Annotated in this window: 50 protein-coding genes (1 of these 50 cut by a window edge); 24 read left to right on the forward strand and 26 right to left on the reverse strand. The window is 48.9% G+C overall.

Annotated features, from left to right (window positions below; translation table 11 throughout):
- Nucleotides 1-527, forward strand: the 3' portion of a protein-coding gene (locus JYB87_RS13825) for an alpha/beta hydrolase (RefSeq protein WP_207354055.1). The gene continues 433 nt to the left of window position 1, outside the view; 527 of the gene's 960 nt are visible here — the last part of the coding sequence; its start codon lies beyond the left edge, outside the window; the stop codon is at nt 525-527.
- Between the two features lie 95 nt (nt 528-622).
- Here the strand turns inward: JYB87_RS13825 and JYB87_RS13830 are convergent, their stop codons facing one another.
- From JYB87_RS13830 to JYB87_RS13840, 3 genes are all read right to left on the reverse strand, one after another.
- A complete protein-coding gene (locus JYB87_RS13830; protein WP_207354056.1) occupies nt 623-3,079 on the reverse strand; it encodes a sulfite reductase flavoprotein subunit alpha in 2,457 nt (818 codons plus the stop codon).
- Nucleotides 3,080-3,252: 173 nt separating this feature from the next.
- The gene (locus JYB87_RS13835) at nt 3,253-3,603 is read right to left on the reverse strand and encodes a DMT family protein (RefSeq protein WP_207354057.1); all 351 of its coding nucleotides are present in this window, start codon (nt 3,601-3,603) and stop codon (nt 3,253-3,255) included.
- A gap of 90 nt (nt 3,604-3,693) precedes the next feature.
- A complete protein-coding gene (locus JYB87_RS13840) occupies nt 3,694-5,634 on the reverse strand; it encodes a methyl-accepting chemotaxis protein (protein WP_207354058.1) in 1,941 nt (646 codons plus the stop codon).
- Between the two features lie 364 nt (nt 5,635-5,998).
- Here JYB87_RS13840 and JYB87_RS13845 point away from each other — a divergent pair, with 364 nt between their 5' ends.
- The 3 genes from JYB87_RS13845 to JYB87_RS13855 are packed head-to-tail and all read left to right on the forward strand — an operon-like array spanning nt 5,999 to nt 10,598.
- A complete protein-coding gene (locus JYB87_RS13845) occupies nt 5,999-7,249 on the forward strand; it encodes an efflux RND transporter periplasmic adaptor subunit (protein WP_207354059.1) in 1,251 nt (416 codons plus the stop codon).
- Nucleotides 7,250-7,252: 3 nt separating this feature from the next.
- Nucleotides 7,253-9,196: a MacB family efflux pump subunit gene (locus JYB87_RS13850; RefSeq protein WP_207354060.1), complete on the forward strand. Its 1,944-nt coding sequence runs from the start codon at nt 7,253-7,255 to the stop codon at nt 9,194-9,196.
- 4 nt (nt 9,197-9,200) lie between these two features.
- A complete protein-coding gene (locus JYB87_RS13855) occupies nt 9,201-10,598 on the forward strand; it encodes an efflux transporter outer membrane subunit (RefSeq protein WP_207354061.1) in 1,398 nt (465 codons plus the stop codon).
- 139 nt (nt 10,599-10,737) lie between these two features.
- Here JYB87_RS13855 and exaC read toward each other — a convergent pair whose 3' ends face one another.
- Nucleotides 10,738-12,261 (reverse strand): acetaldehyde dehydrogenase ExaC, encoded by a 1,524-nt coding sequence (gene exaC, locus JYB87_RS13860; protein WP_207356712.1) that lies wholly within the window; start codon nt 12,259-12,261, stop codon nt 10,738-10,740.
- Between the two features lie 197 nt (nt 12,262-12,458).
- On the opposite strand from exaC, the gene JYB87_RS13865 reads away from it, so the two are divergent.
- A complete protein-coding gene (locus JYB87_RS13865) occupies nt 12,459-13,388 on the forward strand; it encodes a helix-turn-helix domain-containing protein (protein ID WP_207354062.1) in 930 nt (309 codons plus the stop codon).
- Nucleotides 13,389-13,454: 66 nt separating this feature from the next.
- Here JYB87_RS13865 and JYB87_RS13870 read toward each other — a convergent pair whose 3' ends face one another.
- On the reverse strand, nt 13,455-14,111 hold the full coding sequence (locus tag JYB87_RS13870) for a VOC family protein (protein WP_207354063.1): 657 nt from the start codon (nt 14,109-14,111) through the stop codon (nt 13,455-13,457).
- 212 nt (nt 14,112-14,323) lie between these two features.
- Here JYB87_RS13870 and JYB87_RS13875 point away from each other — a divergent pair, with 212 nt between their 5' ends.
- Nucleotides 14,324-15,391: a GGDEF domain-containing protein gene (locus JYB87_RS13875; RefSeq protein WP_207354064.1), complete on the forward strand. Its 1,068-nt coding sequence runs from the start codon at nt 14,324-14,326 to the stop codon at nt 15,389-15,391.
- Between the two features lie 15 nt (nt 15,392-15,406).
- On the opposite strand, the gene JYB87_RS13880 is transcribed toward JYB87_RS13875, so the two are convergent.
- From JYB87_RS13880 to JYB87_RS13900, 5 genes are all read right to left on the reverse strand, one after another.
- Complete coding sequence (locus JYB87_RS13880; RefSeq protein ID WP_228729874.1) at nt 15,407-16,690, reverse strand: HD-GYP domain-containing protein; 1,284 nt, start codon at nt 16,688-16,690, stop codon at nt 15,407-15,409.
- A gap of 161 nt (nt 16,691-16,851) precedes the next feature.
- On the reverse strand, nt 16,852-19,755 hold the full coding sequence (locus JYB87_RS13885; RefSeq protein WP_207354066.1) for a glycoside hydrolase family 2 protein: 2,904 nt from the start codon (nt 19,753-19,755) through the stop codon (nt 16,852-16,854).
- Nucleotides 19,756-19,989: 234 nt separating this feature from the next.
- Complete coding sequence (locus tag JYB87_RS13890; RefSeq protein ID WP_207354067.1) at nt 19,990-22,287, reverse strand: DPP IV N-terminal domain-containing protein; 2,298 nt, start codon at nt 22,285-22,287, stop codon at nt 19,990-19,992.
- 167 nt (nt 22,288-22,454) lie between these two features.
- Entirely contained in the window at nt 22,455-22,913 is a 459-nt protein-coding gene (locus tag JYB87_RS13895; protein WP_207354068.1) for a YaiI/YqxD family protein, read from the reverse strand.
- Between the two features lie 10 nt (nt 22,914-22,923).
- Nucleotides 22,924-23,289 (reverse strand): hypothetical protein, encoded by a 366-nt coding sequence (locus tag JYB87_RS13900; protein WP_207354069.1) that lies wholly within the window; start codon nt 23,287-23,289, stop codon nt 22,924-22,926.
- Nucleotides 23,290-23,540: 251 nt separating this feature from the next.
- Here JYB87_RS13900 and JYB87_RS13905 point away from each other — a divergent pair, with 251 nt between their 5' ends.
- Nucleotides 23,541-24,104: a cytochrome b gene (locus JYB87_RS13905; RefSeq protein ID WP_207354070.1), complete on the forward strand. Its 564-nt coding sequence runs from the start codon at nt 23,541-23,543 to the stop codon at nt 24,102-24,104.
- 79 nt (nt 24,105-24,183) lie between these two features.
- Here the strand turns inward: JYB87_RS13905 and JYB87_RS13910 are convergent, their stop codons facing one another.
- Both JYB87_RS13910 and JYB87_RS13915 read right to left on the reverse strand, forming a co-directional pair.
- A complete protein-coding gene (locus JYB87_RS13910) occupies nt 24,184-26,325 on the reverse strand; it encodes a TonB-dependent siderophore receptor (RefSeq protein ID WP_207354071.1) in 2,142 nt (713 codons plus the stop codon).
- 438 nt (nt 26,326-26,763) lie between these two features.
- Nucleotides 26,764-27,927: a hypothetical protein gene (locus JYB87_RS13915; protein ID WP_207354072.1), complete on the reverse strand. Its 1,164-nt coding sequence runs from the start codon at nt 27,925-27,927 to the stop codon at nt 26,764-26,766.
- 253 nt (nt 27,928-28,180) lie between these two features.
- On the opposite strand from JYB87_RS13915, the gene ettA reads away from it, so the two are divergent.
- From ettA to JYB87_RS13930, 3 genes are all read left to right on the forward strand, one after another.
- Nucleotides 28,181-29,848: an energy-dependent translational throttle protein EttA gene (gene ettA / locus JYB87_RS13920; protein WP_207354073.1), complete on the forward strand. Its 1,668-nt coding sequence runs from the start codon at nt 28,181-28,183 to the stop codon at nt 29,846-29,848.
- Between the two features lie 294 nt (nt 29,849-30,142).
- Nucleotides 30,143-31,249: an efflux RND transporter periplasmic adaptor subunit gene (locus JYB87_RS13925; RefSeq protein WP_207356713.1), complete on the forward strand. Its 1,107-nt coding sequence runs from the start codon at nt 30,143-30,145 to the stop codon at nt 31,247-31,249.
- The gene (locus JYB87_RS13930; RefSeq protein WP_207354074.1) at nt 31,236-34,361 is read left to right on the forward strand and encodes a multidrug efflux RND transporter permease subunit; all 3,126 of its coding nucleotides are present in this window, start codon (nt 31,236-31,238) and stop codon (nt 34,359-34,361) included. Before JYB87_RS13925 ends, JYB87_RS13930 begins: the two co-directional genes overlap by 14 nt.
- A 419-nt stretch (nt 34,362-34,780) precedes the next feature.
- Here the strand turns inward: JYB87_RS13930 and JYB87_RS13935 are convergent, their stop codons facing one another.
- Nucleotides 34,781-36,283 (reverse strand): putative bifunctional diguanylate cyclase/phosphodiesterase, encoded by a 1,503-nt coding sequence (locus tag JYB87_RS13935; protein ID WP_207354075.1) that lies wholly within the window; start codon nt 36,281-36,283, stop codon nt 34,781-34,783.
- An 80-nt stretch (nt 36,284-36,363) separates the two neighbouring features.
- Complete coding sequence (locus tag JYB87_RS13940) at nt 36,364-37,206, reverse strand: HDOD domain-containing protein (RefSeq protein ID WP_207354076.1); 843 nt, start codon at nt 37,204-37,206, stop codon at nt 36,364-36,366.
- A gap of 359 nt (nt 37,207-37,565) precedes the next feature.
- Here JYB87_RS13940 and trhP point away from each other — a divergent pair, with 359 nt between their 5' ends.
- From trhP to JYB87_RS13955, 3 genes are read left to right on the forward strand one after another with little or no spacing between them, the layout of a single operon-like run.
- Nucleotides 37,566-38,927, forward strand: a complete 1,362-nt coding sequence (gene trhP / locus JYB87_RS13945) for a prephenate-dependent tRNA uridine(34) hydroxylase TrhP (protein ID WP_207354077.1) — start codon at nt 37,566-37,568, stop codon at nt 38,925-38,927.
- Nucleotides 38,928-38,936: 9 nt separating this feature from the next.
- Nucleotides 38,937-39,188, forward strand: a complete 252-nt coding sequence (locus JYB87_RS13950) for a YfhL family 4Fe-4S dicluster ferredoxin (RefSeq protein ID WP_207354078.1) — start codon at nt 38,937-38,939, stop codon at nt 39,186-39,188.
- A gap of 53 nt (nt 39,189-39,241) precedes the next feature.
- Nucleotides 39,242-39,448 (forward strand): hypothetical protein, encoded by a 207-nt coding sequence (locus JYB87_RS13955; RefSeq protein ID WP_207354079.1) that lies wholly within the window; start codon nt 39,242-39,244, stop codon nt 39,446-39,448.
- Nucleotides 39,449-39,500: 52 nt separating this feature from the next.
- Here JYB87_RS13955 and ltaE read toward each other — a convergent pair whose 3' ends face one another.
- The 4 genes from ltaE to JYB87_RS13975 all read right to left on the reverse strand — a co-directional run bounded on the left by ltaE (nt 39,501) and on the right by JYB87_RS13975 (nt 42,937).
- On the reverse strand, nt 39,501-40,514 hold the full coding sequence (gene ltaE / locus JYB87_RS13960) for a low-specificity L-threonine aldolase (RefSeq protein ID WP_207354080.1): 1,014 nt from the start codon (nt 40,512-40,514) through the stop codon (nt 39,501-39,503).
- 167 nt (nt 40,515-40,681) lie between these two features.
- Nucleotides 40,682-41,260, reverse strand: a complete 579-nt coding sequence (gene tpx / locus JYB87_RS13965) for a thiol peroxidase (RefSeq protein ID WP_207354081.1) — start codon at nt 41,258-41,260, stop codon at nt 40,682-40,684.
- Nucleotides 41,261-41,315: 55 nt separating this feature from the next.
- Entirely contained in the window at nt 41,316-42,143 is an 828-nt protein-coding gene (locus JYB87_RS13970; RefSeq protein WP_207354082.1) for a mechanosensitive ion channel domain-containing protein, read from the reverse strand.
- Between the two features lie 248 nt (nt 42,144-42,391).
- Nucleotides 42,392-42,937 (reverse strand): DUF4136 domain-containing protein, encoded by a 546-nt coding sequence (locus tag JYB87_RS13975; protein ID WP_207354083.1) that lies wholly within the window; start codon nt 42,935-42,937, stop codon nt 42,392-42,394.
- Nucleotides 42,938-43,106: 169 nt separating this feature from the next.
- On the opposite strand from JYB87_RS13975, the gene JYB87_RS13980 reads away from it, so the two are divergent.
- From JYB87_RS13980 to ruvX, 4 genes are all read left to right on the forward strand, one after another.
- Nucleotides 43,107-43,427, forward strand: a complete 321-nt coding sequence (locus JYB87_RS13980) for a hypothetical protein (protein ID WP_207354084.1) — start codon at nt 43,107-43,109, stop codon at nt 43,425-43,427.
- A gap of 155 nt (nt 43,428-43,582) precedes the next feature.
- Nucleotides 43,583-43,912, forward strand: a complete 330-nt coding sequence (gene yciH / locus JYB87_RS13985) for a stress response translation initiation inhibitor YciH (protein WP_207354085.1) — start codon at nt 43,583-43,585, stop codon at nt 43,910-43,912.
- A 22-nt stretch (nt 43,913-43,934) separates the two neighbouring features.
- Nucleotides 43,935-44,495, forward strand: coding sequence for a YqgE/AlgH family protein (locus JYB87_RS13990; protein ID WP_207354086.1), 561 nt, complete (start codon nt 43,935-43,937; stop codon nt 44,493-44,495).
- A gap of 21 nt (nt 44,496-44,516) precedes the next feature.
- A complete protein-coding gene (gene ruvX / locus JYB87_RS13995) occupies nt 44,517-44,936 on the forward strand; it encodes a Holliday junction resolvase RuvX (protein WP_207354087.1) in 420 nt (139 codons plus the stop codon).
- A 47-nt stretch (nt 44,937-44,983) separates the two neighbouring features.
- Here ruvX and JYB87_RS14000 read toward each other — a convergent pair whose 3' ends face one another.
- The 4 genes from JYB87_RS14000 to JYB87_RS14015 form a co-directional block, all read right to left on the reverse strand.
- A complete protein-coding gene (locus JYB87_RS14000) occupies nt 44,984-45,553 on the reverse strand; it encodes a glutathione peroxidase (RefSeq protein ID WP_207354088.1) in 570 nt (189 codons plus the stop codon).
- Nucleotides 45,554-45,623: 70 nt separating this feature from the next.
- Nucleotides 45,624-46,721, reverse strand: coding sequence for a hypothetical protein (locus JYB87_RS14005; protein WP_207354089.1), 1,098 nt, complete (start codon nt 46,719-46,721; stop codon nt 45,624-45,626).
- Between the two features lie 128 nt (nt 46,722-46,849).
- The gene (locus JYB87_RS14010; RefSeq protein WP_207354090.1) at nt 46,850-47,962 is read right to left on the reverse strand and encodes a PilT/PilU family type 4a pilus ATPase; all 1,113 of its coding nucleotides are present in this window, start codon (nt 47,960-47,962) and stop codon (nt 46,850-46,852) included.
- 9 nt (nt 47,963-47,971) lie between these two features.
- Nucleotides 47,972-49,009, reverse strand: a complete 1,038-nt coding sequence (locus JYB87_RS14015) for a type IV pilus twitching motility protein PilT (protein WP_207354091.1) — start codon at nt 49,007-49,009, stop codon at nt 47,972-47,974.
- Between the two features lie 36 nt (nt 49,010-49,045).
- On the opposite strand from JYB87_RS14015, the gene JYB87_RS14020 reads away from it, so the two are divergent.
- The 7 genes from JYB87_RS14020 to hemW all read left to right on the forward strand — a co-directional run bounded on the left by JYB87_RS14020 (nt 49,046) and on the right by hemW (nt 53,820).
- Entirely contained in the window at nt 49,046-49,753 is a 708-nt protein-coding gene (locus JYB87_RS14020; protein WP_207354092.1) for a YggS family pyridoxal phosphate-dependent enzyme, read from the forward strand.
- Nucleotides 49,754-49,837: 84 nt separating this feature from the next.
- A complete protein-coding gene (gene proC / locus JYB87_RS14025; RefSeq protein WP_207354093.1) occupies nt 49,838-50,656 on the forward strand; it encodes a pyrroline-5-carboxylate reductase in 819 nt (272 codons plus the stop codon).
- 22 nt (nt 50,657-50,678) lie between these two features.
- A complete protein-coding gene (locus tag JYB87_RS14030) occupies nt 50,679-51,230 on the forward strand; it encodes a YggT family protein (protein WP_207354094.1) in 552 nt (183 codons plus the stop codon).
- Nucleotides 51,230-51,529 (forward strand): DUF167 family protein YggU, encoded by a 300-nt coding sequence (gene yggU / locus JYB87_RS14035; protein WP_207354095.1) that lies wholly within the window; start codon nt 51,230-51,232, stop codon nt 51,527-51,529. The genes JYB87_RS14030 and yggU overlap by 1 nt, the downstream gene beginning before the upstream one ends.
- A 68-nt stretch (nt 51,530-51,597) precedes the next feature.
- Nucleotides 51,598-52,035, forward strand: a complete 438-nt coding sequence (locus tag JYB87_RS14040) for a DUF4426 domain-containing protein (RefSeq protein WP_207354096.1) — start codon at nt 51,598-51,600, stop codon at nt 52,033-52,035.
- A gap of 49 nt (nt 52,036-52,084) precedes the next feature.
- Nucleotides 52,085-52,687, forward strand: a complete 603-nt coding sequence (rdgB, locus tag JYB87_RS14045; protein WP_207354097.1) for an RdgB/HAM1 family non-canonical purine NTP pyrophosphatase — start codon at nt 52,085-52,087, stop codon at nt 52,685-52,687.
- Complete coding sequence (gene hemW / locus JYB87_RS14050) at nt 52,687-53,820, forward strand: radical SAM family heme chaperone HemW (protein WP_207356714.1); 1,134 nt, start codon at nt 52,687-52,689, stop codon at nt 53,818-53,820. Before rdgB ends, hemW begins: the two co-directional genes overlap by 1 nt.
- 422 nt (nt 53,821-54,242) lie before the next feature.
- On the opposite strand, the gene JYB87_RS14055 is transcribed toward hemW, so the two are convergent.
- From JYB87_RS14055 to trmB, 4 genes are all read right to left on the reverse strand, one after another.
- Entirely contained in the window at nt 54,243-55,184 is a 942-nt protein-coding gene (locus tag JYB87_RS14055) for a LysR family transcriptional regulator (protein ID WP_207354098.1), read from the reverse strand.
- A 298-nt stretch (nt 55,185-55,482) separates the two neighbouring features.
- Nucleotides 55,483-56,268 carry a YggN family protein gene (locus tag JYB87_RS14060; RefSeq protein WP_207354099.1) on the reverse strand — a complete coding sequence of 262 codons (786 nt, stop codon included), beginning with the start codon at nt 56,266-56,268 and terminating at the stop codon, nt 55,483-55,485.
- Nucleotides 56,269-56,509: 241 nt separating this feature from the next.
- Nucleotides 56,510-56,833, reverse strand: a complete 324-nt coding sequence (locus JYB87_RS14065; RefSeq protein ID WP_207354100.1) for a 50S ribosome-binding protein YggL — start codon at nt 56,831-56,833, stop codon at nt 56,510-56,512.
- Nucleotides 56,834-56,859: 26 nt separating this feature from the next.
- Nucleotides 56,860-57,576 carry a tRNA (guanosine(46)-N7)-methyltransferase TrmB gene (gene trmB / locus JYB87_RS14070; RefSeq protein WP_207354101.1) on the reverse strand — a complete coding sequence of 239 codons (717 nt, stop codon included), beginning with the start codon at nt 57,574-57,576 and terminating at the stop codon, nt 56,860-56,862.
- Between the last annotated feature and the right edge of the window lie 95 nt (nt 57,577-57,671).

Raw genomic sequence — 57,671 nt, forward strand, 5'->3', positions numbered from 1 at the left:
TCAGCGAGTTCAGTTATGGCGTGCGCGATAATCACTACCTTAAACCTTGGCTACAACAGTTGAATCCACCTAGACCTTGGATCGTCGTTGGTCATTCGATGGGCGCAATTGCTGCCAGCTATCTTGCTGCCGATATCGATGCCAACGCGTTAGTATTAATTGCGCCAACCAGCCCTTTACCAGAAGCCAGTAAAAGCGCGGCGTACGCATTTCACCCCGTTTTGAGTCAGTTGATACCGGATAGCAGTATCGATGCCGGCAGTGAACAAGCATTGAAAATCTTGCGCTTGGGCAAAGCCGATACTGATATTCGCAATATTTTGCACAACTGGCAGCGCCCCACCATTTTGTTCACTGCTGATAATGATGGCGTAATTGGCAATGATTGGCCGGCCAAACTCACTGGACTTAAGTTTGAGCAACATCAACTGAGCGCCACTCACGCATCGATTTTGCAACCAACCTCCACGGCGCAACAGTTAATGGATAATTGGTTAGTGCGCTTATTGCAGAAGCCCGCACATTAACGCGCAGAAAGAATAGTCCTGTCGATTGAAAGCGGCCTTTAGAAGTCAAAAGACCAGCAAATTTGCTGGTCTTTTACTTACTATCAGATTCCTAACTAATACAGATCGCGGTGATAACGACCTTGCTCCAGCAATTGATTCACTTGCTCCGCACCGAGCAAACTGAGCAAAGCTTGATGCACACCAACGCCAATTCCTTCGATACTCCCGCAAACGTAAATATGCGCACCGTTGGCCAGATAATCGACCAGTAATGGCTGTTGTGGTGCCAGCAACTGCTGAACATATTGGCCTTGGTCATCGGCGTTGTGGCTGCGGCTCCAAGCACAATCCAACTTGGTTAAACTACCGTTAGCTAAATATTGCGCCAGTTCATCGCGGTAGTAGGCATCACTATCAGCATAGCGCTCACCAAACAACAACCAAGTATCGCTGCCGTGTTTCACGTGTTGACGCTGTTGTAAAAAGCCCAAATACGGCGCTAATCCAGTGCCTGCGCCAATCATGATCAGCGGCAGATCTTGCTCTGGCAAACGGAACCCTTGATGCGGTTTTAGGCGCACACTGAGTTTATCGCCCAGTTTGGCATGGGCTAACAGCCCTGAAGCACGTCCGAATCGGCCATCCTCAAGGGTAACTTTACGCACCATCAGCCGCACATGCGGTGCCGTTCCAGCACTGGCAATCGAGTAACTGCGCACCGCGAGGTCTGGCGTTTGTTGCAAGTATTGGGTCGTACTGATGGCATCCGTCCCAAACTCTTTGGTGAGCGCCTGCACCCGCCATAACGACAAAGTTTTATCCGCCAGCTCCACCGGTTCATCCCCGGTAAATCCAAGCAGATTAAGGTACTCGCGGCTGACCGATTCGCTGACGATTGGCATCAACTCCAGCAGATCGCCTGCCTGCCATTCGCCCGTCAATTGCAGTTCGATGTCATACACTTCGCGGCCACTGTCTGGATTCAAGCAGCGATGCTCAACCACGTGCGCTTCCACAAAACCACTGTCGAGTTTATCTAAACTGAGTTGCAGTCGCTCCGCCAATGATTGATTCCATTGGCTAATGGTATGTTCCGCACCGCGATCGACCTCAGTCAGCGGGATCAACTGCACGGCACCGAGCTCTTGTAGCCGCCGTGACAACCAGTGGCCAAAGGCACAAAACTGTTGATATTGGCTATCACCAAAGGCAAGCACAGCAACTTGCACGTTATGCAAGGCAGTATTGGCTTGCGCCAACCGTTGTTGGAATGCTAATGCGGTATCGGGCGGCTGCCCTTCACCATAAGTCGAGGCAAGCAGTAACACTTGGCGATATTCACTGAGTTCTTCGGGCTGCAATTTGCTCACACAGCGCAGATGAGTCGACAACTGCTGTTGCTCAAACCAGGCTTGCAAGCGTTTGCCATAAGCCGCGGCAGTACCACTTTGACTGGCATAAGCAATCAGGGTGTCGGCATGACCACTGACCGACTCTTTTGGTCGAGCTCGACGATTAAAGAACAACCAGATACCGGTAATCGCAAATGAGCCAAAGGCAAAACCTGCGAGTGACCAGATTATTCGTCCCGGTAAACCGAAGAACAAACCGGTATGGAAGGCGTAGATATTGGCCAAAATGAAGTCGCCACCGGATAACTCATCGTAATGCTGCTGACTCAGCAACTTGCCCGTGGCCAAATCGAGGCTCAAGCTGGAATAGGCTTGTGGATGCGGGGCATCGGGCGCTAAGTAACGCACATTGAGTGCATCTCCCGGACGACGCGGCATATACAATCGTGCAAACTGACCATTGGGCAACTCGCTTTGTAAAGTCGCGCCAACCGCATCGAGATTGACCTCAGTACTGCTACTTTTCTGTGCCACACGCTCTTTTGGGGTTTCCAGCATGCTGCGCACACCATCGCGATACCAATCAAAGGCGAACCAAGGGCCGGTAAGCGCCATGATGAAAATTGGAATAAAGAACCAAGTGCCCAGCAGCGCATGCCATTGCCATAACAAGTGACGGCCACTGCTGCCCTTTTTCCATACCAGCCAATCTTTCACGTTGCGCCAGTTGTCCGGTGCGCGACGAATCAGCCCAGCAATCAAAAAGATAATTGCCATCACCGCTGAGGTCCCCGTGAACAGACTGCCGATAGAATTCGGCATCAGCAACCAACGATGCAATGCCATAACATCGCCAAAGAATTCGCTGATTGCGGGACGATTACCGAGGATCTGGCCGGTATAAGGATTGAAAATACGCCATTCGCGCTGCTTACTTTCCTCATCGCGATATAACGCCTTTCCCGGCTCATCGGCTTCAGGTGCAAGATAAATACGCTCGAGCTTTTTGCCCGGCAACGTAACCGCGGGCAACAGTGCTGCGGGGGCTAAAATGCGGGTTTGTGGGGTCACTTTTTCAGTTGGCCAAGCCGCCGTAATTTGGTCTTCGAGTGCCAATAAGCCACCGGTGAAGCCCACAATCAACAGCACCAATGCGCTTGCTAAACCCAACCACTGGTGAAGACGAAAGCTAATGCGTTGAATCCATTTCTTAGACATAAATGATTATGAGAATAGTTTTCAATTGCGATAATATATAAATAATCTCGCGCCTGAGCTAGTAGCTAACCGGACAAATTTACTGAAATTTGCATTTTTGTGCGGTTGTCTCAATAGAATGCGGCTCAGGGGTTAAAATGTCTCAGTAATCTTATGCTTTTATTAAGCTTCAATTAATTTAATTTACTACGAAATACGAAATACACCGCGCCAACCAAACACAAACCCGCCCAGAGATAGTCCAGCTTTAATGGTTCTTTGAGATAAAACAGCGAGAACGGCACAAACACCATCAAGGTGATCACTTCTTGCAAAATCTTTAACTGCCCGACACTCATCACGGTAAAGCCAATGCGATTAGCCGGCACCTGTAACAGGTACTCAAACAGGGCAATTCCCCAGCTTGCGAGCGCGGCTATCAGCCAAAATTTATTGTTCAGTTCTTTGAGATGGGCATACCAAGCAAAGGTCATAAACACATTACTGCAGAGCAGTAAGGAGACTGTAATAACGAAGGGATTCATCGAGTGACTCAAATACCCAAGTGTGGGCAGATAGTTAGATGGCACATTTTACGCCGCGCCATCTCACCGAGTAAATCGAACGAATGATAATTACGCTTGAAAGCGCTGCACTAACTGCTGTTGCGCCCAAATTAGCTGCTCTAGCTGCTCAGTAGAATTGGCAAAAGCGCTCACCCCTTGATAGCTTTCTTCAGTGATATCAGCAATCTGACCAATATTGGCGCCAATATGTTCGCAGCTCGTTTGCTGCTGCGCCGCCGCACTGGCAATCTGCTCGCTGTTTTGACTCACTTCCGCAATCAAACGCTGAATATCATTCATGCAGGCAGCTGTGATGGCGCTTTGCTGTAATCCTTGTGCCATGGCGCTTTGACAATGCACCATTAACCCTACAGTAGCGTCGGCGCCTTGCTGCAACTGCTGAATAATCTGCTTGATGGTGTTGGCCGATTCTGACGTTTGCTGCGCTAAGGCGCGCACTTCACTGGCAACCACCGCAAAACCACGCCCATGTTCGCCCGCTCGCGCCGCTTCAATCGCGGCGTTTAATGACAACAGATTGGTTTGATCGGCAACCCCTTGGATGACATCAAGCACGCCGCCGATTTCTCGCGACGAGCTATCCACGGCCTTGATTGAATCACTAGCCTCCTTTAACGACTCGGCCAAGGTTTCAATGCCCTGAGTACTGATATCCACTTGCTCGCGACCATGATTCACCGCCGAACTCATGGCTAATACACTTTCTAGCGATAACGCAGCGGACTGCGCCACCTCTTCCACCGCCTTACCGAGCTGTACCATAGCCACATTCACCTGCAAGGTTTGCTGGCGCTGCTCATCTAAGGCTTGGTGGGTTTGTTGCGACCGAGTACGCGTTTGTTCGGCCACTTCGGTGAGTTGTAGCGCACCAGCCTGAAACTGCTGCAACATCTGCCGAATATGGTTCAATAGTGCGTTGGTACTGTTCGCGAGTAAACCAAACTCGTTATGGCTTTGATAACGCACATCCTCGGTTAAGTCTCCGGCAACTGCGGCTGCTTGAACGCGCAATAAGGCTTTCAGTGGGCGTTTAATCGCTAAGTAGATGTTCATGCTAACGATCAGCGCCAACGGCAATGACACCGCTAAAATTGCCAGTGTCAGCCAAAAGCCGGTTTGCAGTGCTTGGTAGACATGTTCAGCACTATCGGTAACTGAGCTATGCGCGGCTTGATCTACAGCGCCCAAAATCGCAATCGCATAATCGATGGTGCCACCGGTCATATCGACTAACTCAGTGCGTTGTTGCTTCGCATCTAAGGCGGCCAATTTCGCCGTCGTTAATTGTCCCAGCAGTTGGCGCAAACTCGGTTGAACCTCAGTCGCCAATGCGTCAATGACATTTCCCTTAACGTCATCCAGTTGTTGCTGAGCGCGACTCATATCAAATTGATCGACGGCACTCATAACTGCGGCCACACTTTGCTGCAGTAATGAGATATCGGTGCCTGCGAGGGATAATTCAGTTGCAGCTTGATTCCAACCTTGGCGCAGCTCCGTCAATTCAGCCTGCGCCGCCAACAAGGTAAGCTGCTGCTCGGCTAACATTTTACCTTGGGAAAAGTAATCATCATCAAAGCTATCAAACGGTGAAATCAGCGATTGTAATTCTTGGTTATCCCCTGCGAGCTGCTTCAGCTCAGCTAACGCTTCGTTAAATAATCGCTGAGACTCAGCAAAGCTATCCAAGGTGATAATAGCCACCTGTTTATCTTCAAGGCTGGGCAAGGTTTTTAACTGCCTATCGCCATTAAGCAGCACTTTGCCGAGTTGGTTAGTTTGCAGCACCAACGGCGTGGCAACATCGGTCATTAACTGCAGCTGTTGTTTGACGCGTTCGCTGGATAATAGATTGACCCCACTGCCAAGCAGCAGTAACAGCGCCAGCAGGGAAAAGCCCAACATCACTTTCTGAGTAATGGATAACCGAATAATCAATCGACGCAACCGTCGTTGCATAGTTGCTGGAATAAGACGCCCAATCGCCATGTCGTTTACCCTTTATAAGTAGGAAACACGGCGTGACGGCGAGGGAAACCAGCGTCGGCCGTGGCACGAGTTAGCGCAAGTTTAAGACGGAGTAATGACAGTCAGATGACAACTGGAGCGAAAGCGCTTGTGAGCCATTTAACTGTTGAAAATTGTGTCAAAAGGTAAACAAATTTTAAGCAGTTATTTCTATCCACATGATTTATAGCCGATTTATACGTTGATTTAGGAATCTTTACTAAATCCTTACACTTTCGCGCTCGGCGTTGACAGCAAAGTCGATATACTGCCGAAAGTGAATTTTTCAATCATTTGGAACCAGTCCGCAGTCGCGCCTACTGGACGTTCAGGGAATTCTGCAAACATGAAAAAATCGTTGAAACGCAAGCTGATCTTCGTTGCTGTGCTAGTGGTAATTGCGCTGGCGATTACTGTTTATTACGTGACGCGTCCTAAACCAGCACCTACTTACGCTACTGAAGCAGCGCATCGGGGTAATATCGAAAACACCGTATTAGCCAACGGCATGCTGCAAGCCTATAAGTTGGTTAACGTGGGGGCACAGGTATCGGGTCAGATCAAAACCTTGGCTGTCGAATTAGGCCAAGAAGTGAAAAAAGGCGATTTGATCGCGCAAATCGATAGTTTAACCCGCCAGAACAGCCTGAAAAATGCCGAAGCCTCGTTGAACAGCATCAAAGCGCAGTATCGCGCTAAGTTGGCGCAGATCCACCAAGCACAATTGGAATACGCCCGTCAGAAAGCGATGCTGGCCGATAACGCCAGTTCTAAAGCAGATTATGAAGCCGCTGAAGCAACCTTAACCGTGTACAACGCGGAATTAGAACAGTTAAAAGCGCAACAGGCGCAAGCCGAAATCCAGTTAGACAACGCGCGCGTTGATTTAGGCTACACCACCATCACCGCCCCGTTGGACGGCACTGTGGTGTATAACGCGGTGGAAGTGGGTCAAACCGTCAACTCCAATCAAACCACGCCAACCATCGTGGAGATGGCACAGCTGAGCAAGATGACCGTGAAGGCGCAGATCTCTGAAGCCGACGTAGTTAACGTGAAACCCGGCCAAGAGGTGTATTTCACCATTTTGGGCAACCCCAATAAAAAATACTTTGCTACGCTGCGCGCTATCGAGCCGGGACCAACCTCAATGGATGGTAACGACAAAGACATGACCTCCAGCGATTCTGATGCCATCTACTATAACGGTCTGTTTGATGTAGATAACGCAGACCGAGCGCTGCGCATTGGCATGACCGCACAGGTTTCTATTGTGTTAGCCCAAGCCAAAGATGTACTGCTGGTGCCGGCACAAGTGCTGCAAACCGCCAAAGCAGGCGGTCCAAATAAAGCCGCGGCAGCTGGTAAGCCAGAGGCTAAGGCCAAAATGGCCAAAGCGGATGGCAAAGGCGCCAAACAATATCAAGTGCCGGTGTTAGTCGATGGCAAAGTTGAATATCGCGATGTGCAAGTGGGCATCAATAACAAGGTGTACGCCGAGATTGTGTCAGGGCTTAACGATGGCGATGAAGTGGTGATCGGTATGCCATCAGCCACCAGCTACTCTAGCCGCTTTGGCCGTTCAGTGAGACTGTAATTTATGAGCAAACCCTTACTCGAAGTCAGTGGTGTGTATCGCTCATTTCCTGCGGGCGAGCAGCAACTGACGGTACTGCACGATATCAATCTCACCATTGAGCGTGGTGAGATGGTGGCAATTGTTGGTCAATCTGGTTCCGGCAAATCCACCTTGATGAATATTTTAGGCTGCCTCGATAAGCCGTCTGAGGGCACCTATTTTATCAACGGCCAAGATACCTCGAAGATGGAAGCCGATGAGCTGGCTGAACTACGTCGCGAATACTTTGGCTTTATCTTTCAACGCTATCATCTGCTCGGTGATTTAACCGCCGTTGGCAATGCCGAAGTACCGGCAATTTATGCAGGCAAAGCCCGCGAGCAACGTCATGTGCGCGCTGAGCAACTGTTAACACGCTTAGGTTTAGGTGACCGGCTTGACCACAAACCTAGCCAGTTAAGTGGTGGGCAACAACAGCGGGTGAGTGTGGCGCGGGCGCTGATGAATGGCGGCGATGTGATTCTGGCCGACGAACCGACCGGCGCACTCGACAGCCACAGCGGTGAAGAGATGATGCGCTTGCTACAAGAGCTTCATCAAGATGGTCACACCATCATTATCGTGACCCACGATATGCAAGTCGCGCAATACTCCGACCGCATTATCGAAATCAAAGATGGGGTGATTTTTGCCGATCGGCGCAATAAGCCATCGCCTCAACCCAAGACCATTCCAAACCACAGCGCCAAACCTCGTAATCTATTGGCGCATTGGGATAACTTTTCAGAAGCGCTGAAGATGGCGTTGCTGGCGATGACCTCGCACCGTTTGCGTACCTTTCTCACCATGCTCGGCATCATTATTGGTATCGCCTCGGTGGTCTCAGTCGTGGCGCTCGGTGAAGGCTCACAACGGCAAATTTTGCAAAACATCAGCTCAATGGGCACCAACACCATTGATGTTCGCCCCGGCAGTGGCTTTGGTGATCGACGTTCAGGCCGTATTCGCACCTTAACCGCCAGTGACGCTGAAGCACTGAAAAACTTGCCATTTGTGGACAGCGTTACGCCATCTATTAATACCAGCGTCACCATTCGCTATGGCAACCAAGCAAAAAGCGCCTCGGTCAGTGGTGTCGGCCCAGACTTTTTCCGCGTACGCGGTTATGAGTTGGCCGCTGGTCAATATTGGGATGAACAAAGCGTAGATTCACTGGCGCAAGAAGCGGTGATCGACGACAACACCAAACGCGAGCTGTTTCCCGACAGCAACCCGATTGGTGCGGTGATTTTCCTCGGCAGTTTGCCGGTGCGGATTATTGGGGTCACCGAGAAGAAGCAAAGCGCCTTTGGAAATAACGACGCGCTCACCGTTTGGGTGCCGTTTACCACCGTTGGCGGTCGCATGATGGGGCAGCATTATCTTGGCAGCATCTCTGTACGGATTGACCAAGACGCGCCGAGCGCCGCCGCTGAGCAAGGGATTATCAGCTTGCTGAAGATGCGTCATGGCACCGAAGACTTCTTCACCATCAACACCGATACCATTCGGCAAAATATTGAGAAAACCACCGCGACGATGACGCTGTTGATTTCCGCTATTGCGGTGATCTCGTTGGTGGTGGGCGGTATCGGCGTGATGAACATCATGTTGGTGTCGGTCACCGAACGCACACGCGAAATCGGGGTACGGATGGCAGTGGGCGCTCGCCAAGGCGATATCTTGCGGCAGTTCTTAATCGAGGCAATCTTGGTGTGTCTCTGCGGCGGGATTTTAGGGATCAGTCTGTCATTTTTGATTGGCTTTGGTTTCTCATCTGCCAGCAGTAATTTCCAGATGATCTACTCCACCAATTCCATTATTGCCGCGTTTGCCTGCTCAACTTTAATTGGGGTGCTATTTGGCTTCTTGCCTGCGCGCAATGCCGCTCGCCTTGACCCTGTTGATGCTTTGGCCAGAGAGTAATTTCATGATGAAACAGTACAATATTCGATATCATTTGGCCGCCATCGCCGTTTGCAGCAGTTTGCTGAGCGGCTGTGGGGCGCTCACCCGCAGCGAATATCAACCACCAGCGTTACAAATTCCCGCCAGTTGGCAGCAAGCTCAGCTGGCGACTGAAGTCAGGCTCGATCCTTGGTGGCACTCTTTTAACAACCCTGAACTAAACACGCTGATCAACGATGTGCTTAGTCACAACAGCGACCTGGCGTTAGCCACTCTGACGCTCAAGCGGGCGCGCTTACAAGCAGGCTTGAGCCGCGATGATTTATGGCCGCAACTGTCATCCACACTCAGCGCCAGCAAAAGCAAGCCGCTAGATGGTGGCGACAGCAGCACCAGTTATAGCGCCGAATTGTCAGTCAGCTATGAAGTGGATTTATGGGGCAGAGTGTCAGCCAATATCGATCAAGCCCAATGGTCAGCAATGGCGAGTCTTGAAGACCGCGAAAGCACAGCACAAAGCTTAGTGGCCACCACGGCATCACTCTATTGGCAGATTGGCTACCTAAAGCAGCGGATCCAACTAAGCCAAAACAGTATCGATTACGCCAAACAAACCTTGGCATTAACGCAGCAACAATATGCTAATGGGGCGGTTTCGCAACTTAACGTATTGGAAGCGCAGCGCAGTTTAGCCGGCCAAGAAGCCAACCATAGCCAATTGGTACAACAGTTGGTTGAAGCGCAAAATGCCATGGCAATTTTGTTTGACCGGCCACCGGCAGAGTTTCCGATTGCCATCGACAAACTGCCTGAAGGCCAAGTGCCCAACATTGGCGCTGGAGTGCCAGCCGATATATTGGTGCGCCGCCCGGATGTGAAATCTGCGCTGTATCAGTTACGCGCGTCACTGGCTGCCAAAGATGCCACCTTTGCGCAATACTTTCCAAGCCTGAGCCTCACTGGTGCAGTGGGTGATTCTTCCGAGGAACTGAAAGAGTTACTGCGCAATCCCATTGGTAGCATTGGTGCAAGGTTAACCCTGCCGTTTTTGCAATGGCGGCAGATGAATATCAACAATGATATCGCTGACTTAACCTATCAATCGGCCATCATTAGCTATCGGCAAACCCTATATAAAGCCTTTGAAGACGTAGATAACGCCATCTCCGCACGGCAGCAGTACGCTTATCAGGGTGAGAAGTTGCAACAGCAATATGATGCGGCGGCAGCGGCAGAGAAAATCTACGCCAGCCAATATCGTAACGGAGCTGTGAGCATTCAAGATTGGTTAACGGCGCAAGAAACACTGCGTAATGCAGAAGCATCACTGCTGCAAAACCGCTACAATCAACTTACTGCGCAATCAACCTTGTATCTGGCCTTAGGCGGCAGTGATATTGCGCCCGAGCTGACACAGTAAACGTTGATGGTTCAGTTGAGCTCATTGTTTTTCTTAGCAATACAACTAAAAGCTCTACAACGAAAAAAACCGGCGGGGGATGTCCGCCGGTTTGTGCTTCTGCCATCGCCCCACGAGCCTATGGGACTCGGCAGAAAAACTAGAAGAAGCCGAGAGGGCTAGTACCGTAACTGACCAGCAAGTTCTTGGTTTGCTGATAGTGTTCCAGTGCCACTTTGTGAGTCTCGCGACCGATACCCGACTTCTTATAACCACCAAAGGCAGCATGTGCTGGATATGCGTGATAGCAGTTGGTCCATACACGTCCGGCTTTGATCCCGCGCCCCATGCGATAAGCACGGTTCATATCACGAGTCCAAACCCCTGCCCCTAAACCAAATTCAGTATCGTTGGCGATTGCTAACGCTTCTGCTTCATCTTTAAAAGTGGTTACACCAACCACTGGGCCAAAGATTTCCTCTTGGAATACGCGCATCTTATTGTGGCCAAACATCAAGGTAGGCTGAATGTAGAAGCCTTTGTTCAATGCCGCATTCGGCATTTGCGCCACGCCACCACCGGTCAGGAAATTCACCCCTTCATTACGGCCAATTTCCAGATAATTCATAATGCGCTCAAACTGTTCCATAGAGGCTTGCGCACCCACTTGGGTATCCGTATCGAGCGGATTACCGCGAATGATGCGCTCAGCGCGCGCAACTACCTGCTTAATAAATTCAGGATAGATGCTCTCTTGAATAAGTGCACGCGATGGGCAAGTACAAACTTCACCTTGGTTGAAGAATGCCAGCACAGTGCCTTCAACACATTTGCTCAGGTAGTCATCTTCAAACTGCATTACATCTTCAAAGTAGATGTTCGGTGACTTACCGCCGAGCTCAACGGTACTTGGGATCAACAAGTCTGCCGCACAGCGCAAAATATGTTGTCCAACCGGCGTTGAGCCAGTAAAGGCCAATTTAGCGATGCGTTTGCTGGTGGCCAGCGCTTGACCTGCTTCTTCGCCGATACCGTTAACAATGTTCACCACACCATCTGGCAGTAGATCGCCAATCACTTCCATCAACACCAGAATCGATGCTGGTGTTTGCTCCGCTGGCTTCATCACCACACAGTTACCAGCCGCTAACGCCGGCGCCAGTTTCCATGCAGCCATCAACAGTGGGAAGTTCCACGGAATGATCTGCCCAACAACCCCCAGCGGTTCATGGAAATGATAGGCCACCGTAGTGCTATCGATTTCAGCGGCGGTGCCTTCTTGAGCACGAATACAGCCGGCAAAGTAGCGGAAATGATCCACCATCAATGGGATATCGGCCGCCAGCGTTTCACGCACGGCTTTACCGTTATCCCAAGTTTCTGCAACCGCCAACATTTCTAAGTTTTGCTCGATGCGATCTGCAATGCGCAGCAAAATGTTGCTGCGCTCAGCCACCGAGGTGCTTCCCCAAGCATCTGCAGCTGCGTGCGCCGCATCTAACGCCAACTCGATATCGGCTTCATTTGAGAGCGGAACTTGACAGAAAACTTCACCGTTAACAGGTGAGATATTATCGAAATAACGGCCAGAAACAGGTTCTACCCAGCGGCCACCAATGTAGTTTTGGTATTGAGACTTAAAGGTTACAACGGATCCCAATTCCCCAGGATTGGCATAAATCATGTGCATGACCTCTTATCTTTTAGTGGTATTGTGCGTCTTGTCACATAAAGATTAGACTTTAATAACATTCATGACTTCGCTATTTGTCCTTTTTAGTTTGCTGAGCGTCCAGTTCGTTATACTAATTAAGAAACACAACAAATAAGCAGATGAAGAGTAGCAAGTAACATACTAAAAACCTTGAAAAAGGAGTGAAGATGTCTATTGCAGAGTCACTGTTGCAACCGCTACACAAGGCCCACCGCGAAGTGCGACAACTGGTGGAAAACCGGACCTTGTATGAATCTCATGGGTTAGACTTAGCGATCTATGACACCTATGAAGAAGCCGAACGGGTACAGCTCGATGCGGATCAAGTGCTTTATTGCGCCATGCTCAGCGGTAAAAAAGTGCTGCATGGTGAATACGGCTACGACGCCGCTTTTTTGCCTAATGAATCCTTTGTGATGTCACCGGGTGATAAAGTATTTATCGACTTTCCAGAAGCGTCTGCAGCCATGCCTACTACCTGTCTGACACTGTCATTTAGTCCGGCACGAATCATCGAAGCGCGCGATAAATTGGCGCGACAACATGCAGATATTCAGCTCAACAGCTGGTGCAATATTTCCGACCATCACCTGCATATCACTCATTCTTCCGCTACTCAGCATCTGCTGCTGCGCATCGCCGAGGCCTTTATGATGGGCGATCATGACCGCGATTTGGTGCTAAATTTCGGTGCGGATGAACTGCTATCGCGCATGGCCAGACAGTACGGTCACCAAGCTTTGATGCAACTGGCTGAACAAGATCCTGAACAAAATGCGCTAACGGCGGTGCTGAGTTATATCGATAACAAACTGCATCACGCCATTGAGGTGGAAGATTTGTGTAAAGTGGCCTGTATGAGCCGCAGCAAACTTTACCAACAATTTGCCGCGTTAGCGGGCTGCAGCCCGATGGAATACATTCAGCAACAACGACTTCATCGCGCGAAACAGCTGTTAGAACAAGGGCAAAGCGTCACCCAAGCATTTTTAAGCGCTGGCTTTGTCAACGCCGCGCATTTCTCTCGCCGTTTTCAGCAACACTTTGGTGTGACGCCAAAACAATACGCCATCAACGCGGCACATAAACACATCTGATCCGGCTTGCAGTGGCGGGATTGCCACTGACCCTATTTTCTCTGAAATCCCACTGGTTTTAGCGGTTTACCAATTGATAACTAATGGCAATGCTGGCCGAAAATCTTGGCTGCGCCCCTGCAAACCGTCATCAAATATCAGTTCCATAAGCGGTGTTAATCCTGTGACTAGCGAGATGCAACTCTGTTGCTCCATGGCTTTGGCGGCAGTGGAGCGAACACAGCCCTCCACCATACTGATAATCACGCTAGTGAGCTGATTAAGCCCATGTGCATCTAACAGTTGCTGAGTTTGATAAGTGTCAGCGGCGTTAACCGCTTCGCCGTTCTTGTTAAACAGAAAAAACCACATAGGCTCTGTCAGTGGGTTATCGGCCGCCAGCATCAGCTGATAGCCATCTGGGAGATATTTCGGGCGGTAATCGACCAAGGCGATATTGCTATTCGGCAAGGAGGAATAACAGACCCCAAAGGGGCAGATTAAGCTGTTATGCGGATCAAACCGTTGCGGTAGACGAGTGACGAGATTGATATCAGCCTGCAACTGCATCTCATCCACCACATACAAGAGTTCAAGATAGATATTGCCGAAAAAGAAGCGCCGATTCGCTGTGCCCTGTCCTTGATGATCTCTTGGAGCGCACTCCTTTAGGCCAAAGGCGTCCAGTACGTCTGCTTCTGGAGCTCCGGGGCTACATAAAATAAAAAGATGATCGATATCCATAATGCTCCCTGCTGGTCGATGTTTATTTTTTATTCATCGCAATTAAGCGTAGGCAGTTTTATGATAAAAAATGCTAGATCGGCTAAAATTTGTCGCAATTTGCGTTCTGTGTACATTGAGCACCGCTTCAATGAAACCGAAAGTGGCTGTCAGCACCCAGAACAAGAGACGAGAAGTCTCACGATCATGATGAAGGAGCATCAGATTAATCAATGGCTTACAACCGAATAGATCCTGCATTGGCAGATGACATGGATCAGTATCGTCGCTCACTGCTGCGGATCATGCTGGCAGTGATGGCTGCTATCGCGCTGGGGCTGAGCTTAAGCAACTACTCCTCCGGCAAGGAACTCAGTTTTATTCTGGCGGAAACGGCTATCGGCATATACTGCTTAGTCTTCTTAATGCGGCTAAAACAGGTGAAATGTATTCGCTGTTGGATGCTGCCGCTGATCATCACAGTATTTAGCATTGTTGTGGTCGCTATTCATCAGCGCGCCTTAGCCGCTGACGGCTTTTATTGGCTGATGTTAATGCCGCCGATGAGCTTACTATTTACCGGCTTAACCTTTGGCGGTGTGCTTTCTGGCGTATTTGGCCTACTAGGGTTGGCAGTGCTAGGCAATAGTATGCGCCTCGCCGATCAATCTCTGGATGTGCCGCTCATCGTCAACGGCGCCATGTGTTATGTCATCATCTGGTCGACCTGCCATGTGTGCGAATATCGCCGCATTATGGCGCTAAAGAAACTGCGTAATATCGCCGCGCGCGACCCACTGACGGGTATTTATAACCGCTTACAGTTAGAAGATGCGTTTTCACAATTGCAGCTCCAACATGACCAGCATGGCGAATCATTCGCCATGCTGCTGTTAGATATCGATTACTTTAAGCGCTTAAATGACCAGTATGGCCACATTGCGGGTGACCAAGTGCTGCGCCAATTAGCCTTGATGCTCAGGCAAGCCTGCTTGACCCAGGATTGGTGTTTTCGTATGGGTGGTGAAGAGTTTTGTGTGTTACTGCCACAGTGCGATGCGAGCTCTGCAATCACGCACGCCGAAAATCTTCGGCAGAAAATCGCAAATCATGCAGTACCCTATCTGAATCACTCACTGCACTTTACAGTCAGTATAGGTATTGCCGTGTGGCCTGATGATGGCAACGACTTTGATGCTTTCTATCGACAAGCGGATGAACGCTTGTACCTCGCCAAACACCAGGGGCGCAACTGTACTGTGGGCACGGGCGACACCCAAATTCAAGAAACCGCCAGTTGAGCTAATAGGGCAAACTTAGGCGCATGACGTTTCAGGAATAAGCTGCGCTAAATAAGCGAGATTATGGCTGGCGAGCGAGCCTTTGGCGATTTGATAACATTCATCAAGTTGCTGCTGTACCAGTGCGACTAAGCCGCTATCGAGTTTACCTTGCTCGACATATGCTGTAATGATGTTGAGTACCTCATCAGGCGCCATCCCAATGCGATAAGGCCGGTCTTGCACCAGCGCTTGAAACACATCAGCCACCGCAATAATGCGCGCTTCAATACTGAAATCTTGCTCACTGGGGTGAAATGGATAGCCGGCGCTATTAACGCTTTCATGGTGATAAGCTGCCCAGCGGGCAATTTCCTGTAACCCGTCAATCTGGCGCAAAATCTCGTAGGTTTCATAGCTGTGGCGATTCATAACTGAACGCTCAATGCGGTTCAATGGCCCGGGTTTATCGAGAATATGATCAGGAATATGCAGTTTGCCGACATCATGTAACAGCGCTGCAATCTCAATTTTTTCACACTGCGCCGCAGATAAACCGTACTGACGCGCAAGAAATTTCGCCAGTTCCGCCACCTTTACCGAATGCTGCGCGGTAAATGGGCTTTTTTGATCGACGATATAGGAAATGATTAACGACAGCTGCTTAATCTGCGACAGCGCAAGCAGTTGCTGACTGCCCAATAACCCCATGTTCCAGCTGTAACGAGTGATATGCCGATCTTCCAATGAGATCCAAAATGACTCACATTGCGCCACCTGTTCAAATGCAGCGACGAGTTCGGGATCAAAATACTCCTCAGTGTACGCCGCAATCATTTTATAGATTTTGTGTTTCACCAGCAGAATATCGCGATGGTAGTGGGTTGCGGCAAAGACATCGATGCGATCAGCCAAGAAAATAAGATTGGCCATGCGCTTGTCGTAGTCACTGAGGGATTGATGCTGCAGCTGTGGCCACGGTGTGTGGTGATACAAGATAGGTACAGCAAACTTAGCCAGTGGCGCAAACCCTTGCAGCAAGTGATAACCGATATCGCAATGGATATGCGCATCTTGCCAATCAAAGTGATTCACCAAATTTTTATGAGTTTGCTCTGATGACACGCCACAGTCATGCAGTAATCCTAAATCAAACACGTACTGTAAATCGCTATCGCTCAGCCCTAATTCTCGGCCAATCTGGATGGCAATATAGCCTACCCGTTTCCCATGATTGGTATCATTGATGCCCACCAAGGATACTGCGGTTTCGATGGCCAAAATCATCTGCCGTAAATCGATGGTTAACGAACGCCCCATGTTCATCACCTCACTACCAGCTTACCAGCTCCTTTATCAATGATAGTCCCTAATTAATGTCATCAGTGGCAACGCCAAGCTACAGCAGCAGGTTTATGTAAAAAATGCCGCAAAGGCGGCATTTTTAATCAATCAAGATGAAAAGATTTCCATTACCCGGTTCAGTAAATATCGAGTTTGATGTTGCGTACGCCCCACTCGCGCATCGCCTCCCCCTGCGGTCCCATCTCATTGGCTGGATGGAATTTAGTGCCGATAGGGCTGATACGATGCAAAAAACTGATCGCCGCAGGATAATGTAGCGACAACGTATTGGCAGGTAGCGCCCCGTCATCAGGCTGCATCACCCGAGTAAACAGATCTTTTGTTGGTGTTGAGAAGCTGATCGAGCTGTTGTCACCGCTAAACGTGAGCCAGTAAATATCAGAGAAGTAGCCCTTAAACTCGGGGAATTGCCACTTTTCACCGGCAACACCTTCGTTATAATCATTCTCCCAAGTGGCAAATTTCACCCCTTCTAAACGGTTAGCCCATACACGATACGGCCCATCACCCAACCAGCGTTTATGTTGCATCGCAGCTTTAGGGTAATCAAACCCAACGCCGTGCAGCACATACTTGCCATCGAGTTGATAATCGAGATCCATCGACAGATAACCCGCCGCATGTACGGTCCAGATGAGCTTGCTGATCCCCGCGGGCGGATTCACCACGGTAATCACTAAATCACCGTTTTGAAGCGTGGTTTGCAGCTCAGTCGCTTTTTTAACCGCAGTGTTGGCATCAACGCGGGTTGAATCGTGCACCGGCCACGCACCTTTTCGGCTGTCAAACGCACTATCATCCGAACGCAGTAACAGCGGACCATTGCTCAGTGCTGCGGTTTGCCCCTGTTTTTGGTACGACAGCAACAAGCCTGTTTTAGCATCAAAACGGATCAGTTTATCGCTTACTTCCACCTGCAACAGCTGGGCGGTGTGCTGAGTAATCGTTGGCGCTTTAGCTTGGCCACTCGCCGCTACTTTAGCTCGCTGGCTAAAGTCATTCGCCGTTTGCGCGGCTATTGAAGCAGCGGATTGAATCGGCCAAGTATTGGTCCAAATCGACTGCTGCTTGGCATTAATAAACTCAACCTCTAATCGCCCTTGCTGCGCCCAATCAGCTGGTAAACCCAACTGAACCGCCGCCATCTGCTGAGGCTTAATCGCTGGTAATGCAACACGCTTGCTGGCGACTAACTTCGGCGCGCCAGCAAAAGCACTGACCGGTTGATACAAGCGCCACTCCATTTGGGCGCCGCTCAAATCGATAAAGTCATAGAGGTTTTTAATAGTCAGTAAGCCATTGAATTGCGGTGAAAGCGCTTTACCGTTGGCAAGATTAACCACCTTTATCGGTGCCCAAATATCTTTAATGGTGAAGTAGCTGCCTTCCAACTCATGATGCGGCCCCACAATGCCATCTGGCGCGTGGTTACCATCAGTGTCTATGCGGTTGTTATCATCAGTACGTACCAACCCTTCATCAGCTAACACCCACAGAAAACCACCAGCCCCAAACGGCGCATTGCTGATGTAGTTCCAGAAGTCACGCAAGCCTGCGCCGTGGCCACCATCATACAAGCCGTGTAAAAACTCGGTTGGCATCAGAATTTCATTCTGCTCGGTTTTCGCCAATAGCTCTGCATAGGTAGGATAGTGGTCAGTATCGATATGACGGAACAGCTCCCACGGATGGATCACCGGCCGTTGCTGAATATCATACTTGGCGTAATCGTCATTAACGTCATTATTCCAGCCGCCTTCGTTGCCGTTCGCCCACATCAAGATGCTGGGATGGATCTGATCACGTTGGACCAACTCACCCACTAAACGCTGTGCGGTTTCGGTATCCAACACAGGTTGCTGCCAAGTGGTCAGCTCATCAATCACATAGATACCCAGTCGATCGGCTGCTTCCAAAAAGTGCACATCCGGTGGGTAATGCGACATACGCACCGCATTCATATTCATGCTTTTGATCAGCTTGATATCATCAACACTGATCTGTTGCGTCAGGGTGCGGCCGGTTTCTGGACGGAAGCTGTGGCGGTTCACGCCTTTGAGGGTGATCCTAGTGCCGTTCAAATACAAGCCATCGTGAGGACGCACCTCAAAGGTTCTAAAACCAAAGGTTTTGTCGATACTGTGAAGAATGTTATTGCCTGCTTTTAGCTGTAAGCGCACTTGATACAAATTAGGCGTTTCAGCGGTCCACAATGCCGGGGCTGTAATTTGTGCACTTAAATGGGCTTTATTCTCGGTGACACTGGTTGAGCTAAACGGCTTGCCCACAGGGTTGCCCGCCATGTCGAGGATACGAGCTTCAACATAGGCGTTAGCAGGCAAATTAGCGCCTTCAAGATAGGCATCAAGAGTAAATTTGCCACTGGCTTTAGCATCTAAACTGACCCAATCAATATGCGCTTGCGGTAAAGCCTGCAAAAATACTTGGCGGAAAATCCCACCAAACACCCAGTAATCGGCTTGACGTTCAGCCGCTTCAATATGTTTATTGGCGGAGATTTTATCGACCACCACTTTCAACTCATTGCTCTGGTTAGCCTTTAAAAATGGGGTGATATCGTAGCTGAAACGATAAAAGCCCCCCTGGTGTTTGGCGCCCACCTGCTGGCCGTTCACAAACACTGTGGTATCGGTCATTACCCCATCAAATACGATTTTGATGGTTTTATTCTGCCAGTCAGCGGGAATGGTAAACTCGCGACGATAGATGCCCTGCTCGTCATGTTTATCCACCACATGGCCGTAATCGTAGCCGCCAAAACCTTGCAACTCCCAGTTGGATGGCACGGCAATTTTGCTCCATTTGCCGCAGTTGCGCCCTTTGCTGCAGTAAAAATCCCACTCAACGGCGTCGTCACTGCCTGTGCCACTCAACATTTGGATTTGGGTAGTGACGTTTGCTGCCGGCGGAGTCACTGTCAATCCTTGCTGATAAGCGCAAGCCATGAGCCAACTGCTCACAAACAGCATCAGTGCCAGTTTGATTCTACTGATGTTCATCATGATTCCTTGTATTAACGCGTGTCATGTTTCCGCTGGAAAAGCCTGTGCTATTGCATCGGAAACAACCTAGCCCACCAGTGGACTATGATGACCCAAACACCATTAGTAATACAATTAAACTTGGGTGGAATTGAGAGTACTGCGCGGATTTTAGTTGCTGAGCAGCACTACAGGGCACAAAAAAACGCCGCAAAAATGCGACGTTTTCATTAAGGAATTCAACAAATTACGTTAGTGCTGCGTATTCCAATTTGGCGTAGTAGCTTGCTGCAGATGTTTGATAAAAAACATAAATTGACGCCGCTGCACATAATCAATCGGCCCAGTCGAACGCCCCACGCTGTGCTCACCACCGGGCACCGCTAGCAAGTCAAAGTCTTTATCCGCATTGATTAACGCATCCACCAGCCGTAACGACGATGATGGGTCAACATTGCTGTCTTGCTCGCCGTAGATAATCAGCAACTCGCCCTGCAACTTGGCGGCATTCACAACGGATGATGCGCGCAGATAGCTATCATCCACTGGCCAGCCCATCCATTGTTCGTTCCAACTCATCTTGTCCATGCGGTTGTCGTAACAGCCGGCGTAAGCAACCCCGACTCGATAAAAATCAGCATGGAACAGCAGCGCACTCAAGGTACTTTGGCCCCCCGCCGAAGCACCGTAAATGCCCACACCGTTGTCAATGTTGTACCAAGGGTACTTTTTCGCCGCGGCTTGGTGCCACAAAATGCGATCGGGGAAACCTGAGTCACTAAGGTTTTTCCATGCCACATCGTGAAACGCTTTGGAGCGATTCTTGGTGCCCATGCCATCCATCTGCACCACGATAAAGCCAAGGTTGGCCAAGGCTTGCATGCCAATCACCTTGTCGCCGCCGGAGTGATAACCAAACGGCCAAAAATCTTTCGGTACAAAGCTATCGTGCGGGCCAGCGTAGATATTCTCGATGACCGGATAACGCTGGTTCGGGTCGAAGTTTTGTGGCTTAACGATTAAACCCCAAATATCGCTGTTGCCATCGCGGCCTTTGGCAACAAACACTTCTGGCGCTTTAAAGCCGGCGGCGCTCAGCAAATCAATATTCCCTTTGGCAACCGTGCGAACTACGCTGCCATCAGCCTTGTTGAGGGTCATGATATTGGGCAGATCGACGCGGGAATAGTTATCAACGAAAAACTGCTTATCGCTGGAGAAACTCAGATGATGATTGGCAGGCGCCTTGGTGAGTTCAGTGAAGCCCGAACCATCAAAGTTGATGCGATAATAATGGAGAAAATACGGGTCTTCGCCCTTATTCACGCCACTGGCTGCAAACCAGATTTGCCGTTGGCTATCATCCACATGCACAACACGGCGCACCGGCCATTCGCCTTGGGTGATCTTATGTTTGATCTTGCCTGTCGCTCCATCCATGAGATACAGCTGCGCCCAACCATCACGCTCCGACAACCAGATAATCTCTTTGCCTAACCCATTGACCTCGTGCGCATAACTGCCGCCCCATTGATCAATAAAGGTGTTGGTTTGCTCATCGACCACCGTACGCGGTTGAGCGTTTTTAACACTCACCTCAATCAACTTACTGCGTTGATGGCCGCGCTCGGTATAAATAAACGCAAAGCTTTGGCTATCAGCGCGCCAATGCACGTTTTCTAGCAAGTAACCATTGGCAAACGATGCGCGGTCAATCGGCCATTGCTGCCCGGTCTGTCTGTCAAACAGCACCGGCTGCTCCACATCGATTATATCGCCAGGCTTGGGATACAGCTGTTCGATGGTTTTAGGTTGCAATTGATCTTGCGGCGATGACTGTATACGGGTGACATAACGCGGGTAGCCCGGCACCACTTTGAGTGCTAACAGATACCGAGAATCTGGCGACCATTGCAGCGATTCAGCATCGTAAAAATGTCCCTCAGTGCCGTCTTGGCTTAACAGGATACGCTTGCCCTGCTTATCGAGCAGTTCCACATTATTATCGACAATATGTGCCTGCAGTTGCCCATTAGGCGATGGCCGCAATGGGTTGGCGGCGGGCACCCGCAGATCACGTACTTCACCATCGGCTATCGGGCGCGTATTACTCTCAATCGCGGCACATTGAGGCTCGCTAAGGCTGCAATGCCACGGTTCATAATGCAGATAAAAGCTAATGCCGTCAGTGTCATACCAAAAATTATCAAATGGCAGTTGCAGCGCGGTGATCGGCTCCGCCATCGCGAGTGATAACCCTTTTGCAATCAATGCTTGATCAAATGCGGCTTGCTGCTCGCCGCTGTCGGCATTTTCTTTGATAAAGGCAAAGCCTCCTGCCACGGTTTTGCGGTAGTAAAACTGGTGAGTATCTGGCACCCAAGAAGCCGGAAAAGCGATGTCGCGGGTCAGGCCCTGCCAGTTTTTACGTAAATCGATACTGGCTTGCAGTTGTTCAGCGGTTTGCGCTGATGCCTTGGCCGAAAAGAGTGCGCTCGCCATCAGTGTGGCAGCGCCACAAGTCAGCAGAAGTGAATGGGATAATTTCATTAATAATAAGCTGCAATTGTAGGTTAGCGGGACAAACAATAACGAGCATTGTTAGTGTGAGGCTACACCATTCCACAACTGCAAAATTTATACAAAAAATTAACCGTTTCGAAATATGACAACGCGGCTAAACGTCGCGCTGTCGTAGGTGATATCTGAACAATAAACTAGCAATTTTGCCGCGCATAACGCGCCAAAATGGTATCAAGTTTATTGGCAAAGGCTTGCCGATCCGCTTGGCTTAGCGCTGGTGGCCCGCCGGATTCAATCCCGCTGGCACGCAGGGTATCCATAAAGTCACGCATCGTCAGCCGCGACTTAATGTTGTCATCAGTGTATTGCTCACCTCGCGGGGTTAACGCCAAAGCGCCTTTGGCCAGCACATCGGCCGCAAGCGGAATATCACTGGTAATCACCAAGTCACCCGCTTGAGCGCGAGCCACAATCTCATTATCCGCGACATCAAAGCCCTTCATTACTTGCAGGGTACTGATAAATTTAGACTTTGGTACTCGAAGGGATTGATTAGCCACCAAGGTCACCTGTATTTGGCAACGCTCCGCGGCACGAAACAACACCTCTTTTATCACTACCGGACAAGCATCAGCATCCACCCAAATCTGCATAATTAACGTCCTACTCCGCCATTGGCGGCACGATACCCCACAGCGCCAACCCGGCCACCGCAGAAACTAACATCGCCATTTTACTGATGTTGTTGCCGTTATTGGGTGTAGTTAATGCCATTCGCACCCGCACCAGCATCACCACTATGGTAATAGCACTGAGATAACCTAACTCCACCAGATTTGCGAGAGACTTGCCGCGCATATCAATGGCCGACATCAACGCCCAAACGAAGAACGGCAGAAACAACTGCCCCCAATCCCAAACATATAATTGGGCACGACTTTGATAACGCCACCAAATCAGAAATCCGACAATGGCAGTGGGTAAACCAAAAAATGGGTACCAGACAAATAAAGCGTTGAGTTGATCCATGAACAGTAACAGCTGAATGAGTGTGGGGTTATTGTGACTGAATTAGCCCGTCAATCCTAGCGTTAGCACCATGATGCTGACTGACTATTGTTCGAAAATGGCACCCTGTGTGCCGCTATTGCAGCAAGGGCTAAATCTCAGCTCGCTGATATAATCGAAAAATTTAACCTGTAGCTTCAAAAAATTCAGCTATTCCACTTTAGTACAACTGGTTATCATAGCGGCAGTTTATTTATACAGGATGTAACTCCATGACAACTCAACGTTCTTATACCAGTATTGCCAAACTGCTGCACTGGACAATGGCTGCTGTAATTTTGGTCGCGATGGCGATTGGTGCTTATGCGGCGTTATTCATGAGCTATGGCATTGATGCCGCCCATGATGCTGCAAAAGGCGAAATGATTACTTTGCACAAAGAAATTGCCACCGTTAGCATCTTCTTGATTGTGCTGCGTATTCTTTGGCGTGCGACCCACCGTCCACCAGAATTAGTCGGTATGAGCCAATTTATGCAAAAAGCGGCGCACGGCGGCCATCACTTGCTGTATCTGCTGATGGTGTTGGTCCCTATTTCTGGTTGGGCATTTAGCTCTGCGGCAGGTTATCCAATTCCGGTCGCTGGCCTGTTCACCTTGCCACCTTTGGTTGATAAAAATGCGGAGTTGCAGGCGATTTTCGCTGAAATCCACGAAATTCTGACCTACGGCTTATTAGTGATTATTGCTGGCCACGTCTTCTTTGCGTTGAAACACTACTTCATCGACAAAGATAAAAGCCTGCAATCTATGCTGCCGGGCAAAATTAAAGACTAAGCTCGAGCCTCTCGGATTAACACAAGAACGCCAGCATCTGCTGGCGTTCTTTTTAGCTATTTTGCAATGCAGTGCACCATTAGAAGCTGTATTTCACGCTCAGTTTGTAGCTGCGTGGTTCACCCGGCATGGTCCAAATTGCTGAATATGAACTTGGATAATAGGTTTCATCAAACAGGTTGGTCACATTGAACTGCAGCGACAGCTGTTGATTCACTTCATAGTTGGCAAACAGGTTCACCAAGGTGTAATCCGGCAACACATAGTCAGGATCAATGGTTTCGCCCAAACGTTCGCCGACATATTTAACACTGCCGCCCACAGAGGTTTCGTGGCCAAACAGCGACGTATAGTGCTTCAATGTCAGGTTAGCACTGTGCTTAGGAATATTGATAAGACGGCTGCCACTTGGAATATTAACGCCCCAATCTGCGTTGATCACATCGTTTGCGGTGTGTGCATCAGTGTAAGCATATGACAACCATAATTGCGTCGCCTCGGTAACAAACGCCGATAGTTCGACTTCTACGCCATCACTTTCTGCTTTACCCAAGGCAGCCGAATAGCCTGAGTTCACTGGATCAGCCGTGAGCACATTGCTCTTTTCCGCTTTGAATAACGCGATTGAGCCGCTCACACGCTCAAACTCAAACTTGGTGCCAATTTCGTAGGATTTACTTTCTTCCGGCTCAAATGCAACACCTTGGTAATCAGCGCCAGTATTCGAGCGAAAGCCTTCCGCATAGCTGGTGTAAAAGGTGACCGCGTCTGACCATTGGTACACTAGGCCAGCGCGCGGGCTGAACACATTCTGCTCTTGCTTGCTAGTGGTCTGAGTATTGTGCTTATCAATCTGCTGCTCAAAACTATCAAAGCGGCCGCCCAACAGCATCTTCCAGCTATCACTCAGATCAACTTGGTCTTGCAGATAGATCCCATAGTTGTCTTGGGTTTCAGTCTGGTCATTGAGTAGCGCCATCTCAGGGGCAACTTGGCCATATTCTGGGGTGAACACATTGATGCTGTAACGGCTATCCCCCGCAGATGGGCGATAACGCAGCCAATATTTATCAAAGTCAAAATGATAGCCATCCACGCCAATAAGTATGTGGTGCTGCATATTGGCCAGCTCAACACTGCCAGAGAGCTCTAGTCGCCCAGAGAAATCCGTCGCGGAAAAATCGCGATAGCTGTGCTGACGGCTTAGGGTTTCACCATCGGTGAATAACAGCTGACGCCCACGAACCAATTCTGGATCGCTCGAAAAACCTTTCAGCGAGGTATCGCGATAGGCCAAGCCACCAAGCAGGCTCCAATCACCAAAATCGTGTTCGACAGACAGTTGATGCCCGAGCACCTTGATGTCGTTGGCACCATCGCTCTCTTCGCCGAGGAAGCGGGTGACAGGCAGTGCCGATGGATCACCATCAATCGCCACCACCCCGCGATCGAACGGCGCTTGCTGATCTACATATTCTAACTCATAACTTAGGCGTGTTTGCTCATTGACCAACCACAATAGCGATGGAGTTAATACAGTTTTGGTTGAATCGATTGGGGTACGGAAGCTGCCTTTATCTTCATAAGCCCCGTTAATTCTTGCAGCCACTGTGTCTGACAGCGCACCAGTAACATCGCCTTCCACGCGGTAGTTATCCCAGCGGCCAACCGATGCTTGCAGATAACCTTGGGTATCAAACTGCGGCTTTTTAGTGATGATATTGATGGTGCCACCGGGTTCTGAGCGACCATAGAGCGCAGAGCCTGGGCCTTTCATCACTTCTATGCTTTCAATGTTGGAGGTATCACGCGTGCCACCAAAACCGCGGCCAGCATTATAGCCATTGACCAAATAGCCCGACGGAACGTTTTCATCGCCAATAAAGCCACGCACCGCAAAGCTATCCCACACACCACCAAAATTGTTTTGGCGACTCACGGCGGCCGACATATCTAATGCATCCATAAAACTGGCGATACCAGCGTCGGATAACCGTTCAAGAGACAGCACTTCAACCGCTTGTGGCTGCGCATTTAGCGGCACATCACCACGAAATGGCTGACGCAGATGGCTGACTTCAATATGTTCAATGTTGTTATTTGCTGATGGGTCAGTTGAGGCATTGATTGCTGCAGTATTGGTTTCAGCAGCATTGGCAGAGATTGCAGCAGTAACCGCAATGGTTAACGCGGTAAGACGAAAAGCGCCGAGTACGGACATGGGCGAAACTCCAACATAAGCCTCAGCCAAGCATGTTCAACCCCACTCCTTCTTGAGCGACACAGCGGCGAGTGCTTATAAAATGTAAGCCTTTGGCACGAGTCTTTGCTCCCTGACATCGTCGCTCAACAAGCGATTACAAAAATCGGATTCAATGCTAATGATAACAGTTTTCATTTGCAATACTTGTCGTAATTAAAAGATGCAAACTTTTAGCAAGATAACAGTTTGCCGCTTTGCGTCGGCAATTTGCCTAGTAAGTAAGACTCTAAGCGAAAGACTGTGAACGAAAGAAGATGTTGGATATCTCGACGAGGGAAAATTGCCGCGTCAACCGCCCGCTGCGTCGGCCATGCCTGCATGATGAGCATACAAACAACCCGCGACTACTTAGGATGAGTGGCGGTTTTTTGATGAATCACAATTGCACGGTGCTTGTTACCAATTGACTAAACAAGGGTCAAAATCCGGCGCCTGAGTTTCGAGTAAAATCTGCTGTGTCGTCAGCCGCGTGCCTTCAAGCTCTCCGGCATTACGGATATTATCGAGCCAATCGTTGAAGCGCTTGCGATCAAAATACATCAACAGCTGCATCAATGACGCTTCCTGCTGAACTTTGTCAAATTCGGCCCTTTTTTCGGCCACTTGCGCCAACCCGGCTTCGGCATTAGTGAGTCGATACACCCGCTGCTGAAATGAAAGTCCAATGCTATTCACCAACATGGTTGATGGACTATTGGCCATCCTTTGCCCTGCTCGCAAACACATATCTAGGGCTGCGGCATTGGTTGCCTCTACCTTCATGCAGTAATGAGCCAAAGGTTGATAACCTTCAATGGTGGCAGAAGCTACCATTACCACGCCAATCATAGTTCGGGCGACATCTGCAGCCCCAGCCGTCACATAAGCTTGCTTAAACGCCGCAAGATGTTCACCCCAAGCATTAAAGTAGAGCGGCTCGCTGATCATATGTTCCATTGCTGCGAGTGCCTGCTGCTCTTGCTTGTTTTGCAACAAAAATGATGCCTTTTGCATCCAAAATGCCGCATCGTTTTCATGACCTTTCATCAAGCGCTCAACATCGGTCACACTGCAACTGTCAGTGAAGGTATTACAGTGCGATAACGCATCGAAGGCCACTAGTGCATTGTCGGGATACTGCTTGCTTAATGCTAATAACGATTGGGTTTTATCTAGGTCATTCGCGTTTTTTTGCAGATAAAAATAGGCTAACTGCTGCAGCGCGTCATCAGACTTTCCCATGTTATCGATGTAATTGTCGCGCTGGGCTTCAAATGCTGCCGCATCTTCATCTAGCGTGTGGTTGATTTTTGTTCCATCACAACTTGCCATCAGTTCAGATATACGAAGACGTTCTGCCTCAGCGGAGATAGGCGCGGAATCTATCTGGCGGGTTGAACTTTTGGCCGCAGTTTCAGCGGCAGTTTTCGACATTGCGATGGAGTCAGTGCTGTCATCCTGTAACAGCTCATTGGTTAACGCGCTATCCACTTCAGAGCGACTGCTCGCACTAGGCCACAAGCCATATCCCAATACGATCACTATCAGTAACAGTGCCGCGAGCAAGCCATACTTCTTCATGGTTTATCATCCTTAATCATTCGCTAACGCCATTCATAACAATTAGTTAGGATGATAGCAATTACATTGTGCAATATTTGAGCAGCGCTACAGAAACGAACCTGCGCAGTCGCTTAGCCGATTATGAAATCCGTAACACCTGATCCGATTAACCGAAATTACGCGTTTAGCGGGTGCATCTTCGACTATTGCATTGGCAGCCATTCACGCAATTTAGTAAACTTCGGCCAGCATCTAAAACATAGGAATGTTTATGGCCCAGTTTGTATACAGCATGCTGCGGGTGGGCAAAATCGTCCCGCCTAAAAAGCAAATTTTGAAAGATATTTCGCTGAGCTTTTTCCCCGGCGCCAAAATTGGCGTATTGGGTTTGAACGGCTCAGGTAAATCCACCCTTCTGCGCATCATGGCCGGTATCGATACCGAAATTGAAGGTGAAGCACGGCCAATGCCGGGGCTAAAAATCGGTTATCTGCCGCAAGAGCCGAAGTTAGATCCAGAGCAAACCGTCCGCGAAGCGATTGAAGAAGCGGTTGGCGAAGCCAAAAATGCACTGACACGCTTAGATGAAGTGTACGCCCTTTATGCTGAGCCAGATGCTGACTTCGATGCGCTTGCCGCTGAACAAGCCAAGCTGGAAGCGATTATTCAAACCACCGATGCTCACAACCTTGACCACATTTTGGAACGTGCCGCTGATGCGCTGCGTTTACCAGAATGGGACACCAAGATTGAAGTGCTGTCAGGGGGTGAACGTCGCCGAGTTGCCTTGTGTCGTCTGTTGCTGGAAAAGCCAGAGATGTTGCTGCTCGACGAACCTACCAACCACTTGGATGCTGAATCTGTGGCTTGGCTGGAAAACTTCCTCCAAGAATACGCCGGTACTGTGGTAGCGATTACCCACGACCGTTACTTCTTGGATAATGCCGCCGGCTGGATTCTGGAACTTGACCGTGGTGAAGGTATTCCATGGCAAGGTAACTACTCTTCATGGCTGGAGCAGAAAGACCAACGTCTGCAACAAGAAGCTGCCACCGAAAGTGCGCGCCAAAAAACCATTGCCAAAGAATTGGAATGGGTACGCCAAGGTGCCAAAGGCCGCCAGTCTAAAGGCAAAGCGCGGATGGCGCGTTTTGAAGAGTTGAACACCCAAGATTACCAACGCCGTAACGAAACCAACGAGCTGTTCATTCCGCCTGGTCCACGTTTGGGCGACAAGGTGATTGAAGTGCGCAACTTGACCAAGAGCTATGGCGATCGGGTACTGATCGACAACTTGAGCTTCTCTGTGCCGAAAGGCGCCATTGTTGGCATCATCGGCCCGAACGGTGCCGGTAAGTCAACCCTGTTCCGTATGATCAGCGGTTCAGAGCAACCTGACAGCGGCGAAGTGGAAGTCGGCGAAACCGTACAACTGGCATCGGTTGAACAGTTCCGTGACTCGATGAACGATAAAAATACTGTTTGGCAGGAGATCTCTGGCGGACAGGACATCATTCGTATCAACGGGTTAGAAATTCCAAGCCGCGCCTATGTCGGTCGCTTTAACTTCCGCGGTGGCGACCAACAAAAGATTATCGGCAGTTTATCGGGTGGTGAACGTAACCGTGTGCATCTGGCAAAACTGCTGCAAGCTGGCGGCAACGTGTTGCTGCTCGACGAACCGACCAACGACCTCGACGTTGAAACCCTACGCGCGCTCGAAGAAGCCTTGTTGGAATTCCCAGGTTGCGCCATGGTGATCTCGCACGACCGTTGGTTCCTCGACCGTATCTGTACCCATATTCTCGACTACCGTGACGAAGGTAAGGTTAACTTCTACGAAGGCAACTACACCGAATATTCGAATTGGATGAAAGAGCAGTTTGGTGCAGATGTAATTGAACCACATCGCCTGAAGTACAAAAGAATGTCGAAATAACCTCGGCAATTCGCCTAAAAAGGGAGCTTTCGCTCCCTTTTTTGCTGGTGAATGTTTCAATCTATGGCAAATCTTGACACTCCATAACATTTTTCGTGCAACGTTAGTTAACCAACAAAATCCAACTATATGATAATAAACATTTTTTATTAGTTAACACCTCAAATCCACTCGTCTGACACAGCAGATCATTTATTTACACTTTAATCCGTAATCTCACTTAGCTTTTACTGCGGCCTTCCTTAGAATACTCAGCATCGATCATCGGCAAGATCTTCCTGCATCCAAATTATGATGAAAAAACTCGTTATTGCGCTTGCGATTGCAGCCTTTGGCACTGCTGTCGCATATAGAATGCAAGCCGCAGATAAAGCCGAAACAGGCAAAGCTGCACATTCACAAACTATTCCCGTGGTGACGGCAACGGTTGGCCAACAAGCATTAGCGGCGGATCTTCGCCTGATTGGCAAACTCAGCGCCGAACATTCAGTGTTTATTGCGTCCCAAGTCACCGGCAAAATTGAAAAAGTGGCCGTGCGCTCCAATGAACAAGTGAGCGCTGGGCAAACCCTGATTGTGATTGATGATGCCAAAGCCAAGGCCGCGGTGATGGAAGCCGAAGCCTACCTTGCCGATGAAAGCCGTAAGCTGAAAGATTATGAAAAGCTGGCTCACAGCAATGCGATTACCCAAACCGAAATAGATGCTCAGCGCGCCAGTGTTAATATCGCCACGGCACGACTCGCTTCGGCAAAAGCTGAGCTGGAATATCACTACATCAAAGCCCCCTTTGCGGGTGTGATTGGCTTGGTCAGTTTTAGTCGCGGCAAAATGGTCAGCCAAGGCGAAGAACTGCTATCGCTCGATGATTTGAGTCTGTTAAGGCTTGACCTGCAAGTACCCGAGGCACACTTGTCCCAGCTGACGTTAGGCATGAAAGTGGCTGCAAACAGTGCCGCATGGCCAGCCGAAAACTTTGATGGCAAAGTCACCGCCATCGACCCACGTATTAACGAACAAACCCTCAATGTGCGTACCCGTGTTCAGTTTCAAAATTTAGCCAACAAGCTGCGCCCCGGCATGATGCTCAATACCCGCATCAGTTTTCCTGCGACCTATCTGCCAGTGGTACCGGTACAAGCGTTGGAATATTCGGGCACCAAACGCTTTGTCTACAAAGTGGATGACAAGCAGATTGCCCACCGCACTGAAGTGCAACTGGGGACTCGCGTGGATAACCAAGTGTTAATCACCGATGGCCTTAAACCGGGTGATGAAATCGTGGTGCAGGGGTTAGTGAATATTCGCGATGGCATGCAGGTAAAACCGCTCAAGCCAACAGCCGCCGTGCCAGAAGCTCGTCAAGCAGCCGCCAAGGAGAATAACGATGCTGCTGTCTGATGTTTCGGTTAAACGGCCGATCGTTGCCATCGTTTTAAGCTTGCTGTTGTGTGTGTTTGGCATAGTGTCGTTTAGTAAATTGTCGGTGCGCGAAATGCCCGATGTTGAAAACCCTGTGGTCAGTATTCGCACCTCTTACAGCGGTGCGTCTGCGGCGATTATGGAAAGCCAAGTCACTAAAAATATTGAAGATCAGCTTACCGGCATCAGCGGTATCGACCAGATTACTTCGGTGAGCCGTAACGGCTCGTCGCGGATTACGGTGAACTTTAAAATCGGCTGGAACATCATGGAAGGGGTAAGCGATGTGCGTGACGCGGTATCGCGCGCCCAACGTCGCTTGCCGGAAGAAGCAGACGATCCGATTGTTTACAAAGATAACGGCTCTGGGCGCCCCGCCATTTATATTCGCTTGCGCTCGAGTGAGCTGGATAGAACCCAACTAACCGATTACTCGCGTCGAGTACTGGAAGATAAATTCAACCTGATCAGTGGCGTTAGCTCGATCAACATCTCTGGCGGCTTAAACCAAGTGATGTATGTCAAGCTCAAGCCAGAAGCGATGGCCGGTCGCCAGATCACCGTCAGCGATATTATCACCGCACTGCGTAACGAAAACTTGGAGTCGCCCGGCGGCCAGATCCGTAACGACGCCACCACCATGACAGTGCGTACAGCGCGGCTGTATCTGCAACCCGATGACTTTGATTACATGCAAATCCGCACTGCCGATGACGGCACGCCGGTGTATCTCAAAGATGTCGCCGATGTTTACATTGGGGCTCAGAACGAGAACTCCACCTATCGCAGTAACGGCGTGTCGAACGTCAGTCTCGGAATTGTGGCGCAGTCAGATGCAAACCCTTTGGAAGTCGCCAAAGGCGTGCGCCAGCAAGTTGATGCAATGCAGAAGTTTTTGCCCAAAGGCACCAGCCTAGAAATCGACTATGACTCGACGGTATTTATCGATCAGGCAATTGATGAAGTGTACTCAACGCTCTACATCACTGGCGTGTTGGTGATTTTGGTGTTGTATGTATTTATCGGCCAAGCCCGCGCAACGCTGATCCCCGCGGTGACAGTACCGGTGTCGTTAATTTCAGCCTTTATGGCGGCGTACTTTCTTGGGTTTTCAATCAACTTACTGACCTTGATGGCGTTAATCCTCGCCATTGGTTTGGTGGTTGATGACGCCATTGTGGTGGTCGAGAACATCTTCCACCATATCGAGCGCGGCGAGCCGCCATTGTTGGCTGCCTACAAAGGCACCCGTGAAGTAGGCTTTGCAGTTATTGCAACCACCGCAGTGTTGGTGATGGTGTTCTTACCCATCTCCTTTATGGAAGGCATGGTTGGCTTGCTGTTTACTGAGTTCTCAGTGTTACTGGCAGTTTCGGTGGTGTTTTCCTCGATTGTCGCACTGACGCTCACGCCAGTGCTCGCCAGCAAACTGCTTAAAGCACATCAGCAACCAAGCGCGCTTAATCGGTTATTGGACTGCATTTTTAGTAGGCTTGAGAGCCACTATCGTCGCGGTGTTGCCTATTGTGTCAAACATAAATTTGCTGCGCCGATTGTGATTGTAGCGTGTATCGGCGGCAGCTATCTGTTAATGCAGCAAGTGCCAGCACAGTTGGCGCCAGCAGAAGATCGCGGCGTAGTGTATGCCTTCGTGCGCGGTGCTGAAGGCACCAGTTACAACCGAATGTCGGGCAATATGGATATTATTCAACAGCGACTGATGCCGATGCTGGGCAAAGGCGTGTTGAAGTCATTTAGCCTTGAAACCCCCGCCTTTGGCGGTGCCAGCGGCGACCAAATCGGTTTTGTCATCATGCGCTTGGAAAACTGGAAAGAGCGTGATGTTTCGGCGGGTGAAGCCTTGGGGATGATCTCTGAGGCGCTGAAAGATATTCCCGATGTGATGATCCGCCCGATGCTGCCCGGTTTTCGCGGTCGCTCCAGCGAGGCGGTACAGTTTGTGATTGGCGGCTCCGATTACCAAGAGTTGTATAAGTGGGCGCAACTACTACAAGCAGAAGCCAATGCCAGCGGCATTATCACAGGTGTCGACTTGAACTATGCCGAAACAACACCTGAACTGATGGTGCGCGTCGATAGGCAGCGCGCTGCCGAACTTGGTGTCAGCGTCGCGGATGTCTCTGACACCTTAGAAGTGATGCTTGGCGGTCGCCGTCAAACCACCTATGTCGAGCGCGGCGAAGAGTACGATGTCTACCTGCGTGGTGATGAGAACCACTTCAACAGCATGACCGATATGAGCAAAATCTACGTGCGTACTCGCTCTGGTCAACTGGTGACGCTTGATTCAGTGGCGCATGTACGCGAAGAAGCCTCGGCGCAGCGCTTATCCCATACCGATAAGAAAAAATCGATCACTCTAAGTGCCAACGTGACTGAAGGCCATACCCTCGGTGAAGCCTTGGATTATCTCGATAATCTGGTGGCGGAAAAGCTGCCAGGCGATATCAGCATCAGCTATTCAGGCGAATCCAAAGACTATAAAGAAAATCAAAACAGCATCTTTATTGTGTTTGGCTTGGCGTTGTTAGTGGCGTACTTAGTGTTAGCGGCGCAATTTGAGAGCTTTATCAACCCGCTGGTGGTGATGTTTACCGTCCCCATGGGGGTGTTTGGTGGCTTTCTCGGGCTGTGGTTTACTCAGCAAGGGATCAACATATACAGCCAGATCGGCATGATTATGTTGATTGGTATGGTGACCAAAAATGGCATTTTGATTGTTGAATTTGCCAACCAGTTGCGTGATCGCGGCTTAGCATTTGAGCAAGCCATTATTGATGCGTCGGCCCGACGGTTACGCCCGATTCTGATGACTGCCTTCACAACTCTAGTGGGTGCCGTACCGCTGATTTTCTCTAGTGGTGCTGGTGCAGAAAGCCGCATTTCAGTGGGCACAGTGGTGTTCTTCGGCATGGCGTTTGCCACCTTAATCACCCTGTTCGTTATCCCAGCGATGTACCGTTTACTCTCCTACAGCACTAAGTCGCCAGGCTGGGTAGAACAGCAGTTGAAAGATGCATTAGCCAATCAAGCAGCCGCTAACCCAGACACAAGCAAAGTTGCCGACTGACAGCAGTAGGTTTGTTTTGCGAACAGCTGACTGAAAAGCATAAAAAAAGGGATGCCCATTGGGCATCCCTTTCTTCACTCAGGGTAAAAACCGACCCGACAAAAGTCGGTGCGTTTGCGTGCTGAAACAGCGACGACAAACTAACGCAAATGGGGGCGCTAACTAGCTGTCATTCTGACACTTGAATTAACAGCGTCACCACCATTCACTGATATCCAGTCCACATCCTAGTGCCTCGACATCTTGGTTACGCATTATACGGATATGAGAACAGTTAGTATAGCCTTATTAAGAACAAAGCGAACCAAAATCAATTAATGCGCAAAAAGTTTGGCCGAAATCACTGTCCCATCAGGAGTGATTTCGGCCAAACTCGAGTATTTATTCAGTTTAAACGCTTTTTTCGAATTGAACGAAGATTAATGGGTAAGGTCTTGACCTTCCATTTTTGAGAACAGGTGGAAGTTAATACCGTGATATTCCAGCTCTGCAGCGCGCATTGGATTGGCATAGTACTGGCCTTGAATCACATCTGCACCCAGTTTACGCAACGCTTCGCGCTGTGCTTTGGTCTCAACCCCTTCCACGGTGACGCGAAAGCCGAGTTGATGTGCCAATTGAATACTGCTGCGCATGATATGCAGTGCACTCACGTCAGTAAGCAGATCTTGCAGGAACGCACGATCGATTTTAATTTCATCCACCGGCAAGTCTTTTAGATAAGCCAACGAAGAGTGACCGGTACCGAAGTCATCAATCGCAACCTCAATGCCCATTTCGCGTAACTGGCGCAACTTGGTGCGAGTATCTTGCATATCGGCCACAAGCGTACCTTCAGTCAGTTCCACCGCAAGCGCAGTGGCAGGAATATTATGCGCCTTCAGCTTGTCGGCAATAATTGCCACAATATCCTTTTCAAAGTCACTGCTGCTCAAGTTAACCGCGACACGGAGATCAATCCCTTGACGCTGCCAGCGGCTAATTTGTGCCATCGCGTTGTCCATCACCCAATCGCTTACCAGTCCTTGCATACCAGCGCATTCTGCCAACGGGATAAACTCAGCAGGCGATATAAAACCCAGTTCGGAGTGATCCCAACGGATCAGCGCTTCGACTTGCAGGCATTGACCCGTTTCTAGACTTTCTTTGGGTTGATACACCAAATACAGCTGATTTTTATTCAGCGCACGTGGCAAACTGTTGATGATTTTCATCTCACGCAAGTTAACGGTATCGTCACCGGTTTCGTAGATAGCGATCAGATGATGACTTTGTGCAGCTTTCTTGAGTGCCAAATCAACCCGACGCAGCATCAGTGAAATGTCGGCGTGATCTTTGGCCAATTGCAAACAGCCAATCTTAGTTTTCAGACCAATAGGAGCGTTATCAATCACATAAGGCTGTTGCACTAATTGCTGCATCTGCTGCAGCAATTCATAGCTCACTTCGTTTTCGTAAAAAAGTAGAAATTCATCACCGTCCATACGCGCCACAAATCGAGGCTGTGACTCCAGCTGTCTTAGTCGCAGAGCAAACGCCTGCAATACTTTATCGCCGGTATTAAAGCCAAACAGGTCATTAACAAAGCGAAATTTTTCGATGTTGAGCAGCACCAAAGAGCCTTTGGTAATTGGCATCAAGGGGGTTAGTGTTTTCTTTAACATGGCGCGGTTGGGCAAACCGGTCAGTGCATCGCGGCCAATACTGGAAGGAAGTTGCCGTAATAAGGCTTTGAAAGCAGTGTAAAGCGGCATCATGAGCTCGGGCACTTCAGCAAACTCTAACGGCTGGCGTTGATCCGCTTGCTCACGCACATTATTAGCTAACTTATTGATAAATCGCTTAAGATGGTTATAACGGCACGCTACTGCCGCCAACAGTAACAAAGCGACAACTAACAGCGTGCTTATTAGATAGATCATGGTTACCTCTAACGTCTCTTGAGACCGCCCAAAGCCCCAAGAGAAAGATATACTCTAATCAGAATACCTTATATTGCCGTTTAGTGGTAACTGGCTTTAATCGAATGGTAATGATCTAAAAATTCTTCGCTGGCAAGATCATCCGGTGTGACAGGCAAGCCTTTGCTGACATAAACATCGAGACGTTGTTCCAGTTCAGTCCCCGCACGTAACTCGCCCACATAGAACGCCGCCGCCCGAATGAAGTCCAAATAGGTGACGTTTTCAGGTAGATAATGCAGGTCAGCCCAACGCTCCACCACTTCAGTGACTTCTGGGGCAAAATCCCAACTATTCAGTACCGCACGGCCAATCGGCCCTTGTAGTTTTCTCACCAGTGCCCGTAATTGACCGACACTGGTAAACAACTCTGGATGAGATTCCGCTTCAGTTAATACTGGCAAAGCACCTATGTTATGCACTAAACCCGCTAGGGTGAGCGTGTCATAGTTCAATGGTGATTGCTTATGCTGCTTTTTATACATAAGCAACATGGCGCAGGCGGCAGCCGTTACTTCAATGGAGGTGGTCCAGACTTCATCCATCACTTCCCACACCATCTCGTTAGTAGAGATGAATAGCTGCTCCATTGCCACCGAGGTCACAATTGATTTGATTTGAGTTAAACCGATCCGGCTTACAGCATTGTTAATATTTTCTGCTTTAATCCCACGGCTATACATGGCGCTGTTGGCAATTTTAATTAACCGTGCAGATATGGCGGCGTCTTGCCCAATCATCTCAGCAACTTGCTTTAAACTGGATTCAGGTTTTGCCACCACTTCTTGGACGCGAATAGCAACCTCAGGTAAGGTTGGCAACACTAAGGTATCGCTTTTCAGTTTCTTTAGCAGCCCGACCAATAGCAGGTGTTCTGTAGACATGCACGCCTCAAATAATTAACCGTTTGTTTTAACAATCGTATCAAGTATATCAGTTAACACTTGAACCCAAGGAAAGATAATCCAATCGCCCGTTGAATCCAATATTAAATATGTGGGATTTGACCCAACGCTAGATTTGATATTTTAACATCACTACAACAGAATTTTTAACCTAAACTACTCCGATAAGTTGCCGAATACCACTCACACTTACCTTTAGTAACCACCAGCTATATATCAGAGTAATTTAATCAACTTTTTGATTTGCATCACTTGACCAATCTTAAGTAAAATGCCGCGCCTGCAAAGCGATGTATTCGCCTAAATTGCAGCCTTATTCACGTCATTGAGAGAGTGTTATGTTTAAACCTGAGCTGTTGTCCCCTGCTGGGACCTTAAAAAATATGCGCTATGCCTTCGCTTACGGTGCCGACGCCGTCTATGCCGGTCAGCCGCGCTACAGCCTGCGGGTACGTAACAACGACTTCAAGATGGAAAACTTGGCCACAGGTATAGAAGAAGCGCATCAACTCGGTAAAAAACTGTATGTGGTGAGCAACATTGCACCGCACAACGCCAAGTTAAAAACCTATATTAAAGATATGGAACCTGTGGTGAGCATGAAGCCAGATGCGCTGATCATGTCAGACCCAGGTTTGATCATGATGGTGCGTGAAGCATTTCCTGAGCAAGTGGTGCACTTGTCGGTGCAAGCCAACGCCATTAACTGGGCGTCAGTGAAGTTCTGGGAATCTCAAGGTATCAAACGGGTGATTTTGTCACGCGAATTATCGCTGGATGAAATCGAAGAAATCCGTCAACGCTGCCCAGACATCGAGCTCGAAGTGTTTGTTCACGGCGCACTGTGTATGGCCTATTCAGGCCGTTGTCTGCTGTCCGGTTACATCAACAAAAGAGACCCGAACCAAGGCACTTGCACTAACGCTTGCCGTTGGAAGTATGACGTACACGAAGCCAAAGAAAACGAAACTGGCGACGTGATTGCGGTTAATCCAGTGCAGATTGAAAAGCCAACCTTAGGCGAAGGCCCAGCAACAGATAAAATCTTCCTGCTGCAAGAAGGCAACCGCCCTGATGAATATATGCCAGCGTTCGAAGATGAACACGGCACTTACATTATGAACTCAAAAGATCTGCGTGCTATTCAGCACGTCGAGCGTTTGGCTAAGATGGGCATCAATTCACTCAAGATTGAAGGCCGCACTAAGTCGTTCTACTACGTTGCTCGTACTGCGCAGCTGTATCGTAAAGCCATTGATGACGCGGCAGCGGGTCGTGGTTTTGACCCGAACCTGATGTTACAGCTTGAAGGCTTGGCACACCGTGGCTACACCGAAGGTTTCTTGCGTCGTCACGTCCATGATGAATACCAAAACTATGATTATGGTTATTCTGTCAGTGACAGCCAACAGTTCTGCGGTGAACTGACCGGTAAGCGCAATGCCGCAGGTTTGGCTGAGATCGACGTGAAGAACAAATTTGGTGTTGGCGATAGCGTTGAACTGATGACGCCACAAGGTAACATCAGCCTGACGATTGAAACGTTGGAAAATCGTAAGGGCGAGCAGATTGATTGCGGTCCAGGTAATGGCCATACCGTTTATCTGCCAGTGCCAGCAGAAGTGGATCTAACCCACGCAATTTTGCTGCGTAATCTGACCGAAGGTCAGGATACCCGCAATCCGCATCAAGCTGGTTGAGATTGATAAATGGCGCTGTTAATTGACGATAGCTGCATCAATTGCGACATGTGTGAACCTGAGTGTCCCAATCAGGCAATTAGCATGGGCGAAGAGATCTATGAAATCGATCCTGAGCGTTGCACTGAGTGTGTCGGCCATTATGACAAACCGACCTGCGTGTCGGTCTGCCCTATCGATTGTATTGACAATGATCCAAATCGCGTTGAATCTGAAGACGAATTATTGATCAAATATGCCAAACTGACGGGGCGCTTATAAGCCCCCTTGTCATCTTGGCAGTTAATGACGTAAGCAAACAAGGAGCGTGCCCCATGAAAACATTCCCTCTGTTAGGCCTTGTAGCAATAGTGTTGTTAGCGGGATGCGCCGAGCTGAAACATGCCGGGAAAGATGTCGGTGAAGCCACTAAAAAAGCCACCACAGCCATTGGTCATGCCACCCGAGATGTGACCCGCGATATCGGCCACGCTTCGCGCGATGCTGTCAACACGGTGAAAGAAGAGATCAAAGAAGACTGATCTTGCCATACTGAAGGTGAGCAACATCATTGCCCACCTTTCAGTCTAAGCCCTAAGGTAAACGTGAAAAAAATGCCTTACAAACGTTTACCACCAGCTGCACATCAGCACTCGACACATCTTTGTGGGTGACCAAACGCAACTGCTTGGCGGCTGAAATCAAAATTCCCTGTTCATACAAAGTTTCCACCAGCGATGGCATTAACTCAGGTGAGATCTGCACAAACACCATGTTGGTATGCACTTCTATGCCCGCTGCCAGTTCATCAATTTCAGCCAATCCCGCCGCCAAGGCAGCCGCATTTGCATGGTCATCGGCCAAACGTTCAACTTGCTCAGTTAAAGCGATTTCCGCAGCGGCGGCCAAAATGCCCGCTTGACGCATGCCTCCGCCAAGCATTTTACGCCAGCGACGTGCACGGCTGATAAAGTGCTCATCACCCAATAACAGTGACCCCACAGGGGCACACAAGCCCTTAGACAAGCACACCGAAACAGAATCAAAATGTTGGGCAATATCAGCGATTTTAAGCCCTTGCGCCACCGCAGCATTGGCGATTCTGGCGCCATCCAAATGGATTTTTAAGCCATGATAAAAGGCCAACTGCTGTGCTTCCGCAAGGTAGGACTGAGGCAATACTTTACCACCAATGGTATTTTCCAAACTCAGCAGCTTAGTGCGGGGAAAGTGAATATCATTTGGCTTAATGGCTGCGACCACTTGATCAAGCGGCAGTGTGCCATCAAGGTTATTCGCAATAGGCTGCGGCTGAATGCTGCCCAACACTGCAGCGCCACCGGCTTCATATTTATAGTTATGTGCCTGCTGACCACAGATATATTCATCGCCGCGATCACAATGAGACATCAGCGCCAGTAGATTGGCCTGGGTACCTGAGGTAGTAAATAGCGCATCTTCAAACCCTAGCATTTCAGCTGCGCGCTGCTGCAAGCGGTTCACACTGGGATCATCCCCATATACATCATCACCGACTGGGGCATTGGCCATGGCTTTGCGCATCGCCTCAGTAGGTTGGGTAACGGTATCACTTCTTAAATCAATCATATTCTTTAGCCAATGACTCATTGGAATAACGGAGAAGAGAAACGCCACTCTACCTGCTGCGATTTTGACTGTACAGCCGCAGCGCGGTTGAGGCTGTGCGGCAACTACAAGACATGCTGAAGTGCTTCGCGACAGGATAGAAAAAAGCGCCATCAACGGCGCTTTTTTTAACGGCTTACTTGGCTTATTTTGGCTAACTCAGCCAATGCCTTGTCGTAATCGGGATGCTGCGATACATCACTCACCAGCTCTTTATATTGCAGTTTACCTTGGCTATCGATGATCAAAATCGCTCGCGCTAACAAGCCCATATTGGGGATTAATAAACCATAGTGCTTGCCAAAATCTCGCCACACTGAATCAGATAGCACTTTGATTTTATCCACGTTTTCTACTTTGCAGAAACGCTTCTGGGCAAACGGTAGATCTTCACTGATGGTAAGCATCACCACATCGTTGCCGAAGTTAGCCACCTCTTTGTTGAAACGCTTGGTTTGCAGGGCGCAAACACCAGTATCAAGGCTAGGCACAGCACTAATCAGCACGGTTTTGCCTTTAAAGTCAGACAGTGAGATAGGACTGAATTTATCGTCCACGACTTTGAACTGCGGGACTACAGCCCCTACAGTCGGTAGTTCGCCGGCTAAAGTTACCGCCTTGCCGCCTAACACAACTTCGGCAGCCAAGGCCGAGCTTGATAGCCACAATCCAGCAGCAATGGCTGTAACCGTTTTCCAATGTTTCATTGTTAGCTCCTTACATAGCACAAGGCTGGCAAACGCCAGCCTTGGTGAATATCAGTTACTTGCTGACCGCAGGTAACTCTTTAACATGAATATCCATCTGTGGATAAGGAATACCGATGTCATTTTCATCAAAGGTCAGTTTAATTTTTTCCAGCAGATCAAAACGTGTCGCCAGAAAATCCGCTGAATTAACCCAAGGGCGCACCACAAAGTTAATGGACGAGTCGGCTAAGTCATTCAACCCAACGGTGTACGCAGGGTCTTTCAAGACTTTTTCGTGATTTTCGAGAATATCGATCAACAGCTGCTTGGCCTTTCTGATATCCGCATCGTAGGAGATACCAATCACCAAATCCAAACGACGGGTGGGCATCGCTGAGTAGTTAACAATGCTGCCATTCATTAATGATGAATTGGGCACAGTGATCACTTTGTTATCAGGCGTTTTTAAGCGGGTGGCGAAGATGGTGATTTCATCGACAGTACCAGCAACCCCGGCGGCTTCAATGTAATCGCCGGCTTTGCAGGGACGGAACATCACCAGAAGCACACCTGAAGCGAAGTTTGATAGTGAACCTTGCAGCGCCAAACCTACGGCCAAACCGGCGGCACCGAGCACAGCAACGAGAGACGCTGTTTGAATCCCAAGCTGACCTAGGGTGGCAATAATGGTGAAGGTAAACACCACTGCCCAAGCTAAGTTAGCGACAAAAAATGAAACGGTTTTATCTAATTTACGACTCAAGACATTCACGGTAATGCGCTTTGCCAATGCGGCCAGGTATTTACCGATAAAAAAGATAATAAGCGCCAACACAACCTTTAAGCCGTATGCCATCACTAAATCAGGCAATTGCTCGATATAACTTTGTAGATTTTCCATTCTCATGCTCCTAATGAATGCAGCAGTCATCCAGGTTGAATATCCGATGTTCAGTACACGTTTAACAGCAGCCCTAAGTTACCGCTAACAGGACAAAAATTCACCTTAAAGTCATTGCTACAGGGTAATTTACCTAGCGCTTATTAAACCCTACTTTGGCGTGAATAAATACCGAGAGAATGTGGGGATATAAAACAAAACGGCGAGTCATCATGCACTGATCACTCGCCGTTTTTATAACAGCTAAATTAATTAGCTTTAGGCGGGAAGTTTTCTAACATCGCTTTAGCGGCATCATTTACTTTGTCGATTCGCTCTTGCGGAGTTTTGTAGTCACGCACGATATTCTTCGCGGTACTACGCCAAATCAATTGATGGGATTTAGCGTCGACTAAGTCCAGCAATAAGTCACCAACGTCATATTCCCTCACTTGAGAAATCGATGGGCCGCCCCACCAACCGCGATAACCAAAAGGACCATAACCGAAGTTAGCGTTCAGGGTATCAACCCGCGCTTCCTTATTGACCTTAGTAAAGTAGTTCACCATCAATTGCGCATCTTTGGCCTCTACTTTAACAAATCCCTTTGCCAACAATTGCTCGTCGACCGCTGCTCGCACGCGTTGTGCTAACAAGCCATCTTTTTCATATTCACCCTGACTCACTTGGGGTTCAACCCAAGCATAGGTTTTATATTGAGAAAAGTTAGTGCTTGGGTCGTAATCCCACCCCGGACGCACTGCGGCGCAGCCTGCCATGATTAACGCTACTGCGGCTAACATAAGATATTTCATAAAAATCACCTAGTTACTCTGCATTACAGTTGCACTCCATAACAGCTTACCCCTAGCTCAACAAATCTACAACCGCTATTAAGTGTCGAATAATTTCAGTAAATGACTTGCTATTCTAAAATTTTAAATGATAATTATTATCATTAATAGTTCAACAGAGATATCGGCGATGACATGGCTAATTTGTTTATTTATTGTCGGCAGCATGGTGTATTTGATTACGCCCCAAAATGCCGCTGACCACACGCAGCGCGCCATGTTGGGGCTCAGTGCAATCTCTCAGCCGAAACTGCTGATGCTATTGCCATTAGTGATACTGGTGTGGCTGGCAATCAAAGCCTTTGCGATGCCATTTTCCTTCTATACCTTAGCGGCAGTAAGCTTTGTCACAACCTCTATTGTACTGCTGGTACCTCGGTGGCGCATCGCCATCCTGCCGTGCGCCTTTCTATCGCTATTTTCGGCGCTGCTCGGCGTAGTTTGGGGCTAATCCTTTTCAATTTTTACATCTTACTCCCTGCACATTTGAGATGACCATGCCGCTTCAATCCGAGCGGCTTTTTGTTATTAGCATTTGCCGCCAAGGTGCGGAAAGCACAGCAGTTCTGCTAAAATCCAGCAAACAAGTAGTAGAAAGGAATATCCATGCGAGTAGATCCCAACGTGTTGCTGGTATATAGCACTGACAGAGGCCGTATCGAGCAAGAACAAGCGCCGATAGAAGTACCTCAAGGCGATGGCATTGTGCGAATTCACCGCGATAGTAAAGGCCGAAAAGGCAAAGGCGTATCCGTAATTAGCGGATTAGGCTTAGATGCGGACGAACTTAAAGCGCTGGCGCAAAAACTCAAAAAGCAATGTGGTTGTGGTGGTACAGTAAAAGACTTTACTATCGAAGTTCAAACTGACAACCGCGAGCAACTTAAAACCTTGTTGGAAAAACAGGGTTTTAAAGTCAAACTCGCCGGTGGTTGATACGCAAATTGCAGGAGCTGTTATGGATAGTTTGCAGAATCACTTCTTAATTGCGATGCCATCATTAAACGACTCATTCTTCGAGCGTTCACTGATTTACATCTGTGAGCATGATGAAAAAGGCGCGATGGGCATTATGGTCAATCGCCCTATTGGTGTCGATGTAGAAGAGTTGCTGGCACAATTAGATCTGCAAGATGAACGGCACCTAGCTCCATCGCTGGAAAATCAAGTATTGGTCGGCGGCCCAGTTAATCCTGAACGCGGTTTTGTACTGCATAGTAGCCAAACCCATTGGGTTAATAGTAATCCGATTACCGATGAGCTAATGCTGACCACCTCACGCGATATCTTAACCTCTATCGGCACCGACAAAGCCCCAGAACATTTCTTGGTAGTGCTAGGTTATGCCGGTTGGAGCCGTAATCAGCTCGAAAAAGAACTGGCGGAAAACTCCTGGTTAACCATTCCAGCTACTCCAGAACTGCTGTTTAGTACCCCTTTTGAACAACGTTGGGAAAAAGCGACCCAATCCCTCGGTTTTGATTTGTGGCAGATGTCATCAGATATTGGTCACGCTTAAAACGCAACTACAAGGTTTTACATGTCACGCACAGTGTTAGGTTTTGATTTCGGTACCAAAAGTATCGGTGTTGCCATTGGCCAAGAGATCACCGGCAGCGCCCAGCCACTAAAAGCGCTCAAAGCCACTGATGGCGTACCCGAATGGTCACAAATAGAATCGCTCTTAAAAGAATGGCAACCGGATCTGGTCGTCGTTGGCTTACCCCTGAATATGGATGGCACCGAGCAAGAGATGACACAACGCGCCCGTAAATTTGCCAATCGTATTCACGGTCGATTCGGAGTTGCGATTGCCACCCAAGATGAACGGCTGACCACCACGGATGCACGCGCGCGGCTATTTGAATCCGGCGGTTATCGTGCCTTATCTAAAGGCCAAGTCGACTCGGTATCCGCAGTATTAATTGTTGAAAGTTACTTTGAAAACTTTTACCAATAAAAACAGCGGCTTTTTGCCGCTGTTTTCAATTATATCACGCTAAAGACTTAGTTCGCTTCAGCCGCTAATAGGGCTTGAATCGCCTTATTAAGCTCCTCGCTATCGGGCGTCACCCGCGAATTAAACTGTTGCACTTGAGTACCATCACCGCTCACTAAGTACTTATAGAAATTCCACTTCGGTGCAGCCGTCTTCTCATTGAGGTACTTAAACACTGAATTGACATCACTACCACGCACCGCGGAAGTCGCCAGCATGGTAAAAGTTACCCCGTAATTGATGTAGCAGATTTTGGCCGTATCCTTCTCATCATCTTCCTCTTGAAAAAAGTCATCAGAAGGAAAGCCGAGCACCACTAGCCCCTTGTCGGCATATTGTTTGTGCAGCGCTTCAAGCCCCTTAAATTGCGGTGTAAAACCACAATGACTTGCGGTATTGATGATAAGCACAGGCTTACCCTGAGTCAGCTCACACAAATTGACCGTTTGCGAGGAATGCAATTTACGCATTTCAACATTGAGATAAGCGGGGCACTCGGCAGCGTAACTCACGCTACCGAGTAACCCAAATAGCACCAGCAAAAATTGCCCAGAGAAGCGAACATATCGAGTTAACATTTGACCATCCTAAGTCTGACGTTGATATCACCCATATTACGCAACTTTTGCCGCAACAGATCAGCCAAGGTTAGAAATATAAGCCAATGTTGATATTTAACCGTGAATGCCAGCTGTTATCGCCTTCATCAATACCGATACCGGGACCATTAGCAAACCACATATTTTTGCCCGCAATCCAATCGACGTAGGTATAGAACTTACCTGCAGTTAGCACACAACCTGTGACGTTTTGAATTGAGTTGTCCAATCCCTCACCCGAGGCAGCCATGTAGGTAAAGTCGTTATAGCAATTGATGTTGGAGATTGGCCCCCAAGACACATCCATACTACGAGCTAAGTTAGCGCTATAAACATCCGATTTAGAAGCAATTTCGAATGGATAAGCAAAGGCTGACATCGCCATGCGATCATCTGGAAAGTCGTAATCGTAACGCACATATTGCAGCTGCGTTTGCCACTTATGCCAATCCATCTGCCAATGCACCGCTACGGCGTAGCCATCGGTATCTTCACCGTCGACGGCATTTTCACTCGGCACATAATCAAACTGATTCCATTGCAATGAAGCACCCAGTTTATGGGTCGCCTCACCAGTGCTAAGCAGTTTTTCGACTCGAGCGTTTATCTGCCCAGCTTCTTCATACGGAAGTTCTGGCGTGGTGGCTACGTCAAACGAATAGCGCTTTACACGACTACCGTCACCGTATTCATCATTGGCAAAATAGGCCAGATCATAACGCCAACCATCAGCATCATGTTGCCAATGAATACCTGCGTCATAATCGTCTTCAAAACCAAGGTAATAAGTTCCACCGAACCAGAAAGAGTGAGAAGTGGTTGGTAACAAGCCAAATGGCACCTGAGTAATCCCCAGTTTTACCACATCCTGCTCAGAGAATTGATAACCCGCCCATGCATGGTGCACCACTTCCTGATCTTTGTACCAACGGTATTGTGCGGAAGCGAGTAACTTGTCGCTTTTGTAATTCACATCGATGCGAAAAAGTTCGAATTCAAACTTTGCATTATCATCATAGTCTTTCCAACCGTAGTTGAGACGTACTGCGCCGCCAATATCAAGCTCATCAGTAACAGGCACAGCATTCGCAAGACTAGAGCTAAATAGCGCCACAAACACTCCCCACTTAATGGCATGAATTTTCATCATATTCTCCCAGTGGTTAAAATTTTGGTGCAAAACATTAGCAAATTTTAGTTTGAATTCGAAACTTAAGCTGATGATTTGAACATAATTCAAACAACAACTGTTCATCTCATCAGCTTTTGCAGCGATTAATCCATGTCGAGGGTAATACCATCCATTGAGCCAGAGGAACCAGCGTTGCCACTTTCCAATTTGATCATCAAACGCAAATCGTTTGGTGAGTCAGCATGGTGTAGCGCATCAGCGTAAGTAATCTCACCATCTTTGTAGAGTTTAAATAACGCTTGGTCGAAGGTCTGCATCCCCTGCTCATTCGACTTTGCCATGACCTCTTTCAACACATGCAACTCATGGCGTTGAATAACGCTAGATACCCGTGGTGTGTTGATCAAAATTTCAATCGCTGCTCGACGACCACTGCCATCCGCTTTTGGCACCAACTGCTGCGCCACAATGCCGCGCAGGTTTAAGGATAGGTCAAACAACAGCTGTGCGTGTTTATTTTCTGGCACCAGATGCATAATCCGATCAAGCGCTTGGTTAGCGTTGTTGGCGTGCAATGTCGCCAAACACAAGTGACCAGTTTCTGCGAATGACAAGGCAAATTCCATGGTTTCTTGGCTACGGATCTCACCGATAAGAATCACGTCCGGCGCTTGGCGCAATGAGCTTTTCAGCGCTGCATCAAACGAATCAGTATCAATCCCCACTTCACGCTGCGTCACAATACATTTGTTATGTTGGTGCACAAATTCCACGGGGTCTTCAATAGTCAGAATGTGGCCTTTACTATTGGCGTTACGATAGCCAATCATCGATGCCAGCGAGGTAGATTTACCGGTACCGGTCGCCCCCACCATGATCACCAAACCACGCTTTGCCATCACCAGATCTTTGAGGATCGGCGGTAAATTCAGGTCTTCCATGGTGGGGATTTTGGTTTCGATACGGCGTAACACACAACCGGCGGCTTCACGTTGCCAAAACGCGCTGACACGAAAACGCCCTAAGCCTTTAGAGCCAATCGCAAAGTTACACTCTTTGGTCTCATGAAACTGCTGCTTATTCGCAGGCGTCATCAGAGATTCCACAAACTCTAGCGCTTGCGCCGCAGTAAACGGGTTTTCAGCTAACGGGCGCAATGCACCATCAACTTTGGCACTCGGGGGAAAACCAGCCGTGACAAACAGATCCGACGCTTTACGTTCAACCATCGCTTCCAGAAAGGGTTTGACGTCCATAGCGACTCCTTAGAAATTAACCTGCTTGTTAGAACTTTTTGATAACGCATCTTCGCGGGTAATCACTCCTCGATTCACCAACTGCTGCAGACTTTGCTCCAGCGTCTGCATCCCGTGCGCCATACCCGTTTGGATGGCAGAATACATCTGCGCCACTTTATCTTCACGGATAAGGTTACGGATTGCTGGCGTACCAATCATGATTTCGTGCGCAGCCACACGGCCACCGCCGATTTTCTTAATCAAGGTTTGCGAGATAACCGCCTGCAGCGATTCTGACAACATGGTACGCACCATGTCTTTTTCGCCCGCTGGGAACACGTCAACCACACGGTCAATGGTTTTGGCTGCTGAGGTGGTGTGTAAGGTACCAAATACTAAGTGACCGGTTTCTGCCGCTGTCAGTGCCAAACGGATAGTTTCCAAGTCACGCATCTCACCCACTAGAATAACGTCAGGGTCTTCACGCAGGGCGCTACGCAAGGCAGCCTCGAAGCTCCAAGTGTGACGATGCACTTCCCGTTGGTTAATCAAACACTGCTTGTTTTGGTGCACAAATTCGATAGGGTCTTCAATAGTCAGAATATGGTCGTGGCGATTGTCATTAACGTAATCGATCATCCCCGCCAAAGTGGTACTTTTACCAGAACCTGTTGGTCCCGTTACCAGCACCAAACCACGTGGATAGGAAGAGATTTTCTTAAAGATGTCAGGCGCACCTAACTGCTCTAAGGTTAAGATATCAGTAGGAATGGTACGGAATACCGCGGCAGCGCCACGAGATTGGTTAAACGCGTTCACCCTGAAGCGCGCCAAGTTTGGCACTTCAAACGAGAAGTCGATCTCGAGGTGTTCTTCATAGTCCTTACGCTGCTTATCATTCATGATATCGTAAACAAGACGATGAACGTCTTGGTGCGTCAACGCAGGCACATTGAGCTTTCTCACCTCACCATCGACACGTATCATAGGTGGTATGCCTGCAGAAAGGTGTAGATCCGACGCTTTGTGTTTTACACTAAAAGCCAATAATTCAGTGATTTCCATAGCTTGGTATATCCGTTCAACCAAAAAGATAACAACATGACAACAATAGCAGACAGACTGGCACTAGCCCAGCAAAGGATAGCAGCCGCCGCTAAAAATTGCGTACGAAATCCCGAAGAGATCCAACTGCTTGCCGTCAGTAAAACCAAACCTATTGAAGACATTTTAGCAGCCTACAACGCTGGGCAACGTTACTTCGGTGAGAACTACGTTCAAGAAGGCCAACAAAAGGTTGAGGCACTACAGCAAACGTGTCCAGATATTGTGTGGCACTTCATCGGGCCACTGCAATCCAATAAAAGCCGGATTGTGGCGGAATATTTTGATTGGATGCACACAGTAGATCGCGCCAAAATCGCTGAGCGCCTCAATAGCCAACGTCCTGCGGATAAAGCGCCGTTAAATGTCTGTATTCAAGTCAATATCAGCGGCGAAGATAGCAAGTCTGGCGTGATTGATAAAGACAGCATGTTGGCGCTGGCAAAACAGATTGCAGCCCTGCCAAATCTGAACCTGCGCGGCTTGATGGCGATTCCAAGCCACGCCGATGAAAATCAGTTGGCAGAGGAGCTTTCTACGATGCAGCAACTCTTTGCCACCTTGAAACTCGGCTACGCCAGCGTTGATACGCTATCGATGGGCATGAGTGACGATTTAGAGCTGGCGATTGCCAACGGCTCAACCATGGTACGTATCGGCAGCGCGATTTTTGGTGAGCGTGACTATAGCGCCAAAGCGAATTAATCCCCTTGTATTTAGCCGCTTGCGCCCAAATACTATAAACAGTCCACCCCGTGTGGCGCGTTACAACCAACAAAAGAGGAAAGCATGACTTCTAACAAAATCTGTTTTATCGGTGCCGGCAATATGAGCCGCAGTATTATCAGCGGACTGGTGAACAGTGGCTATCAACCTGAATTGATTGAAGCAACCAACCCTAGTACCCCGAAACTTGATGCACTGAAAGCGGATTTTGCGATTAACACCAGCAGCGACAACAGTGCCGCCGCCGCGCGAGCCGATGTGATTATTCTGTCGGTCAAACCGCAGTTAATGCAGCAAGTGTGTGAAGCCATGTCTGGCGTCGATTTCTCCAACAAACTGATTATTACCATTGCCGCCGGTATTCCTGCCGCACGCTATCAAGATTATTTCGGCCAGCCCATCCAACTGATCCGTGTTATGCCAAACACTCCAATGCAAATTGGTGCTGGCATGTCAGGCTTATATGCCCCAGCCAATATCAACGATGAACAAAAAGCGATTGCCGAAGTCATTGTCAAAACCGGTGGTGATGCGGTTTGGGTAGACGACGAACACGGGCTTAACCTGGTGATTGCCTTGGCGGGGAGCTCTCCGGCCTATTTTTTCCTGTTTGTTGAAGGCATGGTAGACGCCGCGACCCAAATGGGCATGGATGCAGAAAAAGCGCGCCAACTGGCGCAGCAAGCCGCATTTGGTGCGGCCAGAATGTTGATTGAAAATCCGCAACTGTCGGCGGCACAACTGCGTCAGAATGTGACCTCTAAAGGCGGCACCACCCATGAAGCCGTTGAAACCTTCAAGCAAGGCGATCTACCCGGATTAACCGCCAAAGCGATGGCAAACTGTATCGCCCGCGCTGAAGAGATGGCGAAACAATTTTAACTACTAAGAGACTCGACTCGAAATGACTGATCCATTTACTTTTTTAGTTAGCACCATATTCGACCTGTACTTAATGGTTGTGATCCTGCGGATCTGGATGCAGCTTGCACGTGCCGATTTCTACAATCCATTTAGCCAGTTTGTGGTGAAAGCAACCCACCCGATTGTGAAGCCATTACGCCGCGTGCTGCCATCAATTGGCAACCTCGATACCGCGTCCGTGGTGCTGGCGTTGGCCGTGGTGATCTTAAAAATTGTGGCACTGACATTAATTGCTGGCGCACAATTTGATATCGTCGCCACACTGCTTTTTGCGGTGGTGTCGGTGTTTAAACAAGCCGGTGTATTGCTGTTTTATCTGTTGATTATCCGCGCCATCATGAGCTGGGTTAGCCAAGGCTCAAACCCATTTGAATATGTGCTGTATCAACTGACTGAACCATTCCTCGGCCCAATCAGACGTATTATTCCGCCAATGGGTGGCTTAGATTTATCTGTGCTAGTGCTGTTTATTTTGTTGAACTTCCTCAACTTACTGCTTGCGCAGCACGTACCTTATTGGGCTATTGCTTAATGAGTTCAACGCAAACTGCCGTCATCATGGAGCAGCAAAATTTGCTGCTCCGTGTTTATGTGCAGCCAAAGGCCAGCCGCGATCAGTGGTGCGGTCTACATGGCGATGAGATGAAGTTAGCCATTACCGCGCCGCCGGTCGATGGCAAAGCCAACCAACATATTGTTAAATTGCTCGCCAAGTCGTTTAAGGTTGCCAAAGGCCAAGTGCATATTCTCAAAGGAGAACTCGGCCGCCATAAACAGATCAAGATTGAGTCGCCGCAGCAATTTCCTCAAGAAATAGCCGCACTACTTTGATGGGTGCGATGGGAATTCCGCCGTTAGCTGGGTATAATTTAGCTGAGTCATCAACCGATTGAGACCCCATGAGCCGTTCCTGCATTACCGCCCTATTGTTATGGTTAACCGCCCTCGTCTTGCCAGCCCATGCTGAGCAAAAGCTTCAGGTGGGTCATTACGATATCCATTACTCGGCGTTGCCCAGTACCTTTATCTCCCCTTCTGTGGCGCAAACCTACGGCATTCAACGCAGTCGCTATCTGGCGCTGGTTAACATTGTGGTGATGGACATGCGCCAAGCCAACGGCGTGCAGATCCCGGTCGAAATTAATGGCATTGCCACCAACTTACTCGAAGCACGCTTTAAGCTAAAATTCCGCGAAATTAAAGAAGGCCAGTCAGTGTATTACATTGCTCAACTGCCCTATCGCGATAGTGAAGAGATCCATTTTCATCTCTCCATCAAACACCAAAACGAATTAAATACTAAGCTGAATTTCAGTCAGCAGTTTTTCAACGATTAACCCTGTTGGGGGCGATAGCGCCACCAACTGCACCGCAGGAAATCCCACCATGCAGAAGTTTGTTCTGGCCAGCGGCAACAAAGGCAAGTTAAAAGAATTTGCTGAAATGTTTGCTCAATACGATATCGAAGTACTGCCACAAAGCGATTTCGCTGTGGAAGAAGTACCAGAAACAGGCACCACTTTTGTGGAAAACGCGATTATTAAAGCGCGTCACGCCGCCGCTGCGACTGGCCTGCCAGCCATTGCCGATGACTCAGGTTTAGAAGTCGATGCCCTGCAAGGTGCGCCCGGCATCTATTCCGCCCGCTATAGTGGTGAAAACGCCACAGCAGTCACCAACTACACCAAGCTGCTCGACGCGCTGAAAGACACCACTGCAGCGCGTACCGCACGCTTCCAATGCATTTTGGTTTACATGCGTCACGCCAATGACCCAACCCCCATCATCTGCCAAGCAGCGTGGGAAGGTGAAATTGGCTTTGAGGTCAAAGGCGACAACGGCCACGGCTATGATCCAATTTTTATTCCGCAAGGCATGCAGCAAACCGCCGCAGAAATTAGCAGCGAAGTGAAAAATGAACTGAGCCATCGCGGCAAAGCATTAGCCATGTTGCTAGACGCCTTTAAAGCGCAGGGGATTATCGCTTGATCAGCCAATTGCCACCGCTGAGCCTTTATATCCACATTCCGTGGTGCGTGCGTAAATGCCCTTATTGCGACTTCAACAGTCATGCGCAGAATGGAGAAATCCCGCAAGCGCAGTACGTGGATGAGCTACTCAAAGATTTGGATGCTGATCTGCACTGGGTACAACAGCGGCCGCTGCACAGTATCTTTATCGGCGGTGGTACACCGTCACTGTTTGATGCTGCCCAAATTAAGCGCTTGCTTGATGGAGTGGCCGAAAGAATTCCATTTGAAGCTGATATCGAAATTACCATGGAGGCCAATCCAGGCACTGTCGAACATGATGATTTTAATGCCTATCGCGCTGCCGGTATCACGCGCATTTCGATGGGCGTACAAAGCTTTGCGCCAGATAAGCTCACGATTCTTGGACGCATTCATGGTGGCGATGAAGCCAAAAAAGCTGCTGCTTCTCTGGCAAGTGCCAACTACAACAGCTTCAACTTGGATTTGATGCACGGCTTGCCGGATCAAACACTGGCGCAAGCCATGAGTGATATTGAAACGGCAGCCTCTCTCAATCCGCCGCACCTATCTTGGTATCAACTCACTATTGAGCCAAATACCCTGTTCCACAGCCGCCCACCGGCATTGCCAGACGATGAAGCGCTGTGGGATATCTATCAGCAAGGGCAACAAAGATTGCAAGCGCTGGGGTATCGTCAATACGAGATCTCTGCCTACGCCAAACCCGGCTTTGAATGTCGCCACAACCTCAACTATTGGGAGTTTGGTGACTATTTAGGGATTGGCTGTGGTGCCCACGGTAAAATTACCCTGTTGGCTGAGCAGCAGATCCTTCGTAGTGTCAAAGTGAAGCACCCCAAAGGCTACCTCGCCGGAGAACATCTCTACCAAGTGGATGAAGTCCTCGCTGAAGATAGGCCGCTGGAATACTTAATGAATCGACTAAGGTTGATGCGCCCAATTGCCAAAGCGGATTTTGCTGCCAGAACTGGCGTTGCCCCTACGGTGTTGGATGAGGGAATGCGAGAAGGTGAACGTAACGGCCTAGTGCTAATCACCGACCAACACTGGGAGCTGACCGACAAAGGCCATATGTTCGTCAACGAGCTGTTGTCTTACTTCTGCTAACAGCGCCATTCTTCGCAAAAGCTCATTTCGCGACAAACAGGCAAAAAATACCCCGTTAGCAAACGGGGTATAACCACATCAGGATATCGGTTTAAATGCCGCGCTTTGCCGTGGTTAACCAAGGTTGTTAAACCACTCACTCAGCCCAGCAAAAGATTCGGATTGCAGTAACTGCAAAGACCTTCGCACTACGTTAAAGGGGTCATTTCAACGTAGCCTTGTGGAGATCCCCACCCAAATCAAGCCTTGTCATTGTAGTAAGTCAGTTGTTTACTGCAACTGCGTTAGCTGTATTTTGTAATCAAGGTCAAAAAACATTTCCCTTAATTTACACATTTAAAAACAAGATGTTGATTTGTCGTACAAATTTATTTTCTACAGAAAATCCGATTAAAAACACTCAAATTTTTTGTTTTTTCGCACTACTTACGCTTGGCGAAAATATCAGTGAACTTATCGTCCCATACTGGCGGAGTGCCGATATGTTCTTTAATAAACTCAATGAACGCACTGACCTTAGGCGCTAAGTGCTTACGGCGAGGGTAAACCGCCTGCAATGGCAGGTGGTTGACTAACTGCCAGTCAGTCAACATCGGCACTAACTTGCCTTCGGCAATCTCGTTTTCCAGCAGATAGGTGGCCATATACACCACGCCCAAACCGTTAACGGCCGCAGTTTTCAGTGCCGGTGCGTTATCTACACGGAAATTGCCCGATACACCAATTTCACAGTAATCATCGCCACGCTTAAATTGCCACACTGAGTGCTCATGCCACTCACCGTGATACACCAAGCAGTTGTGTTCAACCAATTGCTCTGGGCGCTCTGGCACACCATGCTTAGCGATGTAATCAGGCGAGGCTAACAGCAAGAACTGACATTTCATCAGTGGGCGCGCCACCATACCTAACGGCAGTTGCTCAGACATGGTCAACAGCAGATCTAACCCTTCGTTTACCACATCCACCTTGTGATCAAGCAAGCTAACTTGCAGCTCAAGCTCAGGGTGACGTGCCATAAACTCAGGTAACGCAGGAATGATATGCGCCGTACCAAAGGATTGAGAGATACCAAGCTTCAACACACCACGGGTGGCGTCGTTAAGATTGTGCACGCTCGCTACGGCCTGATCAGCGCCGCGCAATAGCTCTTCGCCTTGCGCATATAACAGATTACCCGCTTCGGTCAGACTCAAACTACGTGTAGTACGTTGAATGAGTTGCACACCCAGTCTGTGCTCCAAGTCAGCCACTTGGGTACTGACTTTTGACTTAGAAATTCCCAAGCGACGAGCAGCGGAACTAAAACTTCCGGCACGAGCGACATGAGTGAAAATAGCGATGGGTTCCAATAGTTCTAGCATTGAGTCGCCTATAGCTGCTTTATTCTTGTTGATGATTCGCTGAACTGTCTTTTACGAGGAAAAGTGATCGACCCGAACGGGCGGATTGTACGGCTCAGAGAATAATTGTATCGAGAATAAAAAAGTATACCAACACTTTAGTGACTACTCTAATGGTCTAATACGATAAATTGCAGATTTGATCCGAAAAAAAGCCCGCATTCAGGTCATGAGATGCGGGCAAAGGAAGGTTCGTGGATGAACCTGTCTCAAGGAAGAGGGGGTTAAGCCACTTGCGTCAGCGCTTATTGCGCCTGACTTAGTGACGCTTTGAAATCAGGGTGTAGTCTTCTAACTCAGGGATCTGCTGTTGCACTTTGGCTTCTAACTTTTGCAGCTCGGCAAAGCTTTCACATAATTCATCGGCGTTACGTTCAATCTCGCTTGAGCGAACTTCCATCCGCGCTTCAATGTCGTCGCCCAAGCGCTCCATTTTCTCGCCGAAAGCTTCCATCTTTTCTTCAAAGCTGCCGCCATCGCTGTTAATCATGCTTTGGCCGATATTGACCATGATGTTGCCGATAGAGCTCATCACCACCTGCTCAATATCATTTTCAAACTCATCACCAAAGACTTGGTCTAGCGAGTCATCAGAAGCGCCAATGTAGTACACATCACCGCGTTGATAGGCGGCATCATTAATGCGTTGATGCAGTTTTTCCAGCGCGCCATTCAGCTTTTCAGTGCCGCTGTCGCCCAATAAAGGCGTCAATGAGCTGCCCACAGCATCGGTGGCCAAATCCATCGCGTTATCCAGCAAAGTCACCACTTTGGGGATCTGCGCTGACAAACCTGTACGGTAGTCTTGCAGCAGCTGTTGTTGCTTGTGATTCAATGACACCTGTTTGCCGTTTACAAATAGCTTGTCGCCATCGATGCGGTACAGCTCGTTGTTCTTTTCCGCGACTCGCAGCTGTTGTTGTTGCAACGTCACGTCATAGTTCAACGAGATATTGCAGCTATCGTTACCGTGATAAACGGCAGCCTGCGCCTGCCCGACAACCATTACCCCTGTTAACGCCAATGCAGATACCAAAGTTTTCATCGTGAGTCCTTGTTGTGCTCTTCGCTGTTGATGCTTTGATATAGCAGAAGCCGTGCCAATTTTTAACATACTGTTTTTAAAAGATTTAAATTCAACTGATATAAATAAGCTAAAGATGATTAGCGAATTGCACCAGTTTTTGGTGAATATGACGAGCGACACAAGATGCAGCTTAAGCAGATCAAATAGGCAATAAAAAAGCAGCGTAGTAAACGCTGCCTTTTAGGAGATTACGCGGGGATTAACTCCACCAGATATCGTATAAATCGGTCACGCTGACTTCCAGCACGTTTTGGCTTTTCCAAAACGCCTCAACCGCTTGGCGGTCTTCGTCGCTGCATTTACCGATGCGTTGGGTGGCTACAATACCGTCCCACACCCGATGACCACCACCATGGAAGCCCAGGCCACGCGGCTCAATCACCTGCTCGATAAAGGTATCTACCTGCGCGTCGATCTGTTCTTCACTAATATCATCAGGAAAACGCCAAGCTACATCAAAGCCCAGTTCCTGAAACTCATCAACACGCAATTTTTTACGTAAACGACGACTGCGAATAGCCATGAGCAAATTCTCCGATTTTAAGAAGGTTATTCAGTGCGCTCAAACATCAAATCCCACACACCATGTCCAAGACGTTGACCACGTGCTTCAAACTTTGTCAGTGGACGATAATCCGGTCTTGGCACTACCGTACCATCAGGTGATTGATTTTTATAGCCCGGCGCTGCATTCATTACTTCCAGCATGTGTTCGCTGTAGTTTTCCCAGTCAGTCGCCATATGGAACACGCCGCCCACTTTTAAGCAGCTACGTACCAACTCCGCAAATTCTGGCTGCACAATACGGCGCTTGTGGTGGCGCTTTTTATGCCAAGGATCAGGGAAGAACAGCTGCACCCGTGACAGTGAACCATTAGCAATTGCATTTTGCAGCACTTCAACCGCATCGTGGTGATATACGCGCAGATTAGTCACACCCGCCTCTGCAGCTGATGACAAACACGCGCCAACACCTGGCTTATGTACTTCAATACCGATGAAGTTTAATTCAGGGGCAGCCTTGGCCATCTCAACCAAAGAGGCGCCCATACCAAAACCAATCTCCAACACAGTGTCGGCTTCGCGGCCAAACACTTGGGCTAAATCGATGGTCTCAGCGGAATACTCCAACCCCATGGTTGGCCAGTTTTGTTCAAGCGCTTGAGCCTGACCTTTAGTCAGTCGTCCCTCGCGCAATACAAAGCTTTTGACTTTACGCAGGTACTTGCCTTCTTCATTGAATTCAGCAGTAGTCACTTCGCTCATTTTTGCTCCTGTCAACGGACAGCCATGTGAAAAGAATGGGCATTATCCAAACTTCAACCTGCGGTGCAAGTACTACCGCAGAAAAAGTATACCAG

This window comes from Shewanella avicenniae (assembly GCF_017354945.1).
Classification (GTDB): Bacteria; Pseudomonadota; Gammaproteobacteria; order Enterobacterales; family Shewanellaceae; genus Shewanella; species Shewanella avicenniae.

Bases quoted from the DNA above. Each gene is read 5' to 3' on its own strand.
- JYB87_RS13830 (WP_207354056.1), bottom strand. From the start codon at position 3,079: ATGTCTAAGAAATGGATTCAACGCATTAGCTTTCGTCTTCACCAGTGG.
- JYB87_RS13835 (WP_207354057.1), bottom strand. From the start codon at position 3,603: ATGAATCCCTTCGTTATTACAGTCTCCTTACTGCTCTGCAGTAATGTG.
- JYB87_RS13840 (WP_207354058.1), bottom strand. From the start codon at position 5,634: ATGGCGATTGGGCGTCTTATTCCAGCAACTATGCAACGACGGTTGCGT.
- JYB87_RS13845 (WP_207354059.1), top strand. From the start codon at position 5,999: ATGAAAAAATCGTTGAAACGCAAGCTGATCTTCGTTGCTGTGCTAGTG.
- JYB87_RS13850 (WP_207354060.1), top strand. From the start codon at position 7,253: ATGAGCAAACCCTTACTCGAAGTCAGTGGTGTGTATCGCTCATTTCCT.
- JYB87_RS13855 (WP_207354061.1), top strand. From the start codon at position 9,201: ATGATGAAACAGTACAATATTCGATATCATTTGGCCGCCATCGCCGTT.
- exaC (WP_207356712.1), bottom strand. From the start codon at position 12,261: ATGATTTATGCCAATCCTGGGGAATTGGGATCCGTTGTAACCTTTAAG.
- JYB87_RS13865 (WP_207354062.1), top strand. From the start codon at position 12,459: ATGTCTATTGCAGAGTCACTGTTGCAACCGCTACACAAGGCCCACCGC.
- JYB87_RS13870 (WP_207354063.1), bottom strand. From the start codon at position 14,111: ATGGATATCGATCATCTTTTTATTTTATGTAGCCCCGGAGCTCCAGAA.
- JYB87_RS13875 (WP_207354064.1), top strand. From the start codon at position 14,324: ATGGCTTACAACCGAATAGATCCTGCATTGGCAGATGACATGGATCAG.
- JYB87_RS13880 (WP_228729874.1), bottom strand. From the start codon at position 16,690: ATGGGGCGTTCGTTAACCATCGATTTACGGCAGATGATTTTGGCCATC.
- JYB87_RS13885 (WP_207354066.1), bottom strand. From the start codon at position 19,755: ATGAACATCAGTAGAATCAAACTGGCACTGATGCTGTTTGTGAGCAGT.
- JYB87_RS13890 (WP_207354067.1), bottom strand. From the start codon at position 22,287: ATGAAATTATCCCATTCACTTCTGCTGACTTGTGGCGCTGCCACACTG.
- JYB87_RS13895 (WP_207354068.1), bottom strand. From the start codon at position 22,913: ATGCAGATTTGGGTGGATGCTGATGCTTGTCCGGTAGTGATAAAAGAG.
- JYB87_RS13900 (WP_207354069.1), bottom strand. From the start codon at position 23,289: ATGGATCAACTCAACGCTTTATTTGTCTGGTACCCATTTTTTGGTTTA.
- JYB87_RS13905 (WP_207354070.1), top strand. From the start codon at position 23,541: ATGACAACTCAACGTTCTTATACCAGTATTGCCAAACTGCTGCACTGG.
- JYB87_RS13910 (WP_207354071.1), bottom strand. From the start codon at position 26,325: ATGTCCGTACTCGGCGCTTTTCGTCTTACCGCGTTAACCATTGCGGTT.
- JYB87_RS13915 (WP_207354072.1), bottom strand. From the start codon at position 27,927: ATGAAGAAGTATGGCTTGCTCGCGGCACTGTTACTGATAGTGATCGTA.
- ettA (WP_207354073.1), top strand. From the start codon at position 28,181: ATGGCCCAGTTTGTATACAGCATGCTGCGGGTGGGCAAAATCGTCCCG.
- JYB87_RS13925 (WP_207356713.1), top strand. From the start codon at position 30,143: ATGAAAAAACTCGTTATTGCGCTTGCGATTGCAGCCTTTGGCACTGCT.
- JYB87_RS13930 (WP_207354074.1), top strand. From the start codon at position 31,236: ATGCTGCTGTCTGATGTTTCGGTTAAACGGCCGATCGTTGCCATCGTT.
- JYB87_RS13935 (WP_207354075.1), bottom strand. From the start codon at position 36,283: ATGATCTATCTAATAAGCACGCTGTTAGTTGTCGCTTTGTTACTGTTG.
- JYB87_RS13940 (WP_207354076.1), bottom strand. From the start codon at position 37,206: ATGTCTACAGAACACCTGCTATTGGTCGGGCTGCTAAAGAAACTGAAA.
- trhP (WP_207354077.1), top strand. From the start codon at position 37,566: ATGTTTAAACCTGAGCTGTTGTCCCCTGCTGGGACCTTAAAAAATATG.
- JYB87_RS13950 (WP_207354078.1), top strand. From the start codon at position 38,937: ATGGCGCTGTTAATTGACGATAGCTGCATCAATTGCGACATGTGTGAA.
- JYB87_RS13955 (WP_207354079.1), top strand. From the start codon at position 39,242: ATGAAAACATTCCCTCTGTTAGGCCTTGTAGCAATAGTGTTGTTAGCG.
- ltaE (WP_207354080.1), bottom strand. From the start codon at position 40,514: ATGATTGATTTAAGAAGTGATACCGTTACCCAACCTACTGAGGCGATG.
- tpx (WP_207354081.1), bottom strand. From the start codon at position 41,260: ATGAAACATTGGAAAACGGTTACAGCCATTGCTGCTGGATTGTGGCTA.
- JYB87_RS13970 (WP_207354082.1), bottom strand. From the start codon at position 42,143: ATGGAAAATCTACAAAGTTATATCGAGCAATTGCCTGATTTAGTGATG.
- JYB87_RS13975 (WP_207354083.1), bottom strand. From the start codon at position 42,937: ATGAAATATCTTATGTTAGCCGCAGTAGCGTTAATCATGGCAGGCTGC.
- JYB87_RS13980 (WP_207354084.1), top strand. From the start codon at position 43,107: ATGACATGGCTAATTTGTTTATTTATTGTCGGCAGCATGGTGTATTTG.
- yciH (WP_207354085.1), top strand. From the start codon at position 43,583: ATGCGAGTAGATCCCAACGTGTTGCTGGTATATAGCACTGACAGAGGC.
- JYB87_RS13990 (WP_207354086.1), top strand. From the start codon at position 43,935: ATGGATAGTTTGCAGAATCACTTCTTAATTGCGATGCCATCATTAAAC.
- ruvX (WP_207354087.1), top strand. From the start codon at position 44,517: ATGTCACGCACAGTGTTAGGTTTTGATTTCGGTACCAAAAGTATCGGT.
- JYB87_RS14000 (WP_207354088.1), bottom strand. From the start codon at position 45,553: ATGTTAACTCGATATGTTCGCTTCTCTGGGCAATTTTTGCTGGTGCTA.
- JYB87_RS14005 (WP_207354089.1), bottom strand. From the start codon at position 46,721: ATGAAAATTCATGCCATTAAGTGGGGAGTGTTTGTGGCGCTATTTAGC.
- JYB87_RS14010 (WP_207354090.1), bottom strand. From the start codon at position 47,962: ATGGACGTCAAACCCTTTCTGGAAGCGATGGTTGAACGTAAAGCGTCG.
- JYB87_RS14015 (WP_207354091.1), bottom strand. From the start codon at position 49,009: ATGGAAATCACTGAATTATTGGCTTTTAGTGTAAAACACAAAGCGTCG.
- JYB87_RS14020 (WP_207354092.1), top strand. From the start codon at position 49,046: ATGACAACAATAGCAGACAGACTGGCACTAGCCCAGCAAAGGATAGCA.
- proC (WP_207354093.1), top strand. From the start codon at position 49,838: ATGACTTCTAACAAAATCTGTTTTATCGGTGCCGGCAATATGAGCCGC.
- JYB87_RS14030 (WP_207354094.1), top strand. From the start codon at position 50,679: ATGACTGATCCATTTACTTTTTTAGTTAGCACCATATTCGACCTGTAC.
- yggU (WP_207354095.1), top strand. From the start codon at position 51,230: ATGAGTTCAACGCAAACTGCCGTCATCATGGAGCAGCAAAATTTGCTG.
- JYB87_RS14040 (WP_207354096.1), top strand. From the start codon at position 51,598: ATGAGCCGTTCCTGCATTACCGCCCTATTGTTATGGTTAACCGCCCTC.
- rdgB (WP_207354097.1), top strand. From the start codon at position 52,085: ATGCAGAAGTTTGTTCTGGCCAGCGGCAACAAAGGCAAGTTAAAAGAA.
- JYB87_RS14055 (WP_207354098.1), bottom strand. From the start codon at position 55,184: ATGCTAGAACTATTGGAACCCATCGCTATTTTCACTCATGTCGCTCGT.
- JYB87_RS14060 (WP_207354099.1), bottom strand. From the start codon at position 56,268: ATGAAAACTTTGGTATCTGCATTGGCGTTAACAGGGGTAATGGTTGTC.
- JYB87_RS14065 (WP_207354100.1), bottom strand. From the start codon at position 56,833: ATGGCTATTCGCAGTCGTCGTTTACGTAAAAAATTGCGTGTTGATGAG.
- trmB (WP_207354101.1), bottom strand. From the start codon at position 57,576: ATGAGCGAAGTGACTACTGCTGAATTCAATGAAGAAGGCAAGTACCTG.